Source organism: Streptomyces sp. NPDC002623 (assembly GCF_053592635.1).
Genome location: NZ_JBSFWB010000027.1, coordinates 56466 through 112468 on the forward strand (window position 1 = coordinate 56466; position 56003 = coordinate 112468).

The 56003-nt window shown below is 71.5% G+C and carries 53 protein-coding genes and 1 pseudogene (2 of these 54 cut by a window edge); 26 read left to right on the forward strand and 28 right to left on the reverse strand.

Annotated elements, in window-relative coordinates:
- On the forward strand, nucleotides 1-767 hold the 3' portion of the coding sequence (gene rho, locus ACWD4O_RS36085; protein WP_451286540.1) for a transcription termination factor Rho. The gene continues 376 nt to the left of window position 1, outside the view; 767 of the gene's 1143 nt are visible here — the last part of the coding sequence; its start codon lies off the left edge, out of view; it ends in the stop codon at nucleotides 765-767.
- A 143-nt stretch (nucleotides 768-910) separates the two neighbouring features.
- Nucleotides 911-1771 (forward strand): annotated as a pseudogene (locus ACWD4O_RS36090) (D-alanyl-D-alanine carboxypeptidase family protein); the annotation flags it as partial.
- Nucleotides 1772-1854: 83 nt separating this feature from the next.
- Here the strand turns inward: ACWD4O_RS36090 and ACWD4O_RS36095 are convergent.
- The 15 genes from ACWD4O_RS36095 to ACWD4O_RS36165 all read right to left on the reverse strand — a co-directional run bounded on the left by ACWD4O_RS36095 (nucleotide 1855) and on the right by ACWD4O_RS36165 (nucleotide 18318).
- Entirely contained in the window at nucleotides 1855-3276 is a 1422-nt protein-coding gene (locus ACWD4O_RS36095; RefSeq protein WP_451286652.1) for a glycosyltransferase 87 family protein, read from the reverse strand.
- A gap of 20 nt (nucleotides 3277-3296) precedes the next feature.
- Nucleotides 3297-4703, reverse strand: a complete 1407-nt coding sequence (mptB, locus tag ACWD4O_RS36100; RefSeq protein WP_451286542.1) for a polyprenol phosphomannose-dependent alpha 1,6 mannosyltransferase MptB — start codon at nucleotides 4701-4703, stop codon at nucleotides 3297-3299.
- A 106-nt stretch (nucleotides 4704-4809) separates the two neighbouring features.
- Nucleotides 4810-5748: a glutaminase gene (locus tag ACWD4O_RS36105; RefSeq protein WP_451286544.1), complete on the reverse strand. Its 939-nt coding sequence runs from the start codon at nucleotides 5746-5748 to the stop codon at nucleotides 4810-4812.
- A gap of 36 nt (nucleotides 5749-5784) precedes the next feature.
- Complete coding sequence (gene aspA / locus ACWD4O_RS36110) at nucleotides 5785-7197, reverse strand: aspartate ammonia-lyase (RefSeq protein ID WP_451286546.1); 1413 nt, start codon at nucleotides 7195-7197, stop codon at nucleotides 5785-5787.
- 268 nt (nucleotides 7198-7465) lie between these two features.
- The gene (locus tag ACWD4O_RS36115) at nucleotides 7466-8482 is read right to left on the reverse strand and encodes an asparaginase (protein ID WP_451286548.1); all 1017 of its coding nucleotides are present in this window, start codon (nucleotides 8480-8482) and stop codon (nucleotides 7466-7468) included.
- Between the two features lie 44 nt (nucleotides 8483-8526).
- On the reverse strand, nucleotides 8527-9975 hold the full coding sequence (locus ACWD4O_RS36120; protein ID WP_451286550.1) for an amino acid permease: 1449 nt from the start codon (nucleotides 9973-9975) through the stop codon (nucleotides 8527-8529).
- Nucleotides 9972-10649 carry a FadR/GntR family transcriptional regulator gene (locus tag ACWD4O_RS36125; RefSeq protein ID WP_451286654.1) on the reverse strand — a complete coding sequence of 226 codons (678 nt, stop codon included), beginning with the start codon at nucleotides 10647-10649 and terminating at the stop codon, nucleotides 9972-9974. Before ACWD4O_RS36125 ends, ACWD4O_RS36120 begins: the two co-directional genes overlap by 4 nt.
- A 177-nt stretch (nucleotides 10650-10826) precedes the next feature.
- Complete coding sequence (locus ACWD4O_RS36130; protein ID WP_451286552.1) at nucleotides 10827-11663, reverse strand: undecaprenyl-diphosphate phosphatase; 837 nt, start codon at nucleotides 11661-11663, stop codon at nucleotides 10827-10829.
- Between the two features lie 82 nt (nucleotides 11664-11745).
- Nucleotides 11746-12108 carry a fluoride efflux transporter CrcB gene (gene crcB / locus ACWD4O_RS36135; protein WP_451286553.1) on the reverse strand — a complete coding sequence of 121 codons (363 nt, stop codon included), beginning with the start codon at nucleotides 12106-12108 and terminating at the stop codon, nucleotides 11746-11748.
- The gene (locus ACWD4O_RS36140; RefSeq protein WP_451286555.1) at nucleotides 12105-12485 is read right to left on the reverse strand and encodes a DUF190 domain-containing protein; all 381 of its coding nucleotides are present in this window, start codon (nucleotides 12483-12485) and stop codon (nucleotides 12105-12107) included. Before ACWD4O_RS36140 ends, crcB (ACWD4O_RS36135) begins: the two co-directional genes overlap by 4 nt.
- Complete coding sequence (gene crcB / locus ACWD4O_RS36145; protein WP_451286557.1) at nucleotides 12482-12937, reverse strand: fluoride efflux transporter CrcB; 456 nt, start codon at nucleotides 12935-12937, stop codon at nucleotides 12482-12484. Before crcB (ACWD4O_RS36145) ends, ACWD4O_RS36140 begins: the two co-directional genes overlap by 4 nt.
- Nucleotides 12938-13015: 78 nt before the next feature.
- Nucleotides 13016-13984, reverse strand: coding sequence for an SMP-30/gluconolactonase/LRE family protein (locus tag ACWD4O_RS36150; protein ID WP_451286559.1), 969 nt, complete (start codon nucleotides 13982-13984; stop codon nucleotides 13016-13018).
- Nucleotides 13985-14119: 135 nt separating this feature from the next.
- Nucleotides 14120-14407, reverse strand: coding sequence for an ArsR family transcriptional regulator (locus tag ACWD4O_RS36155; protein ID WP_451286561.1), 288 nt, complete (start codon nucleotides 14405-14407; stop codon nucleotides 14120-14122).
- A gap of 202 nt (nucleotides 14408-14609) precedes the next feature.
- Nucleotides 14610-16178, reverse strand: coding sequence for a glycoside hydrolase family 53 protein (locus ACWD4O_RS36160; RefSeq protein WP_451286563.1), 1569 nt, complete (start codon nucleotides 16176-16178; stop codon nucleotides 14610-14612).
- A gap of 118 nt (nucleotides 16179-16296) precedes the next feature.
- A complete protein-coding gene (locus tag ACWD4O_RS36165) occupies nucleotides 16297-18318 on the reverse strand; it encodes a beta-galactosidase (RefSeq protein WP_451286565.1) in 2022 nt (673 codons plus the stop codon).
- Nucleotides 18319-18479: 161 nt separating this feature from the next.
- On the opposite strand from ACWD4O_RS36165, the gene ACWD4O_RS36170 reads away from it, so the two are divergent.
- From ACWD4O_RS36170 to ACWD4O_RS36195, 6 genes are all read left to right on the forward strand, one after another.
- Nucleotides 18480-19808 (forward strand): ABC transporter substrate-binding protein, encoded by a 1329-nt coding sequence (locus ACWD4O_RS36170; protein ID WP_450949940.1) that lies wholly within the window; start codon nucleotides 18480-18482, stop codon nucleotides 19806-19808.
- Nucleotides 19805-20728 (forward strand): carbohydrate ABC transporter permease, encoded by a 924-nt coding sequence (locus ACWD4O_RS36175; RefSeq protein WP_451286568.1) that lies wholly within the window; start codon nucleotides 19805-19807, stop codon nucleotides 20726-20728. The genes ACWD4O_RS36170 and ACWD4O_RS36175 overlap by 4 nt, the downstream gene beginning before the upstream one ends.
- On the forward strand, nucleotides 20725-21630 hold the full coding sequence (locus ACWD4O_RS36180; protein ID WP_351911925.1) for a carbohydrate ABC transporter permease: 906 nt from the start codon (nucleotides 20725-20727) through the stop codon (nucleotides 21628-21630). Before ACWD4O_RS36175 ends, ACWD4O_RS36180 begins: the two co-directional genes overlap by 4 nt.
- A complete protein-coding gene (locus ACWD4O_RS36185) occupies nucleotides 21627-22661 on the forward strand; it encodes a LacI family DNA-binding transcriptional regulator (RefSeq protein WP_451286570.1) in 1035 nt (344 codons plus the stop codon). The genes ACWD4O_RS36180 and ACWD4O_RS36185 overlap by 4 nt, the downstream gene beginning before the upstream one ends.
- Before the next feature lie 136 nt (nucleotides 22662-22797).
- The gene (locus ACWD4O_RS36190) at nucleotides 22798-23148 is read left to right on the forward strand and encodes a VOC family protein (RefSeq protein ID WP_451286572.1); all 351 of its coding nucleotides are present in this window, start codon (nucleotides 22798-22800) and stop codon (nucleotides 23146-23148) included.
- A gap of 66 nt (nucleotides 23149-23214) precedes the next feature.
- Nucleotides 23215-23607, forward strand: a complete 393-nt coding sequence (locus ACWD4O_RS36195; RefSeq protein ID WP_451286574.1) for a MarR family winged helix-turn-helix transcriptional regulator — start codon at nucleotides 23215-23217, stop codon at nucleotides 23605-23607.
- An 86-nt stretch (nucleotides 23608-23693) separates the two neighbouring features.
- Here ACWD4O_RS36195 and ACWD4O_RS36200 read toward each other — a convergent pair whose 3' ends face one another.
- Nucleotides 23694-24578 (reverse strand): LysR family transcriptional regulator, encoded by an 885-nt coding sequence (locus ACWD4O_RS36200; RefSeq protein WP_451286576.1) that lies wholly within the window; start codon nucleotides 24576-24578, stop codon nucleotides 23694-23696.
- 307 nt (nucleotides 24579-24885) lie between these two features.
- On the opposite strand from ACWD4O_RS36200, the gene ACWD4O_RS36205 reads away from it, so the two are divergent.
- The 9 genes from ACWD4O_RS36205 to ACWD4O_RS36245 are packed head-to-tail and all read left to right on the forward strand — an operon-like array spanning nucleotide 24886 to nucleotide 33597.
- A complete protein-coding gene (locus ACWD4O_RS36205; RefSeq protein WP_451286578.1) occupies nucleotides 24886-25569 on the forward strand; it encodes an alpha/beta hydrolase in 684 nt (227 codons plus the stop codon).
- Nucleotides 25566-26405 carry a sulfurtransferase gene (locus ACWD4O_RS36210; RefSeq protein ID WP_451286580.1) on the forward strand — a complete coding sequence of 280 codons (840 nt, stop codon included), beginning with the start codon at nucleotides 25566-25568 and terminating at the stop codon, nucleotides 26403-26405. Before ACWD4O_RS36205 ends, ACWD4O_RS36210 begins: the two co-directional genes overlap by 4 nt.
- The gene (locus tag ACWD4O_RS36215; RefSeq protein ID WP_451286582.1) at nucleotides 26402-27259 is read left to right on the forward strand and encodes an ABC transporter permease; all 858 of its coding nucleotides are present in this window, start codon (nucleotides 26402-26404) and stop codon (nucleotides 27257-27259) included. The genes ACWD4O_RS36210 and ACWD4O_RS36215 overlap by 4 nt, the downstream gene beginning before the upstream one ends.
- A 5-nt stretch (nucleotides 27260-27264) precedes the next feature.
- Nucleotides 27265-27981, forward strand: a complete 717-nt coding sequence (locus ACWD4O_RS36220; RefSeq protein WP_451286584.1) for an ABC transporter ATP-binding protein — start codon at nucleotides 27265-27267, stop codon at nucleotides 27979-27981.
- Nucleotides 27978-28946, forward strand: coding sequence for an ABC transporter substrate-binding protein (locus ACWD4O_RS36225; RefSeq protein WP_451286586.1), 969 nt, complete (start codon nucleotides 27978-27980; stop codon nucleotides 28944-28946). The genes ACWD4O_RS36220 and ACWD4O_RS36225 overlap by 4 nt, the downstream gene beginning before the upstream one ends.
- A 23-nt stretch (nucleotides 28947-28969) precedes the next feature.
- A complete protein-coding gene (locus ACWD4O_RS36230; RefSeq protein ID WP_451286588.1) occupies nucleotides 28970-30070 on the forward strand; it encodes an LLM class flavin-dependent oxidoreductase in 1101 nt (366 codons plus the stop codon).
- 10 nt (nucleotides 30071-30080) lie between these two features.
- The gene (locus ACWD4O_RS36235) at nucleotides 30081-31079 is read left to right on the forward strand and encodes an ABC transporter substrate-binding protein (protein ID WP_451286590.1); all 999 of its coding nucleotides are present in this window, start codon (nucleotides 30081-30083) and stop codon (nucleotides 31077-31079) included.
- A complete protein-coding gene (locus ACWD4O_RS36240) occupies nucleotides 31076-32227 on the forward strand; it encodes an acyl-CoA dehydrogenase family protein (RefSeq protein WP_451286592.1) in 1152 nt (383 codons plus the stop codon). Before ACWD4O_RS36235 ends, ACWD4O_RS36240 begins: the two co-directional genes overlap by 4 nt.
- On the forward strand, nucleotides 32224-33597 hold the full coding sequence (locus tag ACWD4O_RS36245; protein WP_451286594.1) for an FAD-binding oxidoreductase: 1374 nt from the start codon (nucleotides 32224-32226) through the stop codon (nucleotides 33595-33597). Before ACWD4O_RS36240 ends, ACWD4O_RS36245 begins: the two co-directional genes overlap by 4 nt.
- Nucleotides 33598-33603: 6 nt before the next feature.
- Here ACWD4O_RS36245 and ACWD4O_RS36250 read toward each other — a convergent pair whose 3' ends face one another.
- Both ACWD4O_RS36250 and ACWD4O_RS36255 read right to left on the reverse strand, forming a co-directional pair.
- Nucleotides 33604-34002 (reverse strand): SseB family protein, encoded by a 399-nt coding sequence (locus tag ACWD4O_RS36250; RefSeq protein ID WP_450949956.1) that lies wholly within the window; start codon nucleotides 34000-34002, stop codon nucleotides 33604-33606.
- A 137-nt stretch (nucleotides 34003-34139) separates the two neighbouring features.
- On the reverse strand, nucleotides 34140-34757 hold the full coding sequence (locus ACWD4O_RS36255) for a MerR family transcriptional regulator (RefSeq protein ID WP_451286595.1): 618 nt from the start codon (nucleotides 34755-34757) through the stop codon (nucleotides 34140-34142).
- 134 nt (nucleotides 34758-34891) lie between these two features.
- On the opposite strand from ACWD4O_RS36255, the gene ACWD4O_RS36260 reads away from it, so the two are divergent.
- Both ACWD4O_RS36260 and ACWD4O_RS36265 read left to right on the forward strand, forming a co-directional pair.
- The gene (locus tag ACWD4O_RS36260) at nucleotides 34892-35293 is read left to right on the forward strand and encodes a DUF3291 domain-containing protein (RefSeq protein WP_451286597.1); all 402 of its coding nucleotides are present in this window, start codon (nucleotides 34892-34894) and stop codon (nucleotides 35291-35293) included.
- Nucleotides 35294-35439: 146 nt separating this feature from the next.
- Entirely contained in the window at nucleotides 35440-36894 is a 1455-nt protein-coding gene (locus ACWD4O_RS36265; RefSeq protein ID WP_451286599.1) for a glyceraldehyde-3-phosphate dehydrogenase, read from the forward strand.
- Nucleotides 36895-36968: 74 nt separating this feature from the next.
- Here the strand turns inward: ACWD4O_RS36265 and gndA are convergent, their stop codons facing one another.
- From gndA to ACWD4O_RS36285, 4 genes are all read right to left on the reverse strand, one after another.
- Nucleotides 36969-38408, reverse strand: a complete 1440-nt coding sequence (gndA, locus tag ACWD4O_RS36270) for an NADP-dependent phosphogluconate dehydrogenase (RefSeq protein WP_451286601.1) — start codon at nucleotides 38406-38408, stop codon at nucleotides 36969-36971.
- A 242-nt stretch (nucleotides 38409-38650) separates the two neighbouring features.
- Nucleotides 38651-39157, reverse strand: coding sequence for a MarR family winged helix-turn-helix transcriptional regulator (locus ACWD4O_RS36275; protein WP_358807007.1), 507 nt, complete (start codon nucleotides 39155-39157; stop codon nucleotides 38651-38653).
- A gap of 113 nt (nucleotides 39158-39270) precedes the next feature.
- Complete coding sequence (locus ACWD4O_RS36280) at nucleotides 39271-40983, reverse strand: cellulase family glycosylhydrolase (RefSeq protein ID WP_451286602.1); 1713 nt, start codon at nucleotides 40981-40983, stop codon at nucleotides 39271-39273.
- A gap of 132 nt (nucleotides 40984-41115) precedes the next feature.
- On the reverse strand, nucleotides 41116-42438 hold the full coding sequence (locus ACWD4O_RS36285) for an enolase C-terminal domain-like protein (RefSeq protein WP_451286603.1): 1323 nt from the start codon (nucleotides 42436-42438) through the stop codon (nucleotides 41116-41118).
- A 232-nt stretch (nucleotides 42439-42670) separates the two neighbouring features.
- On the opposite strand from ACWD4O_RS36285, the gene ACWD4O_RS36290 reads away from it, so the two are divergent.
- The 5 genes from ACWD4O_RS36290 (at nucleotide 42671) to ACWD4O_RS36310 (ending at nucleotide 48195) form a co-directional block, all read left to right on the forward strand.
- On the forward strand, nucleotides 42671-43720 hold the full coding sequence (locus tag ACWD4O_RS36290; RefSeq protein ID WP_451286605.1) for a sugar ABC transporter substrate-binding protein: 1050 nt from the start codon (nucleotides 42671-42673) through the stop codon (nucleotides 43718-43720).
- Nucleotides 43721-43770: 50 nt separating this feature from the next.
- A complete protein-coding gene (locus ACWD4O_RS36295) occupies nucleotides 43771-45456 on the forward strand; it encodes a sugar ABC transporter ATP-binding protein (protein WP_451286607.1) in 1686 nt (561 codons plus the stop codon).
- Between the two features lie 2 nt (nucleotides 45457-45458).
- Complete coding sequence (locus tag ACWD4O_RS36300) at nucleotides 45459-46499, forward strand: ABC transporter permease (RefSeq protein WP_450949966.1); 1041 nt, start codon at nucleotides 45459-45461, stop codon at nucleotides 46497-46499.
- An 80-nt stretch (nucleotides 46500-46579) separates the two neighbouring features.
- Complete coding sequence (locus ACWD4O_RS36305; protein ID WP_451286609.1) at nucleotides 46580-47332, forward strand: FadR/GntR family transcriptional regulator; 753 nt, start codon at nucleotides 46580-46582, stop codon at nucleotides 47330-47332.
- 89 nt (nucleotides 47333-47421) lie between these two features.
- Nucleotides 47422-48195 (forward strand): SDR family NAD(P)-dependent oxidoreductase, encoded by a 774-nt coding sequence (locus tag ACWD4O_RS36310; protein WP_451286611.1) that lies wholly within the window; start codon nucleotides 47422-47424, stop codon nucleotides 48193-48195.
- 38 nt (nucleotides 48196-48233) lie between these two features.
- Here the strand turns inward: ACWD4O_RS36310 and ACWD4O_RS36315 are convergent, their stop codons facing one another.
- Nucleotides 48234-48977 (reverse strand): GntR family transcriptional regulator, encoded by a 744-nt coding sequence (locus ACWD4O_RS36315; protein WP_450949969.1) that lies wholly within the window; start codon nucleotides 48975-48977, stop codon nucleotides 48234-48236.
- 193 nt (nucleotides 48978-49170) lie between these two features.
- Between ACWD4O_RS36315 and ACWD4O_RS36320 the strand changes: the two genes are divergently transcribed.
- Nucleotides 49171-50193, forward strand: coding sequence for an alpha/beta fold hydrolase (locus ACWD4O_RS36320; protein ID WP_451286613.1), 1023 nt, complete (start codon nucleotides 49171-49173; stop codon nucleotides 50191-50193).
- A gap of 35 nt (nucleotides 50194-50228) precedes the next feature.
- On the opposite strand, the gene ACWD4O_RS36325 is transcribed toward ACWD4O_RS36320, so the two are convergent.
- The 5 genes from ACWD4O_RS36325 to ACWD4O_RS36345 are packed head-to-tail and all read right to left on the reverse strand — an operon-like array spanning nucleotide 50229 to nucleotide 55188.
- On the reverse strand, nucleotides 50229-50720 hold the full coding sequence (locus ACWD4O_RS36325; protein WP_451286615.1) for a carboxymuconolactone decarboxylase family protein: 492 nt from the start codon (nucleotides 50718-50720) through the stop codon (nucleotides 50229-50231).
- Nucleotides 50721-50743: 23 nt separating this feature from the next.
- Nucleotides 50744-52222, reverse strand: a complete 1479-nt coding sequence (locus ACWD4O_RS36330) for a carboxylesterase/lipase family protein (protein WP_451286618.1) — start codon at nucleotides 52220-52222, stop codon at nucleotides 50744-50746.
- Nucleotides 52219-53475, reverse strand: a complete 1257-nt coding sequence (locus tag ACWD4O_RS36335; protein ID WP_451286619.1) for an amidohydrolase family protein — start codon at nucleotides 53473-53475, stop codon at nucleotides 52219-52221. Before ACWD4O_RS36335 ends, ACWD4O_RS36330 begins: the two co-directional genes overlap by 4 nt.
- On the reverse strand, nucleotides 53472-54299 hold the full coding sequence (locus tag ACWD4O_RS36340) for a fumarylacetoacetate hydrolase family protein (RefSeq protein WP_451286621.1): 828 nt from the start codon (nucleotides 54297-54299) through the stop codon (nucleotides 53472-53474). Before ACWD4O_RS36340 ends, ACWD4O_RS36335 begins: the two co-directional genes overlap by 4 nt.
- Before the next feature lie 4 nt (nucleotides 54300-54303).
- A complete protein-coding gene (locus ACWD4O_RS36345) occupies nucleotides 54304-55188 on the reverse strand; it encodes a fumarylacetoacetate hydrolase family protein (RefSeq protein WP_398424918.1) in 885 nt (294 codons plus the stop codon).
- 106 nt (nucleotides 55189-55294) lie between these two features.
- Between ACWD4O_RS36345 and ACWD4O_RS36350 the strand changes: the two genes are divergently transcribed.
- On the forward strand, nucleotides 55295-56003 hold the 5' portion of the coding sequence (locus tag ACWD4O_RS36350) for an SDR family NAD(P)-dependent oxidoreductase (protein WP_451286623.1). It continues 32 nt past the right edge of the window; only the first 709 of its 741 coding nucleotides appear in the window; the start codon lies at nucleotides 55295-55297; the stop codon falls past the right edge of the window.

The window sequence follows — 56003 nt, forward strand, 5'->3', positions numbered from 1 at the left end:
GCAAGGGCCAGCGCGGGCTGATCGTCGCCCCGCCCAAGACCGGCAAGACCGTGCTGCTCCAGCAGCTCGCCGCCGCCGTCGCCGGCAACCATCCCGAGGCACGGCTGATGGTCGTGCTGCTCGACGAGCGGCCCGAGGAGGTCACCGACATGCGGCGCTCGGTGCGCGGCGAGGTGTACGCCTCGACGTTCGACCGGGCGCCCAAGCAGCACATCGCCCTCGCCGAACTCGTCATCGAGCGGGCCAAGCGGCTCGTCGAGGCGGGGGAGGACGTCGTGATCCTCCTCGACTCGCTGACCCGGCTGTGCCGGGCCCACAACAACGCGGCCGCCGCGGGGGGCCGCACCCTGAGCGGCGGTGTCGACGCGACCGCGCTGATCGGCCCCAAGCGGTTCTTCGGCGCGGCGCGTGCGGCCGAGGAGGGCGGCTCGCTCACCGTCCTCGCCACCGCCCTGGTCGAAACGGGCTCCCGCGCCGACGATTTCTACTTCGAGGAGCTGAAGAGCACCGGCAACATGGAGCTGCGCCTCGACCGCGAAACGGCCTCCCGTCGGGTCTTCCCGGCCGTCGACATCAACGCCTCCGGCACCCGCCGCGAGGAACTCCTGCTCTCCCCCGGCGAGTTGACGACCGTGCACGGACTGCGCCGGGCGCTGCAGACCCGGGACGGCCAGGCGAACCTGGAGACGCTCCTGCAGCGGATGCGCGAGACCCCGGACAACGCGGCCTTCCTGCGCCGCATCCAGCCGACGCTGCCGACGGCCTAGTCCGCAACGGGTCGCGGGCGGGTCCGGAGCGGGTGGCGGGCGGGTCGCGGGCGGGTCCGGAAAGTGCGGCATCCGGGTGCTCGGTGGAGCGCGTCCGGCACGGGCAGCGCGGGTAACGCCCGGTTCATTCCTACGTTGATCGTATGACGATCGGATTCTCTTCCCGGGTCGCTGTGACGGCCTGCGCGTTCTGTGTGGCGGGCGCCCTCGCCCTCGGTCCGGCCGCCGCCGTGGCCCCGGCCGGCGCGGACCCCGGAGCGCCGGGCGGAACCGGCGGGCCGCGGACCGCGCAGCCACAGGTGACCGTGCCGCGGCCGTCCCTGCTGTACCGCTCCGGCACCCTGGTCCGGTCCCACCGGGACGCGCCCGAGGTCCCGGACGTCTCCGCGCTGTCCTGGCTGGTGGCCGACGCGCACACCGGCGAGGTGCTCGCCGCGTCGAACGCGCACCGCAGACTGCCCCCGGCCAGCACGCTCAAGACCCTGTTCGCCCTCACCGTGCTGCCGATCCTGCCCGGCGGGATCCGGCACACGGTGAGCGAGGAGGAGCTGATGGGCATCGGTCCCGGCAGCAGCCTCGTCGGGGTCGCCGAGGGCCGCACGTACGAGGTCGCCGACCTGTGGCGCGGGGTGTTCCTCAACTCCGGCAACGACGCCGTGCACGTCCTGGCCGCGCTCAGCGGCGGCTGGGACGCCGCGGCCGGGAGGATGCAGGCCAAGGCCCGGTCGCTGGGCGCCCTCGACACCCATGTGCTGTCGCCGGACGGCTACGACACCCCGGGCCAGGTGTCCTCGGCCTACGACCTCGCGGTGTTCGGGCGGGCCGGACTGCGCAACGCGGACTTCGCGCGCTACTGCGCCACCGTGGAGTCCTGGTTCCCGGGCGACGGGCGCGGGTCGTACGAGATCGCGAACACCAACCGGCTGTTGACCGGGGCGGACGGCGTCGAGCCGTATCCGGGGCTGATCGGGATCAAGAACGGCTACACCAGCAACGCCGGCAACACCCTGGTCGCCGCCGCCCGCCAGGACGGGCGCACCCTCGTCGTGACGGTGATGAACCCTCAGGCGGGCGGCGGCCACGCCGTCTACGAGGAGGCGCGCGAGCTGCTGGACTGGGGGTTCGCGGCCGCCGGGCGGGTCGATCCGGTGGGCTCGCTGGACGCGCTGCGGGCCCGCCCGCGCCCTCGTCCCCAGCCGGGGCCGGAGACAGGCGCGGCAACGGATGCGGAACCGGGGACGGAGCCGGGTGCGGGCTCCGCGCCGGTGCCCGCCAAGGCCGCCGCGGTCGCCGTCGGCGACGCTCCCGGCTGGTCGGAAGCGGCGCTCGTCGTGGGCGCCGCCGCACTGGGCGGGGCCGCCGTGTCGCTGCTGCTGCGGCTCGTGGTCCGCCGGCCCTCGGGAAGCTGACCGACCGGCAGCCACAGCAGCAGGCCCAGCGTGATCCAGGTGTAGATGTTGCTGCCGAGGAAGCCGTCGACGCCCGACGAGTCGTCGAACCACAGCCACACCACGCTGGTGCACAGCAGCGCGTACAGGGCGCCCGCGACCCGTGGGCGCCCCGCGCGGATCAGCACGCCGAAGGCCGGCAGCAGCCAGACCAGATGGTGCACCCAGGTGACCGGGCTGACCAGGCAGGCGGTGAGACCGGTGAGGGCGAAGGCGGTGAGCCACTCCCCCGCGTCCACCGCCCGCCGGGCCCGCCACGCCCACCAGCCCAGCACCACCAGGACCAGCACCGCCCAGACGGCCCGGCTCTCGACGCCCAGCCGGGCCAGCACGCCCTGGAGCGACTGGTTCGAGACGTAGTCGAGCCGGCCCACGCGGGTGGTGTCCCACATGGCCTGCGTCCAGTAGAAGCGGGAGGCGTCCGGGGCGACCACGGCCGCGAGCCCGGTGGCGGCGCCCGCCACGACCGTGGCCACGGCGGCCGCTCGCCGACGGCGGGTGACCAGCAGCAGGCCGATGAAGAGCGCGGGCGTGAGCTTGATCGCCGCCGCCAGGCCGATGCCGATCCCGGCCCAGCGGGTCCGGCCGGTCGCCAGCAGCCAGGCGTCGGTCAGCACCAGGGCCAGCAGCAGCACGTTGACCTGGCCGAAGCTGAAGGTGTCGCGCAGCGGTTCGAACAGCGCGAGCGCGCAGGCGGCGAGGCCGGCGCCGTACCAGCCGTACCGCCGCCACTGCGGCCCGACCACCACCCGTACGACGGCGGCCAGGGCCGCCAGGTTGAGCAGCAGGGCGGCGACGATCGCGGTGCGCAGGCCGACGAGCGCCATCGGCAGCATGACGACGGCCGCGAACGGCGGGTAGGTGAAGCCGTACTGGGTGCCGGGCACCCGGTAGTCGTAGACGCGACCGCCGTCGTGCGTCCAGCTGTTGACGGTGCCGTAGTAGACGCGCAGATCGAACCAGTCGCGGAGCAGGGGCACGGTCGCGGTGAAGACCGTGACGACGACGGCCAGCGCGAGCACCAGGAGCAGGCGGCCGCGATCGGTGCGGGGCGCCCGCACGCCCCCAAGGTCCATGGATCTCATGCCGTACGTCCCAGAGCGGTCGGCGCCTGTGCGGCGAGGTGGGCCTGCCACAGGACGACCACCGCGAGGGCCCCGCCGGAGACGGCCAGCAGCAGACGGCCTCCGTCCACCGGGCCCCCGTCGGGCAGGACGGCCAGGGCGAGGACACCCGCCACGGCCGCCGTCCGGTGCCGTATCAAGGTGTCGGGGGCCGCCGCGGCTATCAGGAACAGACCCCACAGCGCGTACCAGGGACGGATCGCCGGGCCGAACGCCGCCACCGTGGCGAGACTCAGCCCGAGCGCGTACACCGGGCGGGGGCGCAGCCGCCACCATATGGCGACCAGGACGACGGCCGTGACCACGAGCCCCAGGATGTGCCAGACGGGGACCGCCAGCGGCGCCAGATCGCTGCCGAGCTCCTCCAGGAGGGCGCGGGTGGCGCGGCCGAGCAGGCTGGTCAGCGCCCAGTTGTGCGCGGAGACCGGGGTCTTCAGAGCCCCTATCCAGCCGTAGCCGGTGCCCGCGACGGCGGTCGCGACGACCGTGGTGACCGCGGCCACGACCCCCGTCGTCAGCAGGGCGGGGACCGGCCGGCGGCCCGCGCGCAACTGCAGCACCACGATCGCGACGAGGCCCAGCGCGGCCGGCGCCTTGACCAGGGCGGCGAGGGTGACCAGCACGACCCCCAGCAACGGACGGCGGCCGAGCGCCGCGACCAGGCCGACGCCGAGCAGCCCCAGCATGATCGCGTCGTTGTGGGCGCCGGCCACCAGGTGCAGCAGCACCAGCGGGTTGAGGACGCCGAGCCAGAGCGCGGCGCCCGGGTCGGCCCCGCTGTGGCGGGCGAGCCGGGGCAGGGCGGCGGTCATCAGCGCCACCCCGAACAGCGCGACGCACTTCATGCCGACGAGCCCGGCCGAGAGCGCGCCCCGGGTCAGGGCGGACAGGGCGGCGGCAAGGGCGAGGAAGACGGGGCCGTAGGGGGCTCCCGTGTGCTGCCACAGCGGGGCGACCTCGTCGGCGAGCGGACCGCCGAGGATGGCCGGGCCGTGCGCGTACACGTCGAGATGCGCGTCGACCATGGCGCCCTGGGCCAGGTAGCTGTACACGTCCCGGCTGAACAGGGGCGGCGCGATGAGCAGCGGCGCGGCCCAGACCACGAGGACCAGGACGAGTTCGCGCGGGGTCGGCGGATCCAGGCTGCGCACCAGCCGGCCCAGGAGGATCCAGGCGGCGGTCAGCAGCACCAGGCCGAAGTACACGCCGACCAGGCCGAGCACGGCATGCACCGAGGACGGTGCCAGCAGCTCACGGGCGGGCAGCGCACCGGCCGTCTCGCCGCCGAGCGCGAGAGTGGCCGTGCCGGCCAGGCCCAGTACCTGACAGCGACGGAGATCGATGGGAAACGCCTTGGCCAACACTCCGACAGGGTGTCAACGCCGAGTGGCCGGAGGGCGACGTTCCGGCCTCCGGGCGGCAGCCTGTATGTGACCGCCGCGTGAGCGCCCGGCCGCATGCCCGGCGGGCTCAGAACACCGAGAGGCCGGTGAGCGTGGTGAACCTTTCCAGCGCGGCCACGCCCGCCACCGAGTTGCCGCGCTCGTCGAGCCCCGGGCTCCATACGCACAGCGTGCAGCGGCCCGGCACGACGGCGATGATGCCGCCGCCGACCCCGCTCTTGCCGGGCAGCCCGACCCGGTAGGCGAACTCGCCGGCCGCGTCGTAGGTGCCGCAGGTCAGCATCACGGCGTTGACCTGCTTGGCCTGGCTGCGGGTGAGCAGCCGGCTGCCGTCGGCGCGGATGCCGTGCCGGGCCAGGAAGCCGGTGGCCAGGGCGAGGTCGGCGCAGGAGGCGGTGAGGGAGCACTGCCGGAAGTACTGGTCGAGAAGGACCGGCACGTCGTTGTCGATGTTGCCGTAGGACGCCATGAAATGGGCGAGGGCGGCGTTGCGGTCGCCGTGCCTCGACTCGGAGGCGGCGACCTCCTCGTCGAAGTCGAGCGCAGGGTTGCCGCTCTCGGCCCGCAGGAAGGCGAGGAGTTCGCCGGCCGCATCTCCGGTACGGGTCTGGAGGCGGTCGGTGACGACGAGGGCGCCCGCGTTGATGAAGGGGTTGCGCGGGATGCCGGCCTCGTACTCCAGCTGGACCAGGGAGTTGAAGGGGTTGCCGGAGGGCTCGCGGCCCACGTGCTCCCAGAGGGCGTCGCCCTCGCGGGCCAGGTCGAGGGCGAGGGTGAACACCTTGGTGAGGGACTGCGTGGAGAACGGCTCCCGCCAGTCCCCCACGCCGTACACCGTGCCGTCCAGTTCCGCGACGGCCATGCCGAAGCGACGCGGGTCGCAGGCGGCGAGCGCCGGGATGTAGTCGGCGGGGCGGCCGCGGCCGGGGGTGCGCTCCATCTCCTCGGCGATGCGTTCCAGGACCGGCTGGAAGGCGAGGGACGACGTCGTTGTCATGATCACCATTCTGCCTCCGGGCCGGTCCTGGTGCGCGGACGTGGCTCAGGCGATGCCGGATCCGCTGCCCGCGAGGACCTCGGGACGCAGCAGGTCGGCGAGTCGCTCGGCGGGCAACAGGCCCTTCTCCAGGACGAGTTCGGCGACTCCGCGGCCGGTGGCGAGGGCCTCCTTGGCGATGTCGGTGGCTGCCGTGTACCCGATGTGCGGGTTGAGGGCGGTGACCAGGCCGATGGAGTTCTCGACCGTCGCGCGCAGCGCCTCGGTGTTGGCGGTGATGCCGTCCACACAGCGCTCGGCGAGGGTCAGACAGGCGGCGCGCAGGTGGGTGATGCTCTCCGAGAGGGAGTGCAGGATGATCGGCTCGAAGGCGTTGAGCTGGAGCTGTCCGGCCTCGGCGGCCATGGTGATGGTGACGTCGTTGCCGATCACCTCGAAGGCGACCTGGTTGACGACCTCGGGGATCACCGGGTTGACCTTGCCGGGCATGATGGACGAACCGGCCTGCACGGGCGGCAGGTTGATCTCGCCGAGACCGGCCCGCGGACCGGACGACAGCAGCCGCAGGTCGTTGCAGCTCTTGCTGAGCTTGACGGCGACGCGCTTGAGCACCCCGGACATCTGGACGAACGCGCCGCAGTCCTGGGTGGCTTCGACGAGGTTCGCGGCGGTGACGAGCGGCAGCCCGGTGATCTCGGCGAGGTGGCGGCGGGCCGACTCGGCGTATCCGGCCGGTGCGTTGAGCGCGGTCCCGATCGCCGTGGCGCCGAGGTTGATCTCATGGATCAACTGGACGGCCTCGTCGAGACGGTTGCGGTCCTCGTCGATCATGACGGCATAGGCGGAGAACTCCTGCCCGAGCGTCATGGGCACCGCGTCCTGCAGCTGTGTACGGCCCATCTTGAGCACATGGCGGAACTCGACGGCCTTACGGGCGAAGGAGTCCTGCAGGACGGCCATCGCCTTGAGCAGACCGCGCACGGCGAAGACGGTCGCGATCTTGACGGCGGTCGGATAGACGTCGTTCGTCGACTGCCCCAGGTTGACGTCCTCGTTGGGGTGCAGGTATCCGTACTGCCCCTTCTCGTGTCCCAGCAGTTCGAGGGCCCGGTTGGCGACGACCTCGTTGGCGTTCATGTTGGTCGAGGTGCCGGCGCCGCCCTGGATGACGTCCACCACGAACTGGTCGTGCAGCTTGCCCGCGCGGATCTCCCGGCAGGCGGCGACGATGGCGGCCGCCTTGTCCGGCGCCAGCAGGCCGAGCTCCTCGTTGGCCAGGGCGGCGGCCTCCTTGACGGCGGCGAGGGCGTCGATGAGGTGCGGGTAGGCGGAGATCGGCGTGCCGGTGATGGGGAAGTTCTCCGTGGCGCGCAGGGTGTGGACGCCCCAGTACGCGTCGGCCGGGACGTCCCGGTCTCCGAGCAGATCGTGTTCGCTACGGGTGACGGCGGCGGTCATGAGGGTGCGGCCTCTTTCTGAGGGGAGGGTGAGGCGTGCGGGTGACATCTGGCGTGGTGGCGGCCGGCTCGGGCGGTACGGGATGACGCCCGCCCGAGCCGGTCGGGCCCCGGCCCGGTGGTGACCGGGCCGGCGGTTCATGGGCCGGGCACGAGGGCCCGACCGGGCCCCTGCCGGGGGCACGGGGCTGTGACCTGTGCGGCTGTGCCGCGGGGCGCGACCAGCCACGGCCGGGCCGCGGACGAACAGCGGCCCAGCCCGCGGAGCGCTACGCGCAGGCCCGTACCGTGACCGGGTCCAGGGCGCGGACCGGGCGGACGGAGCCGACCGGTCGGCCGCCGCCGAGGAGCGGCTCGCCCGCGAATTCGGTGAGGAGTACGGGGTCGACGCCGGCCCGGGCGAGCGCGGCCGCGGTGACCGGGACGCGCGCCCGGTTCGCGCCGTCGGAGATCTTGACGGCGACGGCCCGGCCGTCCTGGAGGGCGGCGACCTCGACGCCCTCGAAGCCGTCCTTGGCGAGCAGGCCGGGGACGGCCCGCATCAGGGCGGCCACGTCCCGGCCGGCGCCGGAGGCCATCTCGGCGTGGTCGCGCATGGCGTCCGCGACCCGGGCCTCGGGGGTGCCCGGGACCGCCGTGGTGATGCGGGCGGCGGACCGGGCGAGGCCGTGCAGGGAGACGGAGAAGAGGGGGGCGCCGCACCCGTCGACGGTGACCCGGGCGATCCGCTGTCCGGTGAGGTCCTCGACGATCTCGGCGATCGCCTGCTGGAGCGGGTGCTCCGGGTCGAGGTAGTCGTCGAGGGACCAGCCGTTGAGCTTGCAGGTGTACAGCATCGCCGCGTGCTTGCCCGAGCAGTTCTGCGCGAGCCGGGAGGGCGCGCGGCCGTCCCGGATCCACGCGTCGCGGACCGCCGGGTCGTACGGCAGGTCCGTGACGTTGCGCAGGTCGTCCTCCGTGACGCCGGCCAGCTCCAGGATCCGGCGGGTCCCGGCGAGATGCCGTTCCTCGCCGGAGTGGCTGGCGGCGGCGAGCGAGAGCAGCTCGCCGTCGAGCGGCAGCCCGGCCCGGACCATGGCGACGGCCTGGACGGGCTTGAGCGCCGAGCGCGGGTAGAAGGCGGCCTCGATGTCGCCGAGCTGGAACTCGACGTCGCCGTCGGCGCCGAGGACGACGACGGAGCCGTAGTGGACGCCCTCGGTCACCCCGCCGCGGACGAGGTGGGCGACGGGTGCGTGCAGGGGTTCGCGGATCGCGGGGGCGTCGGCGAGGGAACTGCTGTACATCACTGCCTGGATCGCTTGTGGGTTGTCGTGGGGCGGCGCCGGGGTCATGCGTCGGCCTTGTCGGCCCTGGCCGCGGTGCGCGCGAGGTTGCGGCGGATGGCGTACCAGCCGACCACGAGCGCTGCGACGATCAGCGGCAGGCACAGCACGGTGGTGCGTCCGGCGCCGCCGTCGGCGTACATGAGGACCAGGACCGAGGCGAGGAAGAACAGCGTCACGAGTTCGGTCCAGGGGGAGCCCGGGAGCCGGTAGCTCGGGCGGGTCAGCTCGCCCTTCTGGGTCTTCTGCCAGAAGAGGAGGTGACAGATCATGATCATGCCCCAGGTGGAGAGGATGCCGATCGCCGCGAAGTTCAGGACGATCTCGAAGGCGTCCGCCGGGACCACGAAGTTCAGACCGACGCCCAGGACACAGATACCGCTGGTGAGCAGAATGCCGCCGTACGGGACCTGGCTGCGGCTCATCACGCCGGTGAACTTCGGCGCGGAGCCGGACATCGCCATGGAGCGCAGGATGCGGCCGGTGGAGTACAGGCCGGAGTTGAGCGAGGACATGGCCGCGGTGAGGACGACGAGGTTCATCACGCCGCCGGCGGCCGGGATGCCGATGTTGGACAGGACCGTGACGAAGGGGCTCTCGCCGGACGTGTACTTGTTCCAGGGCAGCAGCATCGACAGCAGGACCACCGAGCCGACGTAGAACAGGCCCACCCGCCACATGATCGAGTTGATCGCCTTGGGCATGATCTTCTCGGGGTTCTCGGTCTCGCCCGCGGCGACGCCGACCAGTTCGACCGAGGCGTAGGCGAAGACGACGCCCTGGATGATCAGCAGCATGGGCAGCAGGCCGTTGGGGAAGACGCCGCCGTTGTCGGTGATCAGGGACGGGCCGGGCGTGCTGCCGTCGACGGGGTGCTGGGTGACCAGCAGGAAGATGCCGATGAGCATGAAGACGACGAGCGCGCTGACCTTGATGATCGCGAACCAGAACTCCAGTTCGCCGAACAGCTTCACCGAGATCAGGTTCACCGTGAGGACCACGGCCAGCGCGATCAGGGCGATCACCCACTGCGGGATGTCGGAGAACATGCCCCAGTAGTGGGTGTAGACGGCCACCGCGGTGATGTCGGCGATGCCGGTGGTGGCCCAGTTCAGGAAGTACATCCAGCCCGCGACGTACGCGCCCTTCTCGCCGAGGAACTCGCGGGCGTACGACACGAAGGCGCCGGACGAGGGCCGGTACAGGACGAGCTCGCCCAGGGCGCGCACGACCAGGAACGCGAAGAGGCCGCAGACGGCGTACGCGACGAACAGGGACGGGCCGGCGTCGGCGAGCCGGCCGCCCGCGCCGAGGAAGAGGCCGGTGCCGATGGCTCCGCCGATGGCGATCATGTTGACGTGCCGGGACTTCAGCGACTTGCTGTAGCCCTCGTCTCCGGCGTCGACGTGACGGGGGGAGGTCTGCGTCTCGTCTTTGAGGTGCTGGTCGCTCACGCCGCGGGTCCGCCTTCCAGGTGAGGGGTGGTGCGCGGGGCACGCACGATGTCGGTGAGGGTCGTCTCGACGCGGTCGAGGTGGTGGCTCATGGCCTCCACCGCGTCGGGCTCGGAACCGTCGATCAGGGCCTCGACGATCGCCCGGTGCTCGCGGTTGGACTGCTCGCGCCGGCCGCCCAGCTCGTTGAGGAAGGCCGACTGACGCGCCAGCGCGTCCCGGATCTCCTCGATGACCCGGCGGAAGACCGGGTTCTGGGCGGCTTCGGCGACGGCCAGGTGGAAGAGGGTGTCCATCGCGACCCAGGCGGTGGTGTCCGTCTCCCGTTCCATGCGGTCGAGCAGATGGGCGAGGTGGTCCAGGTTCTCCGGGGTGCGGCGCAGGGCCGCGTACCCGGCGACCGGGATCTCCACGTGCCGGCGGACCTCGAGCAGGTCGCTGGCCGCGTAGTCGCCGAAGGTGGGGTCCTCGACGGTGTTCGCGATCACGAAGGTGCCCTTGCCGGTCTTGGCGACCGTCAGGCCCATGGTCTGCAGGGCGCGCAGGGCCTCGCGCAGCACGGGCCGGGACACCTCGAGGGTGCGGCAGAGCTCGGCCTCGGAGGGAAGCTTGTCGCCGATGGCGTACTCGCCGTGCTCGATGGCGCCGCGGAGGTGGGTGAGTACCGCTTCCATCGCGCTGACGCGCCGCGGTACCCCGCCACCTGTCTGGCTGTCTGACAGGTTCACGGGAGTGATACTCCGGGTGGCCGAAGGCTGCTGTCAAGACGCCCGAAAACAAAAATTCAGGGGGCGGGCGGCCTGAATGGCAACTTCCCGCCCCCTGAGGGGACTTCGCCCGGCACCCGTCGGTCAGCTGCCCAGGACCCCGGTGGCCAGCAGTCCGAACAGTGCCAGGCCGATGACGATCCGGTAGATCACGAACGCGTTGAACGAGTGCTTGGCGACGAATTTGAGCAGCCAGGCGATGGAGGCGTAGGCGACCACGAAGGACACGGCCGTGCCGACGACCAGGGGCGCCGCGCCCGCGCCGGTGCCGAGCGCGTCCTTCAGCTCGTAGATCCCGGCGCCGGTCAGGGCGGGGATGCCGAGGAAGAACGACAGCCGGGTGGCAGCGACCCGGTCCAGGTCGAGCATGAGCGCGGTGGACATGGTGGCGCCCGAGCGGGAGAAGCCGGGGAAGAGCAGCGCGAGGATCTGGGAGCTGCCGACCAGCATCGCGTCCTTGAACGAGGTGTCGTCCTCGCCGCGCTTGTGCCGGCCCATCTGGTCGGCCGCCCACATCACTGCGCTGCCGGCGATCAGCGAGCCGGCGACCACCCACAGCGAGGCCAGCGGCCCTTCGATGAGCGGCTTGGCGGCGAGCCCCACGACCACGATGGGGATCGTCGCGTAGATCACCCACCAGGCGAACTTGTAGTCGTGGTGGTGGCGCTCCTCGCGGTTGCCGAGACCCCGGAACCAGGCGGACACGATCCGCACGATGTCCTTGCGGAAGTACACGAGCACGGCGGCGATCGCCCCGACCTGGATGACGGCGGAGAACCCGACGACGGCGTCGTCGTCGACCGGGATGCTCATCAGGCCTTCGGCGATCTTCAGATGGCCGGTGGAGGAGACGGGGAGGAACTCGGTCACTCCCTCGACGGCTCCGAGGACGACGGCTTGGCCGACGGAGATGGCGCTCATGGAATCCAGTTCTGAGGAGGTCGGTGGGCGGTGGGCGACAGTGCGGGGGCCAGTCCTACCAGGCGCGGGTGCGGCCGGCCGGCTACGGCCACACCGCCTGGCCTATCGCCACCCCGGCGAACGCGGCCCCGAGGCCCGCCACCACACTCCCCATGACGTTGGCGACGGCATACAGCCCCGCGCCCGTCTCGGTCAGCCGCAGGGTCTCGTAGCCGAAGGTCGAGTACGTCGTCAGCGCTCCGCAGAACCCCGTGCCCAGGAAAAGCCGCAGGTCAGGACCGACGGCGGCGCCGGTCAGCGTGCCCAGGACGAGACAGCCGACGATGTTCACGACGAAGGTGCCCCAGGGGAAGACCGAGTCGTGCCGGGACTGCACCGCCCGGTCGGTCAGATAGCGGAGCGGGGCGCCGATCATTCCGCCGGCGACGACCACCAGCCAGTTCACAACGAGTTCTTACCCTTCGTGTCCGAATCGCCCTGGTTCGCTTCGCGGCCGACATATCTGATCACCTCGCAGGGGTCGAGGGTCACCATCCCCTCCGTGACCAGCTCGTCGAGCTCGGGCAGAAAGGCCCGCACCCGCTCCTCGGTGTCCACGACGACGACCGCCACCGGCAGGTCCTCGCTGAGCGAGAGCAGCCGGGAGGTGTGCACGATCGAGGACGCGCCGAAGCCCTCGATGCCGCGGAAGACGCTGGCGCCGGCCAGCCCGGCCGCGTGCGCGCGGTGCACGATCTCCGCGTAGAGGGGCTTGCGGCGCCAGGTGTCGCTCTCGCCGAGGAACACGGTCAGCCGCAGGGCGTTGCCGGTCAGCCTGGTCATGACTGCCTCCACCGGAGAACGCGGCGGGTCGCGGTGGCCGCGAGCCACACCGTCAGGAGCGCCGCGCACAGGGTCGCGGCGAGATAGGCCAGGGCCGTGCCGGGACGGCCCTGGTCGAAGAGCCGCTGGACGTCGACGGCGTACGTCGAGAAGGTGGTGAAGCCGCCGAGCACGCCGGTGCCGAAGAACGGGCGCACCAGCGGGTGGGCGGTCATGGCCTCGGTGATCAGCACCAGGAACACACCGATCACCGCGCAGCCGACGATGTTCACCCAGAAGGTCGTCCAGGGGAATCCGCCGGCCTCGGTGGGCCACCGCAGCGCGGCCGCGTACCGGGCGACGGCGCCGAGGCCGCCGCCCACGGCCACGACGGCGACCACCGGGAGCCGGCCCGTCCCGGTGGTCCTCCGTGGAGCGCTGCTGCGGAGGCTCTCGGCCTCCGGGGCTGTCATGTCGTACGTCTCCTGCCCGGTCCGGGACCGCCCCGTCTCCTCGGGGTGATCACGGAAGGGCACCAGGGTAGCGCCGTCTCACTTGGTCACGGGCGCCTCACAGACCGCGATGCCGCGCTCCCAGAGGCTGCCCAGGACCAGCCGGCCGCCGGTCTCGCAGACGCTGGTGACCATGCGGAAGCCGGAGCGGCGGCGGGTGAGGTGGTGCAGGATCCGGCCGTCGTCGTCGATCGCGAGCACACCCGCGCCGCCCGAGGGCCGGTAGGGCGCGCTCGCGGCGAGCCGGGCGGCGCGCCGGCGGACGGCGGGGGCGGCGCGGTGCAGGAGGTCGAGCGGCGGGACGGGCGGGCCGGCCAGCGCCACCCAGACGGGGCCGTCGGGCGCGCCGCGCCACAGGTTGTCGGGGAAGCCCGGCAGGTCCTCGACCAGGGGCTCGGCCTGTCCGGCCCGGGGACCGGTGAGCCAGAAGCGAGTGAGACGGCGGGCGCCGGTCTCGGCGACGATGAGGAAGGAGTCGTCGGCGCTGCGGGCGAGGCCGTTGGCGAACTGCAGTCCCTCCAGGACGACTTCGGCCTCGCGGGCGCCCGGGTCGAGACGCAACAGGCGTCCGGTGCCGGTGTGTTCGACGATCTCGCCCATCCAGTCCGCCAAGGGGTGGACCTGGCTGGAGACGGTGAAGTAGACGGTGCCGTCGGGCAGGGCGACGACGTTGCTGCAGAAGCGCAGCCGCTCCCCCGCCGCCGACTCGGTCAGCACCCGGACATTGCCGGGGCCGCCGTCGGGGTCGACGCGCAGCAGCGCGCCGTCGGCGCAGCACACCAACAGGTCGCCGTCCGGGAGGAGTTCGAGGCCGAGCGGACGGCCGCCGATCTCACCGACGTGCTCGACGCGGGCGGTGGGCGGGTCGTCCAGACCGTCGACGCGCAGGATCCGCCCGTCCGACACCCCGGTCAGCACACGCCCTCTCGGATCGGCGACGACGTCCTCCGGGCCGCGCCCGGGGAGAGTGAGGTACCGGAGGGGGACGAGTGGCGTCCGACGGTCCATAGGGGTCCGCCCTTCCTTCAGGAGGCGGCCATCCTCGCAGGCGGGCGTGTCACCGACAGGTCGTCACCATGGTCCTTTGCCGGGCTTTTCCGGAAAGCGGTCCCGCTGTCCTCTACGGCCCCTTCCCGACGTTCCCTACCACCCCTTCTCGAACATGCGCGCCACCTGTGCGATGCGCATCTCGTCGCGTCGGTAGTACGTGCGGCGCCTGAGCCGCTTGGCGCGCAGCAGGCCGATGCCCGCGAGCAGGGCGAGGTGGGTGTCGGCCACCTGGCGGGGCACGCCCAGTTTCGCCGCGACGAGCTCCGCGGTGACGCCGTCCTCGACGAGGTCTGCGTGCCGTTGTGGCGGGAAGTGCCGGGCCGGGTCCTTCAGCCACTCCAGGATGTCCCGTCGCCTCTCACTTACGGGAGTCCTCAGCATCGTCGTCCCCCTCCGTCCGGGCCTCCTCGTACCGCGTCTTCCCACTCTTCCGCAGTCGGGGCCGCCGTGTCCCGTACTCCGCGAGCCTTGGCCGGGATCGAACAGCCTTGCCGCACAAGCGCGTTCGGAACATCGCCGGGAAACGGGCAGGGGCCCGGGCCGCGCGGTGCGGCCGGGCCCCTGCTGCACGGGCTTGCGGGGGTCAGCGGTGGCTGAACCACGACATGGAGGACAGGGCCTTGTCGTCGTAGCCGAACAGGGCCTGGTTCTCCCAGCCGTTGCCGGAGGCGGCGTCGGCCGGGTCCCAGCCGTTGCCGGTGACGGCCGTCCAGGTCGCCTCCCAGTAGAAGACGCCGAGGCCGCGGCCGTTCGGGACGGCCTCCACGATGTTCGCGACGGCGTTCATCCACGCCAGCTGGCCGGCCGGGGTCGCCGGGTAGCCGGTGACCAGTTCGGAGGACAGATCGATCTGGTTGGTGAGCGAGTCGTCGCTGTCGAGCCGGAAGGGGTAGGCCGTCTCGGCGAGGAACACCGGCTTGGCGTAGCGGGACGCGGCGTCGTCCAGGGTGGTCTGGAAGTCGGCGAGCGTGCCGTGCCAGTACCCGTAGTACGACAGACCGATGGCGTCGAACTTCACGCCGTTGGAGACGGCGCTGTCGAACCACCAGCGGGTGCCGCTCAGGTCACCGCCCTTGGCGAGGTGAAGGGCGACGGCAGTGGACGAGTTGACGGCCTTGACGGCGTCGTAGCCGGAGTTGAGCAGACCGGCCAGCTGACCCCAGTTGTCGGTGGACCCCTCGGACCACATCATGCCGCCGTTGATCTCGTTGCCCACCTGGACCATGTCGGCGGTGGTGCCCTGCGCCTTCAGCGCGTTCAGCACGTCGTAGGTGTGGTTGTACACGTCCGTCTTGAGCTGGCTGTACGAGTGGCCGGACCACGCGGCGGGCTTGGACTGGGCGCCCGGGTCGGCCCAGGTGTCCGAGTAGTGGAAGTCGACCAGGAGCTTCATGCCGGCGGCCTTGACGCGCTTGGCGACGGCGAGGACGCGCGTCTTGTTGTTGTAGCCGTCGGCCGGGTCGACCCAGACCTTCAGGCGCGCGTAGTTCATGCCGGCGTTCTTCAGGATGGTGACCGCGTCGCCGGCCGTGCCCGAACTCGTCCTGTAGACACCGCCCTTGGCCTCGCTCTTGGCGAGGGAGGAGATGTCGGAGCCCTTGATCGACAGTCCGGTGGTGCCGGAGGTGAAGGTCAGGTCGTCGACGTTGATCCAGTTGCCGGCGTTCGCGTCGCTGTTGATGCTGACGGTGCACTGGTTGTTGGTCACGTTGATCGGCGTGACGATGTGGATCCACCCGCTCGAAGAGACGGGGAGATCGGTGCGCTGTTCCGAACTGCCGCAGTTCTTCAGGGCTATGTAGGCGGAGTTCTGGCCGCCGCCGGAGCGGACCCAGGCGGAGAGCTTGTAGGCGCCGTTGGTCAGCCCCGACAGGTACTGGTAGGTCTCCACCTTGTAGGCGGTGGACGCCCAGTGGGTCAGCCGGTAGCCGCCGCTGCGTCCGCCGGCCTCGGCGAAGGAGGCGGAGTTCTGGCCCGCCGCCGAGTACGTGGACCAGCCGGTCGGCGTCGCGGTGCCGGCGCCGTCCGTCTCGAAGCCGGCGTTGGTGAGGGTGGAGGCCGCCTGGGCGGTCTGCGCGGGCAGGGCGATGAAGGAGAGTCCTGCGGCGAGCGGCAGCAGCAGGGCTCTCAAGGTGCGTCTGGGATGGAACATCGTCGTCCGTCGTCCCTTCGACGTGATGGGGATGGGGTTCCCTCGGTGGTGCTGGTGGTGCGGTGAGGGACCCCCTCCGCCCGCGGCTCGCGGCTCCACGGGCGGAGGGGGAGTCGGCTCAGCCGTCGAGTCGTACGACCCGGACGGCTCCCGCCGGGACCGCGAGGCGGCCGGCGGCGCGTTCGCCCGTCAGCAGTTCGGTGCCGGAGACGTCCAGCGGCACCTTGGCGTCGGTGGCGGTGTGGTTGACGGCGAAGAGGTAGCTGCCCGTCTCTCCGGAGCGGCGCACGACCTCGACGTCGTGGGGCAGATCGGCGCGCGGGGCGATGCTCGCGTCCTCGGCGGCGCAGCCGAGCAGCGCGTCCAGGCCGTCGGGGCCGAGGCGGGTGGAGACGTACCAGGCGGCGCCCTCGCCGAGGCGGTGCCGGGTGACGGCGGGGTGGCCCGCGGTGAGGCCGTCGGCGTAGGTCCAGACGGTCTCGGCGCCGCGCGGGACGACGAACTCGGTCCATACGTCTCCGGCCAGCTCGGAGCCGTCCGGGCCGGTGAGCCGGATGTTCTCGCCCTGCAGCAGCGGTGAGAACTCCTCGACGGTGAGGCCCAGGACGTCCCGGAGCGCGCCCGGGTAGGCGCCGTCGTGGACGGCGTCGTGCTCGTCGACGATGCCGGAGAAGTACGACACGACGAGGGTGCCGCCGTTCTCGACGTAACTCTTGAGGTTGTGCCCGGCGGCCTCCGTCATCAGGTAGAGGGCGGGCACCACGACCAGCGGGTACGTCGAGAGGTCGGACTCGGGGTGGGCGAAGTCGACGGTGAGGTGGCGGTCGTAGAGGGCCTCGTAGAAGGCGTCGGCGCGCTCACGCGGGTCGGCGTCCTCGCTGGGGCGCCAGGCGAGGTTCTGCGCCCACCAGGAGTGCCAGTCCCAGAGCACCGCCGCATCGGCCTCGGTGCGGGTGCCGCGGATCGCGGCGAGGGAGTCGAGCGAGGCGCCGAGCTCGACGACCTCGCGCCACACGCGGGTGTCGGTGCCGCCGTGCGGGACCATCGCCGAGTGGAACTTCTCGGCGCCGCGCCGGGACTGCCGCCACTGGAAGAACATGGCGCCCTCGGAGCCGCGGGCCACGTGCGCCAGGGAGTTGCGGGCCATCTGGCCGGGGGCCTTGGCGGGGTTGCGCGGCTGCCAGTTGATGCCCGAGGTGGAGTGCTCCAGCAGGATCCAGGGCGCGCCGGCGCCGACGGAGCGGGTGAGGTCGGCGGCCATCGCGAGGTTGACGTGGGTGCGCCGGCCGTCGGTGATCAGGTAGTGGTCGTTGGTGACGATGTCGACCTCGCGGCCCCAGGCCCAGTAGTCGACCGAGTCGCACTGGCTGAGGGCGGTCATGAAGTTGGTCGTCACCGGGAGACCGGGCGCGAGGCGGTGCAGGATGTCCCGTTCCGCCACGAAGTTCTCGCGCATGGTGGCGTCGGCGAACCGCTTGTAGTCGAGGGCCTGGCCCGGGTTGCCGACGGTCGGGGTGGCGCGCGGCGGGTTGACGTCCTCGAAGCTCGCGTACCGCTGGCCCCAGAAGGCGGTGCCCCAGGCCGCGTTGACCGCGTCGATCGTGCCGTACGTCGTGGCGAGCCAGCGGCGGAAGTGGGCGGCGCAGGAGTCGCAGTAGCAGGCCGAGACGGGGACGCCGTACTCGTTGTGCACGTGCCACATCGCCAGCGCCGGGTGGTCGCCGTAGCGCTGCGCGAGCTGGGTGGTGATGTTCGCCGCGGCGGCGCGGTAGTCCGCGTTGCTGTGGCAGATCGCGGCGCGGGAGCCGAACTCGTAGCGCACGCCCTCGGGGGTCACCGGGAGCGCCTCGGGGTGGCGGCGGTAGAACCAGACCGGCGGGGCCACGGTGGGCGTGCCCAGGTCGACGCGGATGCCGTTCTCGTGCAGCAGGCCGATGACGCGGTCGAGCCAGCCGAAGTCGTACTCCCCGGGAGCGGGCTCCAGGAGGGCCCAGGAGAAGATCCCGACGCTCACCATGGTGACGCCGGCCTCGCGCATCAGCCGGACGTCGTCCTGCCAGACGCTTTCCGGCCATTGCTCGGGGTTGTAGTCCCCACCGAAGGCGAGCCCGGTGAGGCCCCTGGGGTTGGTCGCCGGCATGTATTTCTCCCGTTTAATCGATCATTTGGGAACGTGCACACACAGCTGCGGGCGGTGCGGGCCCAACATAACCGCACAGCAACAACCATTGACAAGTGTCCGGGATGTTTCTCTACTGTGAACGCTCACAGACACCAGGACCCAGGTCAGGGGAGAGATCCATGCCCAACACGAAGCGCCGCCGGCTCCGCAGATTCGCGGCATCCGCCATCGCCGTCACCCTCGGCGCCACCGCACTCGCCGCCTGCGGCTCGTCCGACGACGACGGCGACGCCGAGTCCGGCCCGGTCTCGCTCACGTACTGGACGTGGACGCCCGGCATGGACAAGGTCGTGGACCTGTGGAACAAGGGCCAGGGCAAGAAGGACCAGATCACCGTCACGGTGAAGAAGCAGGCGTCCGGCGACACGCTGGTCACCAAGATCCTCACCGCGCACACCGCCGGCAAGGCCCCGGACCTGGTCCAGGCCGAGTACCAGGCGCTGCCGACGCTGGTCAGCAATGACGCACTGGCGGACATAGCCAAGAACGTCGGCGACGCCAAGGCCAAGTTCGCCGACGGCGTCTGGCAGCAGACCACGCTGGGCACGGACGCCGTCTACGCGGTGCCGCAGGACATCGGCCCGATGATGTTCTATTACCGCGCCGACCTCTTCAAGCAGTACGGCCTGACGGTCCCCACCACCTGGGAGCAGTTCGCCGAGACCGCCCGCGCGCTGAAGAAGAAGTCCCCGGACACCGACCTCACCACGTTCTCCGCCAACGACTCCGGTCTCTTCGCGGGCCTCGCCCAGCAGGCCGGCGCCAAGTGGTGGACCACCTCCGGCGACAAGTGGAACGTCGGCATCGACGACGCGGCCACCAAGAAGGTCGCCGACTTCTGGGGCGGCCTCGTCAAGGAGGGCGCCATCGACAACCAGCCGATGTACACCCCGGCCTGGAACAAGGCGCTCAACACCGGCAAGCAGATCGCCTGGGTCTCCGCCGTCTGGGCCCCGGGCACCCTGACCACCGCCGCGCCCGACACCAAGGGCAAGTGGGCCATGGCCCCGCTCCCCCAGTGGTCGAACAGCGAGAACGTCACCGGCAGTTGGGGCGGATCCTCCACGGCCGTGACGACGGACTCCAAGCACAAGGAGGCCGCCGCGAAGTTCGCCGCCTGGCTGAACACCGACGGCGACGCGCTCACCGCGCTGGCCAAGGAGGGCGGCATCTACCCGGCGTCCACCTCCGCCCAGCTCAGCGGCGCCTTCACCACCCCGCCGGACTACTTCTCGACGCAGGCGGACTTCTACACCCTGGCCGCCAAGATCGCGAAGACCACGGCACCCTCGGCCTGGGGCCCGAACGTGAACGTCGCCTACACCACCTTCAAGGACGCGTTCGGCGCCGCCGCCAAGGACAAGTCGGACTTCTCCGCCGCTCTGGCCAAGATGCAGTCGGCCACCGTCGCCGACATGAAGAAGCAGGGCTTCGAGGTCTCCGAGTGACCACCGCACGCCGGAAGTCGTACGGGGTCAAGGGGGCCCCGTATGCCTTCCTCATCCCCGCGACGATCCTCTTCGCGTTGTTCTTCGCCCTGCCCATCGGGTACGCGGTCTGGCTCAGCTTCCACAAGGTGAAGGTCTCCGGGCTCGGCCTGGGCGCCGGCGCCCGCAGCGAGGTCTGGGCCGGCGTCGGGAACTACACCGCCGCCCTCACCGACAGCGAGCTGGTCGACGGCGCGCTGCGCGTCCTCGGGTACGGCTGCATCGTCGTCCCGCTGATGCTGGGCCTGGCGCTGCTGTTCGCGCTGATGCTCGACTCCGAGAAGGTGCGGCTCGCCCCGTTCACCCGGCTCGCGATCTTCCTGCCGTACGCCATCCCCGGCGTGGTGGCGGCGCTGCTGTGGGGCTTCCTGTACCTGCCGGACGTCAGCCCGTTCTACTTCGTGCTGGAGAAGCTGGGCCTGCCGCAGCCGGACCTGCTGGACGGCGGCCCCCTCTATCTCGCCCTCTCCAACATCGCGATCTGGGGCGGCACCGGCTTCAACATGATCGTCATCTACACCTCGTTGCAGGCCATCCCGGCCGAGGTGTACGAGGCGGCGAAGCTGGACGGCGCCACCCCGCTGCAGATCGCACTGAGGATCAAGATCCCGATGGTGGCGCCCTCGTTGGTGCTGACCTTCTTCTTCTCGATCATCGCCACGCTCCAGGTGTTCAACGAGCCGACCACCCTGAAGCCGCTCACCAACTCCGTGTCCACCACCTGGAGTCCGCTGATGAAGGTGTACCGGGACGCCTTCGGCACCGGTGACATCTACCAGGCGGCCGCCGAGGCCGTGATCATCGCGCTCGCCACGCTGGTGCTGTCGTTCGGCTTCCTGCGGGCCGCGAACCGTCGTAACAAGCAGGAGGCAGCACGATGAGTTCTCTTGCCGTACAGAAGGCGCCGTCGGCGGCCGGCACCTCGGGCGCGGCCCGTAGCCGCCCGCCGCTGCGCAGCAGGATCTCGCTGGTCCCCACGATCACACTGCTGCTGGGAGCCCTCTACTGTCTCCTCCCGGTGGCGTGGGTGGTGATCGCGTCCACCAAGTCCGGGCGTGAGCTGTTCTCCACGTTCACGTTCCTGCCCGGCACGGGCTTCGCCGACAACCTCAAGGATCTCAACGCCTACCGCGACGGCGTGTACTGGACGTGGATGGGCAACTCCGCCCTCTACGCCGGTCTCGGGGCGCTGCTGTCGACGTGCGTGTCCGCGGTCAGCGGGTACGCGCTGGCGATCTACCGCTTCCGCGGCCGCGAGACGATGTTCAACATCCTGCTCGCGGGCGTGCTGATGCCGCCGATCATCCTCGCCGTCCCGCAGTACCTGCTGATGGCGAACGCCGACCTCACGGACTCCTACTGGTCCGTGCTGCTGCCGCAGATCCTCTCCCCGTACGGCGTCTACCTCGCGCGCATCTACGCGGCCGCGGCCGTGCCCGCCGACGTGGTGGAGGCCGGCCGGATGGACGGGGCGAGCGAGTGGCGGATCTTCACCCGGATCGCACTGCCGATGATGATCCCCGGGCTGGTCACGGTGTTCCTGTTCCAGTTCGTGGCGGTGTGGAACAACTTCCTGCTGCCGTACATCATGCTCAGCGACGACGAGAAGTTCCCGATCACCCTGGGTCTGTTCACCTTGCTGGAACAGGGCTCCAACCAGCCGGCCCTGTACACGCTGGTGATCACCGGCGCGTTCCTCGCGGTGATCCCGCTCGTGGCGCTGTTCCTGGTCGTTCAGCGGTTCTGGAGCCTGGACCTGCTGTCCGGAGCCGTAAAGTCATGACCATGAACAATGGTGCGGGTGGCCGACGCAAACCACCGACCATCCACGACGTGGCGCGGGAGGCGGGAGTCTCGCGGGGCACCGTCTCGCGTGTGCTCAACGGCGGGCACTACGTCAGCCCGGCCGCGGCGGAGGCGGTCAACGCCGCCATCCGCAGGACGGGTTACGTCGTCAACCGGCACGCCCGCTCGCTGATCACCGGCCGTTCCGACTCGGTGGGCTTCCTGCTCACGGAGCCCCAGGAGCGGTTCTTCGAGGACCCGAACTTCAACGTCCTGCTGCGCGGCTGCACCCAGGCGCTGGCCGCGCACGACATCCCGCTGCTGCTGATGCTGGCCGGCACGGAGGACGAGCGGCGCCGCATCACGCGGTACATCACCGCCGGGCACGTGGACGGGGTGCTGCTGGTCTCCAGCCACTCCGGTGACCCGGTCGCGCAGGAGCTGTGCGAGGCGGGCGTCCCGCTCGTCGCGTGCGGCAAGCCGATCGGCCTCGGCTCAAAGGTGAGCTACGTGGCGGCGGCCGACCGCGACGGCGCCCGGGACATGGTCCGCCATCTCCTGTCGCTGGGCCGCCGCCGCATCGGCATGGTCACCGGCCCGCTCGACACCCCGGGCGGTGTGGAGCGTCTGGCGGGCTACCGCGAGATCCTCAGCGAGGCGGGCATCGAGTACGACGAGCGCCTCGTCGTCTCCGGCGACTACAGCCGGGCCAGCGGCGAGGCGGGCGCGGACCGGCTGCTGGACCGGCGCCCGGACCTGGACGCCGTGTTCGTCGCGTCCGACCTGATGGCGCAGGGTGTGCTGACCGCACTGGAGCGGGCGGGGCGAAGCGTCCCCGGGGACGTGTCGGTCGGCGGCTTCGACGACTCCTCGGCCGCCCTGGCCGCCCGCCCCCAGCTGACGACCATCCGGCAGCCGTACGACCGGATCAGCGCCGAGATGGTCCGGGTGCTGCTCGCGCAGATCGGCGGCGAGGATCCGGCAGCGGTGATCCTGCCCACGGAACTGGTGAAGCGGCAGTCGACGTAGCGGGGACGGTGGTCCTGGTCCTGGCCCGGGAACCGGTCAGGATCGGAGAAGCCGTCTCGCGGCCCGTCGGCCTAGCGTGAGAAGTGCGGGTACACGGACGCGTTCCCGCGCATCGCACGTCACCCAGGAGGACGTCATGACCACCGCCGGCCTGCAGACGATCATCTACCCCGTCAAGGACCTCGACCGGGCGAAGGCCCTGTTCAGCGCGCTGCTGAAGGTCGAGCCGTACGCCGACGAGCCCTACTACGTCGGCTACAAGGCTGCCGGGCAGGACATCGGCCTCGACCCGAACGGGCACGCCAAAGGCATGACCGGGCCGGTTCCGTACTGGCACGTCACAGACCTGCGCGAGCGGCTCGCGGCGCTGGTCGCGGCGGGCGCGGAGCTGTTGCAGGACGCCCAGGACGTCGGCAACGGCCGGCTGATCGCCTTCGTGAAGGACGCGGACGGCAACCTGGTCGGGCTGCTCCAGGACCCCGCGTAGCGAACTGCTTGCGCCCGCACTAGTTGCACGGGCAACAAATGTCCGGATCGGTGTTACCGTGCGGGTATGGCAGCGAAGACGGCCGGGGCGGGCCTCGAGGAGCGGTGGCGGAACATCCTGTCGGTGCACGCGCGCACGATGTGCGAGATAGATCGTGCGCTGCACCCGCACGGCCTCGGCGCGAGCGACTTCGAAGTGCTCGACATCCTCGCCTCCGAGGCGCCCCGGGAGGGCGATCACTGCCGGGTGCAGAACCTCGTCGGACGGGTGCATCTCAGCCAGAGCGCGCTGTCCCGCCTCATCGGCCGGCTGGAGAAGGAAGGCCTGGTGGAGCGCTCCGTCTGCGTCGAGGACCGGCGCGGGGTCTGGGTCGCCCTCACCCGTAAGGGCCGCGACCTGCACACCGAGGTGCTGCCGCTGCAGCGGGCGGTGCTGGAGCGGATGCTCGGGCGCGTCTGAGCGCTCCGCCCGGGGCGTCGCGATCGAGCGGGCGAGGTCCCGCGGCGCGGTGGACCCCGCGCGTTGTCGTCGGTCGGATCACGGGGTCATTCCGGATCATGTGCCGCGGGCCGGCCGTGCTCCGCGTGCAGCAGTTCCCGTACCGCCGCGAACGCCGCCTCGACCGTCGCCGGATCGGCTCCGGGCCGGGCCAGCGCGCTCATCGGGATGGGAGTGACGGAGGGCAGGGAAGGGCAGGGGGTGAGGCCGTCGGGGGCCGGTCCCACGGCGGCCAGCAGGGCCACGCCCTGGCCGGTGCGGGCGATGTCGAGGACGCCCGCGAGATAGCCTGCGTCGCCGACGACCGTGGCGGGCACGCCGTGCGCGGCGAGGGTCGAGATGGCGCGGCGACGGATCGCGCACGGGTCCTCGATCGCGACCAGGGGCACGGGCGCGGGGGCGAGCGGGGGCCGCCAGCCGGGGGTGGCGTGCCAGGTGAGCGGGAGTCCGCCGACCGGGGTGCCCTCGGTGGCGGCGGCCTCGGTGACGTACACCGCGACGTCCACGCTGCCGCGTTCCACGGCCTCCACCAGACGGGCGGAGCGGTCGATGCGGTAGCGGACCCGGCAGCCGGGGCGCACCTGCTGCACGGCGGCGGTGAGCCGGGGCAGGAACTGGTCGGCGGCGTGCTCGGTGGAGCCGATGGTGACGGTGTCGACATCCACGTCGAGGAGGGCGCGTACGGCCTCGTCGTGCACGGCGAGGACACGGCGGGCCTGTTCGAGCAGAAGGCGTCCGGCGGGTGTGAACCGGGTACCGCGGCCCTCCCGTTCGACGACGGGCCGGCCGAGTGTCTTCTCCAGCTTGCGCACATGCTGGCTCACCGCGGACTGGCTCAGGGCGAGGGTCTGGGCGGCACGGTGGAATCCGCCGCAGTCGGCGATCGCGGTCAGACTGCGCAGGGCCACGATGTCGAGCACGGGTCGGGACATGGCGGTGACGTTAGCCGTCCGGGCGTTCGATCGCGATACCTGATCGGTTTCGATGCGGAATCATCGTTGGACGCGTTCGGTCACGGTCGGTCATGATGGGCGCATGTTGCACGCGACCGCTTCTGCTGCCCTTCTGACGCAGCGCCGAGTCATCGACTTCGGCGTGGCGTGCAGCGCGCGCTGTCGCTGATCTCTCCCGCCCTTCCCCGGCGTTCTCTCCCCTCCTTCCGGCCCCACTGATCACTGACACGTGACAGCCGTCGTGGCCTGCCCTTTCTGCTGCCCTCTTCATGGGAGTTGCCCTGTCATGCCCTTCTTCTCCTGGGACGAACCCGAAGGCCTCGCCCCGCGCGGCACGCTGATCGTGCTGGCCGGACGCGGCGAACACGGCGGTGTGTACGAGCGGTTCGGCCGTCGCCTCGCCTTCGACGCCTACCGGGTGCGTGCCCTCGGCGACCCGGCCACCGACCCGGCGGCGCTCGACGAGGCGGCCAAGCTGCTCGCCGACGAGTCCCTGCCCGGCCCGAAGGTCCTCGTGGGCTCCGACACCGGCGCCTCGTACGCCGTCCGGCTCGCCGCCGAGCGGACCGCGGGCGTCGACGCGCTGATCCTGGCCGGGCTGCCCACCGGTGCGTGGATCGCGGGGAGTTGGGAGGAGGAGGCCGAGGCGCGCACCGCCTGTCCGACGCACCGGGGACGTCTGACGGACGACCCGGACTTCCGGCGGGGCGCGCTGGGCGAGGCTCCGGTCGCGCACTCCCTGGACGGAGTACGGGTTCCGGTGCTGGCGCTGCACGGCTCGGACGACAGGGTGAGCCCGGTGGACGAGGCCTACGCGGGCACGTCCGTCCGCCCGGTGACCTTCCGCGGCGGCCGGCACGACGTCCTCAACGACGCCCTGCACCGCACGGTCGCCGCGACGGTCGTGCTGTTCCTGGAGCGGCTGCGGCTCTCGCCCGAGCTGCCGTTGATCGCGGAGGGTCTCGTATGAGCGTGACGATCACCGTCGAGGACCTGCGTGCCCGGTTGTCGGGAGACCGGCCGCCGGTCGTGCTCGACGTGCGCTGGGCGCTGGGCGACCCGCACGGCCGCGACCACTACTCCGAGGGGCACGTCCCGGGCGCGGTCCACGTCGACCTGGACGCCGAACTGGCCGCGCCGCCCGGCGGGACGAGCGGCCGGCATCCGCTGCCGGACGTCGCCGACCTGCAGAGCGCGGCCCGTCGCTGGGGTGTCGGCGAGGGCCGGTCCGTCGTGGTGTACGACGACCTCGGCAACACGGCGGCGGCGCGCGCCTGGTGGCTGCTGCGGTACGCGGGGATCGGCGAAGTGACCTTGCTCGACGGGGCGTTGGGTGCCTGGCGCACGGCCGGGCTGCCGCTGGAGTCCGGGATCCCGGCGGATCCGGCCCCCGGTGACGTCGTCCTGCGGTACGGCGGGCTGCCGGTCACCGACGCCGACGGCGCCGCCGAACTGGCGGCTGTCGGGCTGCTGTTGGACGCCCGCGCCGGTGAGCGGTACCGGGGCGAGGTGGAACCGGTGGATCCGCGTGCCGGGCACATCCCGGGTGCGGTGTCCGCACCGACCGGGGAGAACCTGGCGGCGGACGGTGCCTTCCTCCCGGCCGATGTGCTGCGCAGACGGTTCGAGGAGAAGGGGGCGGCGGGCGCGGAGCGCATCGGCGTCTACTGCGGCTCCGGCGTCACCGCCGCCCATCAGATCGCCGCCCTGGAGATCGCCGGGTTCACCGCGACGCTCTTCCCCGGCTCCTGGTCCGCCTGGTCGGCCGATCCCGCCCGGCCCGCCGCGAAGGGAAACCGTCCATGACCACGACACCCCTGGCGCCCGACACCTCCGTTCCCGGACTCTCCACCCGGGTCACCATCCGCGGCACGGCGAAGTCCGACCGCCGCCGCACCGTCCCGCGTTCCGTACGGCGGGCCGCGGGTCCCGTCGGCCTGGTCCTGCTGTGGTTCCTGACCTCGGCCACCGGAGTGCTCCCGGAGTCCGTGCTCGCCTCCCCCGTCGACGTCCTCGACCAGGCCGTCGCGCTGACGAGGAACGGCGAACTCCCCCGTGCCATAGCCGCGTCGGGACGCCGCGCCGCCACCGGCTTCCTGATCGGCGCCACGATCGCGCTGAGCCTCGCCCTGCTGGCCGGGCTGTTCCGGCTCGGCGAGGACGTCATCGACTCCTCGATGGGCATGTTCCGGGCCATCCCCTGGGTGGGCCTGATCCCGCTGTTCATCGTCTGGTTCGGCATCGAGGAGACCCCGAAGATCGCCCTCGTCGCGCTCGGCGTGACCTACCCGCTGTACTTCAACATCTACGGCGGCATCCGCTCCACCGACGCCCAACTCGTCGAGGCGGCACGGATGATGGGCCTCGGCCGGCTCGGGCTGATCGTCTACGTGATCCTGCCGAGCGCGCTGTCCGGCGCCCTCGTGGGGCTCCGGTACGCCCTGTCCACCGCCTGGCTGGCGCTGGTCTTCGCCGAGCAGATCAACGCGGACGCGGGCCTCGGCTATCTGATGAGCAACGCCCAGCAGTACTTCCGCACGGACGTCATCGTGCTGTGCCTCGTCGTGTACGCGCTGCTCGGGCTCGCCTGCGACTTCGCCGTACGGATCCTGTCGCGGCGGCTGCTGACCTGGCGGGCCAACTTCGAGGGCGAGGCGTGAGCGGCATGGCCAACAGCGTGGAGATACGAGGGCTTTCGCGGGCCTTCGAAGGCAACACCGTCCTGCACGACCTCGATCTCGACATCCGCGAGGGCGAGTTCGTGGCCCTGCTCGGGCACAGCGGCTGCGGCAAGTCGACGCTGCTGCGGATCCTGGCCGGGCTCGACGAGGAGATCGGCGGCGAGGTCACCGTGCCGGCGCGGCGCAGTGCCGCGTTCCAGTCGCCCCGGCTGCTGCCCTGGCTGAAGGTGTGGCGCAACGTCGTCCTCGGGCTGCCCGGGCGGGCCGACAAGGCACTGGCCCGCAAGGCGCTCGACGAGGTGGGCATCGCGGAACGCGCCGACGTCTGGCCCAAGACCCTCTCCGGCGGCCAGGCCCAGCGGGTCTCGCTGGCCCGCGCCCTGGTCCGGGAGCCCGAACTCCTGCTGCTGGACGAGCCGTTCGGGGCGCTCGACGCCCTCACCCGCGGCAGGGTGCAGCACCTCGTCGCGGAACTGTGGCAGGTGCACGGCTGCGCGATCCTCCTGGTCACGCATGACGTGGAGGAGGCGCTGCTGCTCGCCGACCGGGTCCTGGTCATGGACGAGGGCCGGATCGCGCACGAACTCACCGTCGACCTGCCCCGCCCCCGCGATCTCACCACCCCCGACTTCGTCTCCCTGCGCGCCCGGCTCCTCGACTGGCTCGGCGTCACCCGCACCCTGGAAGGAACCCCCTCGTGATCCGCAGACTCGCCACCGCCGCGCTGAGCCTCACCGCCCTGTTGGCGCTGACCGGCTGCGGCGCGGACTCCGCCGCCGACGCCTCGTCCGCGCAGAAGGTCACCCTCACCATCGGTGACCAGGCCAAGACCCTTCAGACGATCGTCGCCGCCTCGGGAGCGCTGAAGGGCGCCGACTACCAGGTGAAGTGGGCCGAGTTCGAGGGCGCCGCCCCGCTGTACCAGGCCGTGCAGGCGGGCGCCGCCGACACCACGTTCTCGGCGGATCTGCCGGCGCTCCAGGCGCTCAGCGGTGGGGTGAAGTTCAAGAACGTGGCCGCGCTGAAGAACGACGGGACACATGTCGGCCTCGTCGTGCGCAAGGACTCGGGCATCGACAGCGTCGCGGACCTCAAGGGGCAGAAGGTCGTCGTCTCCTCGGCGAAGGGCAGCATCTCCGAGTACCTGCTCGCCCATGTGCTCCGGCAGAACGGGCTGAACTACTCCGACGTCAAGGTGCAGTACCTGCTTCCGACGGACGCGCAGGCCGCCTTCGCCTCCGGGAAGATCAAGGTCTGGGCGATCTTCGGGGTGTACCAGGCGGTGGCCCTGGAGCAGGGCGGCAGGCTGCTGGTCGACGGCGCGGACGGGCGGGTCAGCGGCTACGGCTTCGTCGGGGCCTCCGACGAGGCGCTCGCGGACCGTGCGAAGAAGGCCGCGCTCGGCGACTTCCTGAAGCGTCTCGGTACCGCCCTGGAGTGGACCAGCACCCACCAGGAGGAGTACGCCGACGCCATCGAGACCCGCAACGGCGCCGATGCCTCCGTGGCGAAGACGCTCGCCTCGGCCGCGTACAGCAAGGTCCTGCCGATCACGGACGACGTGAACACCACCGTCCAGGGCGTGGCCGACCTGATGCACGGGATCGGGGTCCTCGATCCGAGCGTCGACGTGGCGCAGTCGGCCGACACATCCGTCCTCAAGTAGGCGCTTTCCAGAAGGAGTTGCTCATGCCTGTCGAGTTCATCAGCGCCGTCCACACCGACTCCGGGGCCTCGGGTCCGGCCGCGTCCGGCCGTACCGGTCTCGACGTGCAGTACCTGCGGAAGTACGCCCGCGCCCTGGACGACGGAGGCTTCGACCACACGCTGGTCGCCTACCATTCGGCCTCGCCGGACGCCTTCCAGATCGCCCAGTTCGTCGCCACGCACACCGAGCGGGTCCGGCCGATCCTGGCGCACCGGCCGGGGGTGATCTTCCCGACGCACGCGGCCCGCGCGCTCGCCACGCTCGATCGGATCAGCGGCGGCCGGCTGACCCTGCACATCATCTCCGGGGGCAGCGACGAGGAGCAGCGCAGGGAAGGGGACTACCTCGACAAGAGGGAGCGGTACGAGCGTTCGGACGAATACATCCAGATCCTCAGGAAGGTGTGGCAGGCCGACGGGCCGGTCTCGCACGAGGGGAAGCACTTCCGCTTCGAGGGCTACCACTCCGATGTGAAGCCGGTGAACGGGCTGGTACCGATCTCGGTGGGCGGGTCCTCGCAGGACGCCTACCGGGTCGGCGGGCAGCAGGGCGACATCTTCGGGCTGTGGGGCGAGCCGCTGAAGGAGACGGCCGAGCAGATCGCCGCCGTCAACGCGGTCGCCCGGGCCGCCGGGCGCCCCGACCCCCGTATCTGGGTGTCGTTCCGCCCGATCATCGCGCCCACCGACGAACTGGCCTGGGAGAAGGCGCACCGCACCTTGGGCGTGCTGAAGGAACAGACGAAGAACACCGAGCTGCTGCGGCACTACAGGACCAGTGGCCGTCCCGCCAACGTCGGTTCGCAGCGGCTGCTCGACATCGCCGAACGGGGCGAGGTCCACGACCGCTGCCTGTGGACCGCCCCGGCGGTCGCCACCAACGCGGCCGGAGCCTCCACCGCCCTGGTCGGCTCCCCGGAGACCGTCGCCAAGGCGCTTCTCGACTATGTCGACATCGGCTGCGACCTGCTGTCGATCCGGGGCTACGACCCGCTCAACGACGCCGTCGACTACGCCCGTCACGTCCTGCCGCTGGTCCGGCAGGAACTCGCCCACCGCGCCACCGCCACCCACGCAGCCTGATGGAGATCCCGTGTCGTTCCGCAGTTCCCTTCGCACGTCCGCCGCCGTGCTGGCCCTGCTGCTGCCGTTCGCGACGGCCTGCGGCGGTGACGCGCAGGCCGATGCCGAGTCCGCTGTCACCCTGCGGGTCGGCGCCACCGGGTGGAAGGTCGAGGAGGCGGTGCTGAAGTTCGCCCACCTCGACGACACCCCCTACAACGTGAAGTGGAGCGTGTTCCAAGGGGGCGACCAGCAGCTCCAGGCGGTTCGCGCCGGGGCGCTGGACCTGGCCTCCTCCAGCGAGATCCCGCCCGTCTTCGCGGCCGCCGACGGCAAGCCCAACTTCAAGGTGGTCGCCGTGCAACGGGCCGCGACCCTCAACCAGGAGGTCGTCGTCCCGAAGGGTTCGAAGGTCACCGACATCGCCGGCCTGAAGGGCAGGAAGGTCGGCTACGTCCAGAACACCACCGCCCACTACTTCCTGTACGAGCTGCTGAAGCAGGCCGGCCTGAAGTGGTCCGACATCGACGCCAAGCCGCTCCTGCCCAACGACGGGCTGGCCGCCCTCAACGGCGGCTCGATCGACGCCTTCGCCTCCTACGGCACCTCGGTCATCACCGCCCACCAACAGGGCGCGACGACGATCGGCTCGGGCGCGGACATCCTGTCGGGCAACTTCCTGTGGTCCGCCAGGGACAGCGTCCTGAAGAGCGATGCGCAGAAGGAGGCCGCGGCGGATCTCATCGCCCGGATCACGAAGGCGTACGCGTACGTCCGGGACGGACACGAGACGGAGTTCGCGAAGGTGATCGCCCGGAACACCCACCAGCCGCTCGCCCAGGCCGAGTCGGATCTCGTCGCCCAGCAGAAGCAGCGGCCGACGAAGGCCCAGCCGGTCACCGACGCGGCGACCGCCTCCCAGCAGGAGGTCGCGGACGCCTTCACCGAGCTCGGGGCGCTGAAGTCCCGGCTGGACGTGAAGTCGTTCTGGACGGCCGCCCTCGACGCCGACCTGAGGAAGGCACTGTGACCGCCCCCACCGTGACCGGGCCCACCGTGACCGGGTCCACCGCGACCGCCCGGATCGCCGAACTGGCCGCCGGGTACGACCTCTCGGGCGCCTTCCCCGAGGATTCGCTCCGCCTCGCGCACGAGGCGGGACTGCTCACCCCGACCATCGGCGAGCGCTACGGCGGCCGGGGCGCCGGGGTCGAGGAGTCGGCGCGGATCCTGCACCGGCTCGGCCGGCTCGATCCGTCCGTCGCGCTGATCACGGCGATGACCCTGGCCACCCACGCCCGTCAGGCTGCGCGGCCGCACTGGCCCGAGGAGCTGTACGCGCGCGTGGTGAAGGAGTCCTTCGCCCGGCCCGTGCTGATCAACCACGCGCGTGTGGAGCCCGATCTGGGCTCCCCCGCGCGGGGCGGGCTGCCCGCGACCCGGGCCCGGCGCACCGCCGGCGGATGGGCGATCAGCGGCACCAAGCGGTTCGTGACGGGGGCGGACGGCCTCGACTGGTTCCTGGTGTGGGCCACCACCGACGAGCCGGAGCCCCGTGTGGGCACCTTCCTGGTGCCCGGCGGCTCCCCCGGCGTCGCGGTCACCGACCGCTGGGACCAGCTGGGCCTGCGCGCGAGCGGCAGCCACGACGTGACCTTCTCCTCCGTGGAGGTGCCGTACGAGCACGTCATCGCGATCGGGCCGTACGGTCCCGCCGCGGAGCAGGACAACCGGGCGGGAGCCTCGCTGCATCTGCCGCTGGCCGCGCTGTACCTGGGCGTGGCACGGGCGGCCCAGGAGTTCTTCCACACGTTCGCCCACGCGCGCGTGCCGGCCAATCTCGGTCACCCGGTGGCGCGTACGGAGCGGTTCCGGCGGACGGCCGGGGAGATCGAGGTGCTGCTGTCCGGCGCGGAACAGCTGGTGTTCACGGGGGCCGCGCGGATCGACGCCGGGGACGCCTCGTACCCGCCGGAGCAGGCGCTCGGGGCGCGGGTGCTGGCCGACCGGCACGGGGTGCGGGCCGTGGAGCTGGCCGTACGGCTGCTCGGGAACCCGGGGCTGGCGCGGGGCAATCCCCTGGAGCGGCACTGGCGCGACATCCAGTGCGCGCCGGTGCACGCGCCCCAGGAGGATGTGTCCCTGCTGGCGATCGGAACGAAGGCGCTGGCGCTGTGACCCTCGCGCTCCCCACCGCGTCGGCCCGCCTCCTGGGGCTCCTCGCCCGCGATCTGCCGCCCGACCGGCTCGCCACGGACCCGCGCGCGCTGGCCGCCCGGGCCACCGACCGTTCGGGGCTGCGCCCGGACGGGCTGCCGTTCGCGGTGGTGCACGCCCGGCGCACGGAGGATGTGACGGTCGCTCTCCGGCACGCGCACGCCCTGCGGGTGCCGGTGGTGCCCCGGGGCGCGGGCACCGGTCTGTCGGGCGGGGCGTCCGCGGGCGAGGGCACGCTGGTCCTGGACCTGTCCGGGATGGACCGGATCCTGGAGCTGTCGGCGGAGGACCAGCTCGCCGTCGTCGAGCCCGGTGTGGTCACCGCCGACCTGGACCGGGCGGCCGCCGGGCACGGTCTGCGGTACGCGCCGGACCCGGCCAGTGCCGCGTGGTCGACGATCGGCGGGAACATCGCCACCAACGCGGGCGGGCTGCGGTGCGCGAAGTACGGGGTGACCCGGGACAGCGTCCTCGGGCTGGAGGCGGTCCTCGCCGACGGCACGGTGGTGCGCACGGGCCGCCGTACCGTCAAGGGCGTCACCGGCTACGACCTGACGGCGCTGCTCACCGGCTCCGAGGGCACCCTCGCCGTGATCACCTCGGCGACGCTGCGGTTGCGGCCGACCCCGGTGGCGACGGCCACGGTGGCCGCGTACTTCGCCACGTTCGAGGCGGCCGCACAGGCCTCGTACGCGATCGGCCGGGCGGGGGTCGTGCCGGCGCTGGCCGAGCTGGTCGACGGCCCGGTGCTGGCGGCCGTGGACCCCGCCCTGCGGGCCCGGGGCGCGGCGCTGCTGATCGTGCAGTGCGACGGGGCCGGGGCGGCCGTGGAGGCGGCGGCGGTCGCGGAGCTGCTCGCGCCGACGGCGACGAGCGTCGAGACGACGGAGGATCCGGCCGAGGCGGAGGCGCTGCTCGCGGCCAGGCGCCTCGCGCTGCCCGCGCTGGAGCGGCTGGGCCGGCCCCTGATCGAGGACATCGCGGTGCCCCGCTCCCGGCTGGGCCGGGCGGTGGCGGAGATCAGGGCGATCTCCGCCCGCCACGGCGTGCCCGTGTTCACGATCGCCCATGCCGCGGACGGCAACCTCCACCCGATCATCGTGGTCGATCCGTCGCTCGACCGGCTCCCGGACGCCGCCTGGGAGGCGGCCGGGGAGATCTTCGCGCTGGCGCTGCGCCTCGGCGGCACCCTCACCGGGGAGCACGGGGTGGGCGTGCTGAAGCGGCAGTGGGTCGCCGAGGAGCTGGGGCCGCAGGCCCACGCGCTCCAGCGGCGGCTGAAGGAGGCGTTCGATCCGCGCGGGATCCTCAATCCCGGCAAGGGTCTGTGAGGCGGATCAGCGGGCGAGCAGGGTGCGTACCCCCTCGGAGGTGAGCATCAGCGGGTGGTCGCCGGCGGCGTCGATGGCGAGCGACAGTTCCCCGGCGGGCCACTGCGCGGCGAGCGCGCCGAGGGGCACCAGCCGGTAGCGGTCGATGCCGGGCAGCAGTCCGGCCATCTCGGGTTCGGACGTGAACACCGGCACGACGGGTGCTCCGCCGGGGTTCTCCAGCACCGGCAGCGCCACCGTGGCGGGGTCGGTGACGTCCTCGTCGGTGGCGTCCTCGGGCACCGGCACGAGGACGTCGCAGTGCGCGAGCGTGTTCAGTGCCACCGTGTCCTCGGTGTCCCGGGCCAGCGCGTCCAGCGCCCACCGGGCGGGGTCGGCGTTGCGGTCGTGGGCGGGCGTCTCCATGACAGTTCCCCTCGTCGCGGCGATCGTGCGGCCCGCTCCGGAGGGCTTCCCTCCAAAAACGGCTCCGGCCTCGCGTACCCGGTCGTGCGGGGATCATTCCCCGCACGACCGGACTGCCGGAGCTCGACGCCGACCCGCTAGGGGTTGTTCCGGCGGGCCGACTCGTTCTCCTGGGCCATGCGCCGCAGGGCCATCAGGGCGGGTTCCAGCAGGACGGTCAGCAGCAGGGCGCGTTCGGCCGCCTCCAACGGGTCGGCGAGGCCCTCGAGTTGGTCGAGGTCGAGGACGGCGGTGCGCTCGGCGAGCTGCGCGTACGGGAGCAGGGTGTGCCGGTCCACGGGGACGCCGAGGGAGCGCAGCGAGGTCAGGGTCTCGGCGAGGGTGGCCCGGGCGGGCGCCGACTCGTGCACGTCCCAGCCCAACTCCTCGACGAGTTCCTGGACTTCGGCCGCCTCCGGGGCTTCCTCGGTGGGGTCCTCGCCGACCCGGAGGGTGCCCAGGGTCAGGCCGAGGAGGCGATGGGTGTCGCCGGTGTGCTCCCCGAGGGCGTCCAGCACCTCGCGGGTGGTGCCGACGGACAGGCCGCGTACGCCGGTCAGCGCGCGGATCAGGCGGAGCCGGCGCAGATGCTGGTCGTCGTACTCGGCCTGGGTGGCGGCCGTCTGGCGGCCGGGCGGCAGCAGGCCTTCGCGGAGGTAGTACTTGATCGTCGTCACGGAGACGCCACTGCGGCGGCTCAGCTCGGAGATGCGCATGCGGTTCGGCTCCGGTTCTGGGGGTTCCGTTTCCCGTTCGGCCCTGCTCTTGAAAACTGGATACCTCTACTGTCTAACATAGATAGCAGAGGTATCCAATACTCCTTCGCGCCGCCGGAGAGAAGGCCACAGCCATGCCCACCCTGCGCTGGACCGCAGTCAGCACCCCCGCACCCGACGCCGAGGCGTTCGTGATGGCGTCCCGGCTGGAGGTGCGCTCCCTCAAGGACGTGCCGCGCTTCTTCCGGCAGTCCCTGACCGCCTGGAAGCAGGTCTGCGGCGCACCAGGCGCCTACGGCGCCTCCCTGATCGCCCAGCCGCTGAAGCGCACCTTCTGGACCCTGTCGGCATGGGAGGACAAGGACGCGCTGTACAGGTACGCGCGCACCGAGCCGCACAAGTCGATCATGAGCGGGCTGCGGCCCGCGATGAAGGACTCCGTCTTCACCTTCTGGCAGGTCCCGGCGGCCGATCTGCCCATCGACTGGACGGACGCCCGGCGACGGCTCGCCGAGCAGGAACACGACCGAGCCTGACCTCCCCGACCCGGCCCGCCCCGGCCCGCGCCGGACCGGCCACAGGGGTCGACATCGGGCGCGCTCCGCATACGGCCGACCCGCCCGGATGCTCGAACGAGCAGCGGGTTAGCATATGAGCGCCACCTAGCTCGAAAGATAGGCCCGTGACGCTCAACGACGATTCGTTCACCAACTGGAAGAACCGCGAGGAGATCGCGGAGTCGATGATCCCGATGATCGGGAAGCTGCACCGTGAGCGGGACGTGACGATCCTGCTGCACAGCCGCTCCCTGGTGAACAGGTCGGTGGTCAGCATCCTCAAGACCCACCGGTTCGCCCGGCAGATCGCGGGCGAGGAGCTCTCGGTCACCGAGACGCTGCCGTTCCTCGAGGCCCTCACCACGCTCGACCTCGGCCCGTCCCAGATCGACATCGGCATGCTCGCCGCGACCTACCGGGCCGACGACCGCGGACTGTCCGTCGTGGAGTTCACCGCCGAGGCCGTGGCCGGCGCCACCGGGGCCAACAAGATCGACCGGCGTTCGCCGCGCGACGTCGTGCTGTACGGCTTCGGACGCATCGGCCGTCTGGTCGCCCGCCTGCTGATCGAGAAGTCGGGCTCCGGCAACGGACTGCGGCTGCGCGCCATCGTGGTGCGCGGCGGCGGCGAGCAGGATCTCGTCAAGCGCGCGTCCCTGCTGCGCCGCGACTCCGTGCACGGCCAGTTCCAGGGCACGATCACGGTCGACGAGGCCAACAACAGGATCATCGCCAACGGCAACGAGATCACGGTCATCTACGCCGACGACCCGAGCCAGGTCGACTACACGGCGTACGGCATCAGCGACGCGATCCTGATCGATAACACGGGCAAGTGGCGTGACCGCGAAGGCCTCTCCAAGCACCTGCGGCCCGGCATCGACAAGGTCGTCCTGACCGCCCCCGGCAAGGGCGACGTGCCGAACATCGTGCACGGCGTCAACCACGACACGATCAAGCCCGACGAGCAGATCCTGTCCTGCGCCTCCTGCACCACCAACGCGATCGTCCCGCCGCTGAAGGCGATGGCCGACGAGTACGGCGTGCTGCGCGGCCATGTGGAGACCGTCCACTCGTTCACCAACGACCAGAACCTGCTGGACAACTACCACAAGGCCGACCGCCGCGGCCGCTCGGCGCCGCTGAACATGGTCATCACCGAGACCGGCGCCGCCTCCGCGGTCGCCAAGGCGCTGCCCGACCTCAAGGCCCCGATCACCGGCAGCTCGATCCGGGTCCCGGTGCCGGACGTCTCGATCGCCATCCTCAGCCTGCGGCTCGGCCGGGAGACCGACCGCGACGAGGTCCTCGAGTACCTCCGCGAGGTCTCGCTGACCTCGCCGCTGAAGCGCCAGATCGACTTCACGACGGCGCCGGACGCGGTCTCCATGGACTTCATCGGCTCGCGGCACGCCTCGATCATCGACGCCGGCGCCACCAAGGTCGACGGGGACAACGCGATCCTCTACCTCTGGTACGACAACGAGTTCGGCTACTCCTGCCAGGTCGTCCGCGTCGTCCAGCACGTCTCCGGCGTCGAGTACCCGACGTACCCGGCGACCAGCCACTGGGACCACTGACCCCGCTGACGGCAGGACCGCCGACCGGGTCATGAAGCGGGGCGCCCCGGGCCGGGGGCGCCCCGCCGCTCATGTCAGGCCGACGTCTCCGGGCGGCCGGCCTCGGCCCAGTGGGTGTGGAACGCGCCCGGCCGGTCGGTGCGCTGGTAGGTGTGGGCGCCGAAGTAGTCGCGCTGGCCCTGGAGCAGCGCGGCCGGCAGCCGGTCGGCGCGCAGCGTGTCGTAGTGGGCGAGCGCGGCGGAGAACGCGGGGACGGGGATGCCGCGGCGGGCGGCCGAGGCGACCGTCTCGCGCCAGGGCACCTGCGCGTCGGTGATCTCCATGGCGAACTCCATCTCGCCGAGCAGGCTCACCAGGTCCGGGTCAGCGGCGTACGCGGCGCGGATACGGTCGAGGAACGAGGCGCGGATGATGCAGCCGCCGCGCCAGATCCGGGCGACCGCGCCCAGGTCGATCTTCCAGCCGAACTCGCCGGCCGCGTCCTGGATCATCTTCCAGCCCTGGTCGTAGGCGATGACCTTCGACGCGTACAGGGCGTGCTCGACCTGCGAGGTGAAGCGGGTGGCCTCGGTGCGGCTGAGCGGGGGCGTGGTGCCGCCGGGGAGCCCGGCGTAGGCGGCGCGCAGTTCGCGCTGGCCGGAGGCGGCGCGGGCGAAGGTGGCCTGGGCGATGGCGGTGACCGGGGAGCCCAGGTCCAGGGCGGTCTGCACGGTCCAGCGGCCGGTGCCCTTCTGACCGGCGGCGTCGACGACGATGTCGACGAAGGCCGCGCCCGTGGCGGCGTCGGTGTGGGCGAGGACCTCGGCGGTGATCTCGATGAGGTAGGAGCCGAGCCGGCCCTCGTTCCAGGTGCGGAAGATGTCGGCGATCTCGGCGGGGGTGTAGCCGGCGACCTGGCGCAGCAGGTCGTACGCCTCAGCGATGAGCTGCATGTCGGCGTACTCGATGCCGTTGTGCACCATCTTGACGAAGTGTCCGGCGCCGTCGGTGCCGATGTGGGTGGCGCAGGGCTCGCCGTCGACCTTCGCGCTGATGGACTCGAACATCGGGCCGAGGACGTCGTACGACTCGGACGAGCCGCCGACCATGACGGCCGGCCCGTTCAGCGCGCCCTCCTCACCGCCGGAGACGCCGGCGCCGACGAAGTGGATGCCGTGTGCGCGCAGGGCCTCCTCGCGGCGGCGGGTGTCGGCGTAGTGCGCGTTGCCGCCGTCGATGATCATGTCGCCGGGCTCCATGAGCGGGGCGAACTCGTCGATGACCGCGTCGGTGACCTCGCCCGCCTGCACCATGATCATCAGTCGTCGCGGACGCTGGAGCGCGGCGACGAAGTCCGCAGCCGACTCGGCGGGGACGAACGTGCCCTCGTGGCCGTACTCCTCGACGAGCGCGCGGGTGCGACCGGCGGTGCGGTTGTGGACGGCGACGGCGTAGCCGTGGCGGGCGAAGTTGCGCGCGAGGTTGCGGCCCATCACGCCGAGGCCGGTGACACCGATGGCGGCGGTTGCGTTCACGAGGTACGTCCCTACGATCGTTGGCGTGGTCGGAGGGGCGGGCGGCCCCCCGGTACCCCCAGGTACGGACGGTCGGCCGGTTCTTCTCGACTCCCCCGCCGATTCCTTGCGCCGATCAGTGCGAACGCGCCGCTCGGACCGTGTGAACGCCCCGCTCGGACGTGCGCACGCGCTGCTCGGACCCTGGCTGGCGGCAGCGCTACCGGCGGGCGCACGACCGGCGGCGCACCACCCGCGCCGCGCTACCTGCGCCGCCAGGGCAGCACCGCCGGGTCGGCCTCGGTGCTCTCGGCCCGGTGCAGGGCGTCGCTGATCGCCTCGCCGATCTCCGCGAACTGGCGCACCTGCTCGGGGGTGAGGACGTCGAACACCACCCGGCGCACCGCCTCCACATGGCCGGGGGCGATCTCCTCCAGCAGGGCCTTGCCCGCGTCGGTGAGGTAGGCGAGCTGCCCGCGGCCGTCGGCGGGGTCCTCCCGCCGGTCCACGAAACCGACCTCGCGCAGCCGGTTCACCGCGTGGGTGAGCCGACTGCGGGTGATCTTCAGCCGCTGGGCGAGCTCGGACATCCCGAGGGTGCCGTCGGGTTCCAGCGAGAGGTAGGCCAGCAGGCTGTAGTCGGCATGCGTCATCCCGGCGTCGCGCCGCAACTGCCGGTTGAGGTGGTCGGCGAGCAGGGTGGAGAAGTCGACGTAGGCCAGCCAGGCTCGTCGTTCCTCGGCATTGAGCCAGCGGGGCGTCGTGGACATGCGCACACATTACGGGGTGCCTCGCAGTGACACCGGAGAGTTACCGGTCACGGCGAGCGCCGATCGGCGGAGGCGGCCGCTCCCCCTCCGCCGACCGGCGGGACGGCGGTCCGTCAGGTGGTCGTGCAGGCACCGCCGTTGAGCGTGAACGCGGTCGGCGCGGTGTTGGTCGCGCCCTTGCTGCCGATGAAGCCGACGGTGACCGAGCCGCCGGCGGGGACGGTGGCGGTGTAGGAGGCGGGGGCGACGCTCACCGCGCCGCCGCTCTGGGTGGCGGTCCCGCCCCACATGTTGGTGACGGTCTGGCCGTCGGCGAACGTGAAGGCGAGTCTCCAGCCGCTGATGGCCGTCGTGCCGGTGTTGCGGAGGGTGATGTCGCCCTGGAAGCCGCCCGGCCACTCCCCGACGACCCGGTAGCCGACGGCACAGGCCACGGCGGGTGCGCTGCCGGTGGTGACGTTCACCGTGGCCGAGCGGGCCGAGCGGTTCCCGGCGGCGTCGCGTGCATATACGGCGAACGTGTACGCGGTGTTCGCGGTGAGGCCGGTCACGGTGGCGGTGTTGGTGGTGGAGGCGGCGGCGTTGGTCTCGGCGGCGCCGCTGATCCGGACGACGTCGTAGCCGGCGACGCCCACGTTGTCGGTGGCGGCGGTCCAGGTGAGGGTGGCCGAAGTCGCCGTCACCGCCGAGACGTTCGGGGTGCCGGGGGCGGTGGGGGCCTGGGTGTCGCCAGGGGCGCCGCCGCCGAAGACGGTGGCCTCCCGGGCGGTCTGGGCGATGCCGTCGACGCCGTTGAAGATGCGCTGCCCCCATGAACTGAGCTGCGCGGGATCGAAGTTGAGCGTCAGGTCGAGGATCGGGTCGGTGTTTCCGCTCCAGGACCAGGCCAGATAGCCGAGGTCGAGCTGCTGGGCGGCGGCCATCATGGTGTTCTCGTCGGGATCGCCCCACTGGTCGGCGGGGCCGCCGAACTCGCCGATGAGGAGGGGCAGTTCGGCGTCGACGAAGGCGTTCAGATAGTCGGTGATCTCCGCCGCCGTGTCGAAGACGCTGTACATGTGGATCGAGAAGATCAGGTTGCCGGTGGTGTCGGCGTTGTAGACGGACCGGGCGTTGGCCCGCATGACGCCCTGCCAGTCCTGGCCCCAGTTGGGTGCGTCCACCATGATCGTGTGCTGGAATCCGGCGGCCCGCAGCTTCTGGATCGCGGCGATGGTCGGTGCGGTCCAGCCCGCGGGATCGGTGTTGCCCCAGGGCTCGTTGCCGATGTTGACGATGATGTAGTTCTCCTGGCCGGCCAGGACGTCCTTCAGACCGATCCAGTAGTCGGCCGCCTGGTCGAGCGTGCCGGCGGCCGCGTCCTCGCCGTAGCCGGTGGTGTCGTGCACCTCCAGCACGCAGATGAGCCGGTTGGCCTTGCACTGGGCGATGACGCCCGCCACGTCGGAGGCGCTGTTCGCGCTCCAGCGGTGGCCGTCGGCGAGCACGACCCGCACGGCGTTGGCGCCCATCGCCTTGATGTCGGCGAGCGACTGCTGGGTCCTGCCCGGATACCAGGTGTGGGCGTGGTTGACGCCCCGCATGACGAAGTCGTTCCCGTTGCCCTCGACCAGACGGCCGTCGCTGATGTGCAGGCCGGTGGCGAGGACGCCGGGCGACCGGGGCTCCGCCTGGGCGACGGCAGGACAGAGGGCTCCGACGAGGACCAGGCCGAGGAGGGCGGCCAGCCTGATCGGTAATGTACGCAGATTGATCGATATCGCACGCAATCCGATCGATAACGTGCGCGGAAAGTGCGTTCGTGACGTGCTTCTTGTCGTTCTCACTGCGACTCCAGAAGTGAGGCCAAGAAACTCGGCAGGGGGCATGAGAGGTGCGGGAGCATGTGGGAGCGCTCCCATGAACCCACTGCGGCAAGTACACGTCAAGACATCGCGCACGGACCCGTCAGGGGCCCGTCACGGAGCGAGGTCGGCGGCCCAGAACGCGCCGTCCGGGTAGCGGTATTCGGCGAGGGACTCGGGATGCATGGCGGCGGAGAAGCCGGGGGCGAGCGGGGCCGTGTAGTGGCCGTCGCGCAGCACGACCGGGTCGGCGAAGTGCTCGTGGAGGTGGTCGACGTACTCGATGACCCGGTCCTCGGTGGTGCCGGACAGGGCCAGGTAGTCGAACATCGCGAGGTGCTGGACGAGTTCGCACAGCCCCACCCCGCCCGCGTGCGGGCACACCGGCACCCCGAACTTCGCGGCGAGCAGCAGGATGGCGAGGTTCTCGTTGACGCCGCCGACCCGGGCCGCGTCGATCTGAAGCACGTCGAGGGCGCCGGCCTGGAGCAACTGCTTGAAGACGATGCGGTTCTGCACGTGTTCGCCGGTGGCGACCTTCACCGGCGCGACCGCCGCCCGGACGGCGGCATGACCGAGGACGTCGTCGGGGCTGGTGGGCTCCTCGATCCAGTACGGGTCGAACTCGGCGAGGGCACGGGTCCAGCGGATCGCCTCGTCGATGTTCCACCGCTGGTTGGCGTCGACGGCGATGCGCACCCCGTCCCCGACGGCGGCGCGGGCCGTGCGCAGCCGCCTGAGGTCGTCGTCGAGGTCGGCGCCCACCTTGAGCTTGATCTGGGTGAAGCCGTCGGAGACGGCCTGCTTGGCGAGCCGGGTCAGCTTCTCGTCGGAGTAGCCGAGCCAGCCCGGCGAGGTGGTGTAGCCGGGGTAGCCGCGCTCGCGCAGGTCCGCCTCGCGCTCGGCCAGTCCGGCCCGGCCGGCCCGCAGCAGGGCGAGGGCCTCCTCGGGGGTGAGGGCGTCGGCGATGTAGCGGAAGTCGACCTGGGAGACCAGCCATTCGGGGTCGGCGTGGGCGAGCAGTCGCCACAGCGGCTGCCCGGCGCGTTTCGCGGCCAGGTCCCACGCCGCGTTCACCACCGCGCCGACGGCCATGTGCATCACGCCCTTCTCGGGGCCGAGCCAGCGCAGTTGGCTGTCGCCGATCAGATCGCGGTTGAGGGAGCCCGGGTCGGCGCACAGTTCGTCCACGGACCTGCCCAGCAGGTGGGGCCGCAGGGCCGCGATCGCGGCGACCTGGACGTCGTTGCCGCGTCCGATGGTGAAGCTGAAGCCGTGTCCTTCGAGCCCGTCGCCGGAGTCGGTCCGCAGCACGACGTAGGCGGCGGAGTAGTCGGGATCCGGGTTCATCGCGTCGGAGCCGTCCAGCTCCCGCGAGGTCGGGAAACGGATGTCGTGGGTGTCCACCGCGACGATCCGGGCGGGGGTTGCGGTCAAGGGGGCGCCCTTCCTGTTTGACGGTCCTCATGCATCGAGGCATTCATCGGAGGAATCGCAGAACCGCGACTTTAGGGGTAGCGGGCCTGCATGACAACACCCTGAAAAGTCCTGTCGATTCGTCGAACACGACCCCTTGTCAGCGCCGGTGACACCGTCGTAACGTCCTCGACGTTCGAGATACATCGGAGGAATCTCCACTCCCAGCTCAGGCTAAGGAGAGAACCCGGCCATGAAGCTCGCTCGCACCCGCTCCACCGCCGCAACCGCCGTCGTCGTCGCGGCCCTCACCCTCCTCACCGCGTGCAACCGCGACAGCGCGGGTTCGGACAGCGCGGGCGGCGACAGTCCCGCCATCGGGATCGACCTGCCGCGTTCCGACTCCGACTTCTGGAACTCCTATGCCGAGTACGTCCAGAAGGACATCAAGTCCGAGGGCATCAACGCGCTGCCGCTGAGCAACTCCCAGAACGACGTCACCAAGCTGGTCGCCAATGTGCAGGTGTTCCAGAACACGGGCGCCAAGGCCGTGGTCATGGCCCCGCAGGACACCGGCGCCATCGCCTCCACGCTCGACGCGCTCGCCTCGAAGAAGATCCCCGTGGTCAGTGTCGACACCCGCCCCGACAAGGGTGACGTCTACATGGTCGTGCGCGCCGACAACCGGGCGTACGGCACCAAGGCCTGCGAGTTCCTCGGCAAGCAGCTCGGCGGCAAGGGCAAGGTCGCCGAGCTTCAGGGCGCGCTGGACTCCATCAACGGGCGCGACCGCTCCGAGGCGTTCGCCGAGTGCATGAAGCAGAAGTTCCCCGCCATCGAGGTGTTCGAGCTCCCCACCGACTGGAAGGGCGACGTGGCCTCCGCCAAGCTGCAGAGCCTGCTCGCCCAGCACCCCGACCTCAACGGCATCTACATGCAGGCCGGCGGTGTCTTCCTGCAGCCGACGCTGGCCCTGCTGGAGCAGAAGGGCCTGCTCAAGCCGGCCGGCCAGAAGGGGCACATCTCGATCATCTCCAACGACGGCATCCCGCAGGAGTTCGACGCGATCCGCAAGGGCCAGATCGACGCGACCGTCTCCCAGCCCGCCGACCTGTACGCCAAGTACGCGCTGTACTACGCCAAGGCGGCGGCCGACGGCAAGACCTTCAAGGCGGGCAAGACCGACCACGACTCCACGATCATCGCGATCCCCAACGGCCTGGAGGACCAGCTGCCGGCGCCTCTGGTGACCAAGGAGAACGTCGAGGACAAGAGCCTGTGGGGCAACACCGTCGGCCAGTGACCGACCGGACCGGCATCAGCGCCCGCACCCCTGGAAGGACGGTATCCACCATGACGGACACTCCTGCCGCGCCCCCGGTGGCCGCGACCCCGGTGGCCGAGGCCATCGGGGTCAGCAAGAGGTTCGGCGCCACCGTCGCGCTGCGCGACGCCCGTATCGCCGTCGCCCCCGGCGAGTCGCATGCGCTGGTGGGCCGCAACGGGGCCGGCAAGTCGACGCTCGTGTCCCTGCTGACCGGGCTGCGCCGGCCCGACACCGGGGCCCTGCGCTTCTCCGGCCGACCCGCGCCGCCCGTCGGCGACATCGACGCCTGGCGTTCCCGGGTGGCCTGCGTCTACCAGCGGTCCACGATCATCCAGGACCTGACCGTCGCGGAGAACCTCTTCCTGAACCGGCAGAGTGCCGGCCCGCTGCAGCCCATCCGCTGGCGGCAGTTGAGGCAGCGGGCCGAGGAACTCCTCGGCGAGTACGGCGTGGACGTCGACGCGAGCGCGCGGGCCAGGGAACTCACCGTGGAGCAGCGGCAGTTCGTGGAGATCGCCCGCGCCCTGTCGTTCGGCGCCCGCTTCATCATCCTCGACGAGCCGACCGCGAAGCTCGACGCCCGTGGCATCGGCAGACTCTTCGACAAGCTCCGCGACCTCCAACGCCAGGGCGTCGCCTTCCTGTTCATCTCGCACCACCTCCAGGAGGTCTACGACCTCTGCACGACGGTCACCGTCTACCGCGACGCGACCCATATCCTCACCGCGCCGGTCGCCGAGGTCGGTCACCAGGCCCTGGTGGAGGCGATGACCGGGGAGACGACCCCTGCCCCGGTGGCCTCTGCCGCTGTGGCCGCCGAAGGAGGCACCACGACGGCGGCGACGGACCCGGACAGGAACCCGGCCCCGGCCCCGGGTCCCGAGCTGCTGTCGATCGAGGGCCTCACGCTCCCCGGCGCCTGTCGCGAGCTGTCCCTGTCGGTGCGCTCGGGCGAGGTGGTCGGGCTGGCCGGCGCCGCGGCGAGCGGCAATGTGCGGGTCGGGGAGGCCGTCGCCGGTCTGCATCGCGCCGAGGAGGGCCGGATCTCCGTCGGCGGGCGCGGCGTACGCACCGGCAGCGTCCCGTCGGCGCTGGCCGCGGGCGTCGGTCTGGTCCCCGAGGACCGGCATCTCCAGGGCCTGGTCCCGGGCCGCAGCGTGGCGGAGAACGCGACGCTCACCGTCACCGACCAGCTGGGCCCGTTCGGCACGGTGCTGCCGTCCCGGACCAGGGTCTTCGCCCAGCGCATGATCCGGGAGCTGGACATCAAGACCCCGGGGGCAGCCACCGCGGTGTCCGCGCTCTCCGGCGGCAACCAGCAGAAGGTCGTGGTGGCCCGCGCGCTGGCCACCGCCCCCCGGGTCCTGGTCGCCGTCCGTCCCACCAACGGGGTGGACGTCAAGTCCAAGGAGTTCCTGCTGCGGCGTATCCGCGAGGTCGCGGACGGCGGGAAGGCCGCGCTGATCGTCTCCGACGAGCTGGACGACCTGAAGGTGTGCGACCGGGTCGTCGTGATGTTCCACGGGCGCGTGGTGGCCGAGTTCGCGCCCGGCTGGCGGGACGAGCAGGTGGTCGCCGCCATGGAGGGCGTCGCCGTACCGGACGCCGCCGTACCGGACGCCGCCGCGCCGGACGTCGTCCTGCAGGAGGTCGTCATGCAGGACGTAGCCGACAGGGCCGAAGCACCCGACACCGACGAGCACGGAAGGTAGTCATGTCCGCCACCACTGATGTCACCGACCCCGCAGCGAGCGTGGCGCAGAAGACCGCCGGGGACGCCCGTCGCGGGCTCGACCTCGGCCGGTTCCGTGAACTGTCCCTGATCCCGGCCATCCTGGTCCTCGGGGTGATCGGGTTCATCGTCTCCCCGGCCTTCCTGACCTCCGACAACCTCATCGGTGTGGCGCAGCAGTCGACGGAGCTGAGCCTGCTGGTGCTCGCCACCGCGCTGATCCTGATCTGCGGGCGGATGGACCTGTCCCTGGAGTCCACGATCGGGGTGGCTCCGGTCATCGCCGTATGGCTCGTCCTGCCCACCAGCGGCGCCCGGTTCACCGGGCTCGGGCTCCTTCCCGAGTGGACGGCGATTCCGCTCTGTCTGCTGGTGGGCGCGGTGATCGGGGCCGTCAACGGGTTCCTGATCCTGAAGCTGCGGCTCAACGGGTTCATCGTCACCCTCGGCATGCTCACGATGTTGCGGGGTCTCCAGGTCGCTCTCTCCGAGGGCCAGTCCATCGTCGAACTGCCCTCGTCCTTCACCTACTTGGGCAAGGCGTCCTGGTGGGGCGCGCCCGCGGCGATCTGGATCTGTGTCGTGCTCTTCGCCCTCGGCAGCGCCGCTCTGGCCTGGCTGCGGCACGGGCGGGCGCTGTACGCGATCGGCGGCAACGCGGAGGCGGCGCGGACCGCGGGCATCCGGGTCGACCGGATCGTGTGGGCGGTGCTGATCCTGGGGAGCGTGCTGGCCGCGTTCGCCGGCATCCTCTACAGCGGTCACTACGGTTCCATCTCCGCGACCCAGGGCAGCGGCTGGATCTTCCAGGTCTTCGCGGCGACGGTCATCGGCGGGGTCAGCCTCAACGGCGGCAAGGGGTCCGTGTTCGGTGCGCTGACCGGTGTGCTGACGCTCCAGCTGGTCGTCAACGTGATGACGCTGGCGGGTGTGCCGCCGCTGTGGAACCAGTTCCTCAACGGCGCGATCATCATCGTCGCGCTGATCATCTCCCGCTTCGCCTCCGGCGAGAAGCAGGAATAGCCGAACCAGGAGCAGTCGGACCAGAAGCAGTCGGACCAGGGGTAGCCGCACCAGGAGTAGCCGTACAGGGAGGCGTGCTCGTGGCAGTGACCGACGAGGCGATGGACAAGATCAAGGCGATGATCGTGGCGGGCGACCTCGCGCCGGGTTCCCGGCTGCCCAAGGAGGAGCTGCTCGCCGGACAGCTGGGCCTGTCCCGCAGTTCGCTGCGCGAGGCGGTGCGGGCGCTGACCGCGATGCGGATCCTGGTCGCCCGGCAAGGGGACGGCACCTATGTGTCGAGCCTGGAGCCCCATCTCCTCTTCGAGGCGTTCTCCTTCGCCTCGGACGTCTCCCAGGGGCAGACGGCGCTGCAACTGCTGGAGGTCCGCCGGCTGCTCGAACCGCAGGCGACCGGTCTGGCCGCCGCGCTGCTCGGTCCGGACGATCTCGACGAGCTGGGCGCGGTGCTGCGGCGGTCCCGGTCCGCGGCGACGGTCGAGGAGTTCGTGGGGCACGACATCGCGTTCCATCTGCGGATCGTCGAGGCCGTCGGCAATCCGGTGCTGTCGATGCTGCTGCGGGTGCTGTCCACGCGCACCCAGCGGGTCCGTATCGTCCGGGGCACCCGGACCGAGCGGGCCGTGGAGCACGCACACCGGGAGCACGACGAGATCCTCCGCGCGCTGCGGGCGCGCGACGCCCAGTTGGCGGTGTCGACCGCGACGGTGCACATCGCGGCCGTGGAGCAGTGGCTGGCGGCCGGCCTCGTCGAGGATCCGTTGCTGCCCTGGCAGGAGAACTCACCTGCAACTGTCGACAGAAATGACCATTCAGAGCATCACACCCCTTGACTAGCCCATAGTGTCGACACTAGGAAGGAGGGGCGAGCCGTGCCGCGGTCTCGTACGACCGCCATGAACTCCTCCTGAAGGGGGTCCACATGACCGGCAGGCTCTCTGGGAAAGTCGCTCTCGTCACCGGTGCGGGCGCCGGGATCGGCCAGGGCTGTGCGCTGCTCTTCGCCGAGCAGGGCGCGACCGTCATCGGCTGCGACCTCGACACCGCCGCCGCCGAACGCACCCGCAAGGCGGCCGCCGACCGGGGGCTGGCCGTCGAGGTGCTCGCGCCGCTCGACATGACCGTCCCCGCCGACGCCCGTCGCTTCGCGGACGAGGCGATGGCGCGGCACGGCCGCGTCGACGTCCTGGTGACGGCGGGGGCCATCGCCCCGCACATGGCCACGGCCGCCGGGATGGACTTCGCCGCGCAGTGGTCGCCGACCCTGCACGGCGAGGTGGACGTGGTCTTCCTGCCCGTGCAGGCCGTGTGGCCGCACATGGAGGCCTCCGGTGGCGGCTCGATCGTCAACTTCGCCTCGGTGAACGCCTTCCGGGGCAGCGGGAACTTCGGGATGGTCGCGCACTGCGCGGGCAAGGCGGCCGTTCTCGGGCTGACCCGTCAACTGGCCGTCGAGGGAGGCCCGTCGGGCATCCGCGCCAACACCATCTCGCCCGGCATGGTCCGCACGCCCGCGACCGAGTCCGCCGGCGCCCACGACGGCGCCGCACGCGAGGCGCTGCTGGCCCGGATCCCGCTGGGCCGGGTCGGGACGCCGGAGGACATCGCCTGGTGCGCGGTGTATCTGGCGTCGCAGGAGTCGGCATGGGTGACGGGCGGCAACTTCCCCGTCGACGGCGGAGTGCTGGCCAAGTGAGCCGCCCCCAGAGGGCGCGGGAGCGCTGCCCGCAGGTGCTACGAGGCCGCCCGCTGCCTGCGGACGGGCTTGCGGCCGCGTGCCGCGTCGTCCTGTTCCAACTGCTCCTCCACGGCTCGCTGCGCGCGCACCGTCGCTCCCGCGATCAGTGCCGAGGCCAGTTCCTCGTCCCGCTCCTCGCAGGCCTGCAGCAGCCGTTCCTGATCGTCGATGCTGTGGGCGAGGCGCCCGGCCCGGGTCAGGCTCAGGTGTCGCAGCATCAGCGTGCGCAGGGCCAGCGAGTCCAGGATCTGCTTCAGGGTGGCGTTGCCGACGATCTCGGTCATCCGCTCCTGGAGCAGCACGTGGTTCCAGAAGTACGCGTCCACGTCACCGGCGTCGGCCAGCTCCCGCATCCGCTCGACGCGGGTGCGCAGCTCGGCGAGCTCCTCGTCGTCGGCCCGCTCCACCAGCAGGGCCGCGAGCATCGACAGCAGGCGCTTGCGCACCTGGTAGATGTCCCGGATGTCCTGCGGGGACGGCGCGGCGACCCGGGGCCGGCGGCGCGCCTTCATCTCGACCAGCCCCTCCTGCTCGAGGAGCATCAGCGCCTCGCGGACGGGCGTACGGCTGGTGTCGAACCGGCGTGACAGATCGACGCTGTTGAGGTCCTGACCCGGTTCCAGCCGGCCCTCGATGATGCCCGCGCCGACCCACTCGGCGATCTGCGCGACCAGCGGCTCACGCCGGTCCCGCAGCCGCAGGAGGCGCTCCAGCACGAGATGCGTGTCCTGATCGGTCATGCGGCACTTCTCCCTGCCTGTCCGAGCTCACAGCCAATACAACGGTGTCGACACTATCTCACCCCAGGACGGGTCACAGCGGGGATCCCCCGCGATCTCCGACGTCCTGTCGACAGAGAGCATCAGTCACCGGAGCGGACCGCCGAAGAACCCGCCGAATCTCACCGGAATCTCACCGAGGAAACGAGGAATCATGAAGCGAGCCCGCACGAACCCGTCCACTCAGTCCACTACTTCCGCCCCGCCCACCCCGTCCGCCTCGTCCACCCCGTCCGCTCTCACCAGACGCTCCGTGGTGGGAGGCGCGCTGGCCGCGATCGCGGCGACCGGTGTCGCCCAGGGTACGGCTGAGGCCGGGGACGCGTCCGCCGGGCAGCCGTCGCGGCCTTCGCAGCCTTGGGAGCCGGTGCCCGAGCAGGCGCCGGTGACCGAGTATCAGGTGCCGGTGTCCGGGGGCGGCAGCCTGTGGTGCTGGGACACCGGCGGCGCCGGGGAGGCCGTGGTCCTGCTGCATCCCGGCTCGGGGAGCGGCGAGAGCTGGCCGTACCAGCAGCCGGTGCTGGCCGCGGCGGGGCTCCGGGTCGTGGGCTACTCACGGCGGGGCGCGTACCACTCGGTGGCGGGCGCCAGGGCGGAGGCCGACACCGCCTCCGGCGACCTCGACACGCTGGCCGACCGGTTGGGCCTGGAGACCTTCCACCTCTGCGGTTCGGCGGCGGGCGGACCCGTGGCGATCGACTACGCCCTGTCGTACGGGGACCGGCTGCGCAGTCTCACCGTGTCGGGCAGCATCATGGCCGTCCAGGACGCGGAGTACGCGGAGCTGACCGCGGCGCTCCAGCCCGACCCGTTCGGCGACCTGCCCGTCGACTTCAAGGAGCTCGGCCCGTCGTACCGGGGCGGCGACCGGGACGGGGTGGCGGCCTGGCTGGAGATCCACGACCGGGCCAGGACCGCCGACGCCTTCCCGCAGTCCCTCGCGAACACGATCACCTGGGCGGCCATGGAGACCCTCACCCTGCCCGTCCAGCTCATCACCGGCGACGCCGACCTCTACAGTCCGCCGTCCGTCATGCGCCTCAACTCCGGGCATCTGCGGGACGTGGAGACGCATGTCGTCCGCGAGGCGGGTCACAACCCGCACTGGGAGCAGCCGGCCGCGTGGAACCGGCTGCTCGTGGACTTCGTGAGGCGGCAGCGCGGCAGCCGTTCCTAGCAACCGGTCCTAGCAGCCGTCCCTGACAGCCGCTCCTAGACGTCGAGTGCGACCAGGAAGCGGGACACCATGTTGTACGCGGCCACGGTCGCCGTCAGTTCGACGAGTTCGGCGTCGGTGAAGTGGGCGCGGAGGGCGTCGAACACCTCGTCGGGGACGTGAACGTCGCGGGTCATCGCGTCGGTGTAGGCGATGACCCGCTGTCGGCGGTCGTCGAACTCCGGTTTCTCACGGCGCAGTTCGGCCAGATCGGAGTCGTCGAGCCCTGCTCTGCGCGCCTCGGGCTCGTGCGCCGTCCACTCGTACGGGGCGCGGTTGAGCACGGCGATCCGCAGGATCACCAACTCGCGTATGTCTGCCGGGAGTTCCAGCCGTGCCCGGATGGCGCCGAGCAGGGTGTTCCAGCCGTCGGCGAGCTGTGGGCTGTGCAGCAGCATGCGGTCGAGCGGGCGCAGTGCGCCGCCTCGGCGTTCGCGGACGCGGTGGGCGATCTCGCCGGCGCCTTCGGTCTCGGGGAGTCTTGCCACTCTCGGGGTCCTCTCGTGGGGAGTCAGCGGGGGCGGGGGCAGCGGGCCAACAGCCGCATGGCGTCGAGGCGTTCGACCGTGGCCGCTCGCGCGCAGTCCCCGAACTCGGGGTTCCCGAACTCCATCGTCTCGGTGCCGGTGAACGCCGACCACGCCGGCAGCGCGCCGCCGTTCGGGTCGCCCGTCTCCACGAAGCGGGCCCAGGCGTCCGCCATGGTGCGGGCCAGCTCGCGGTCCGACTCGGTCCAGGGCCAGGGTCGGCAGTCCAGGTTGTCGAGGACGTACGGGAGTTCGGCGGTGTGGTGGACGCCGTATCCCGGCAGTCCGTCGCGCGGCGGCGCCAGGTCCAGGCCGTCCGGCAGCGGGGGCGTCCGGGCGAAGCGGTACATGCGGGTCGGCGCCGTCCGGGCATGGGCGACGGCCCAGCGCCACACCGGGTAGCCGAAACGGCTCTCGCCGGTGAACAGCCGTGCCGTGCGCCGGGCTTCCGCCAGGTCCCGTACGGGATACAGCGCGTCGGCGCCGGGTTCCACCGGGAGGCCGCGCAGGACGTCCGGGGTCGCGTAGACCGAGCCCTCGTCGACGTTGGAGCCGACCAGCAGCGGTACGGCGTGCTGACGGCCGGCGGCGAAGACGTCGTCGCTGGGCTCGGTCAGGACCCGGCCGTCCACGACGGGCCCGAAGTGGCCGCGGAGCACAAGTTCCGTGCCGTCGAGCCGCCGCAGTGCGTCGATGTCCGGGTCGCCGAGGCCGGCCGCCCAGCGCAGCCCCTGTTTCTGGGCGGCGAGCTGGTCGGCAAGGGGCCCCTCGGCGCGTCCGATGCCGGAGGCGCTCTGTCCGAGGGCCGCCCGGAAGAGGGGCCGGGCTGCCCGTGAGGCCATGAGGTGGCAGATGTGGGCGGCTCCGGCGGAGTTGCCGGCGAGGGTCACCCGGTCGGGGTCGCCGCCGAAGGCCGCGATGCTCTCCCGCACCCAGGCCAGGGCGGCGACGACGTCCAGCAGCCCGTAGTTCCCGGACGCGCCGAGGTCGTCCTCGGCGGCCAGTTCGGGGTGGGCGAGGAAGCCGAGCGCTCCCAGCCGGTGGTTCAGGGTCACGACGACGAGCCCCCGACGGGCCATCGCGCGCCCGTCGTGGATCTCCTGGCCGCCGTGACCGTAGCGGTTGCCGCCGCCGTGGATCCAGACCATGACCGGCAGTCCGGCGGCGGGTGCGGGGTCGGGTGTCCACACGTTGAGGTAGAGGCAGTCCTCGCTCGTCACCAGCGCGCGGTGGTCGGCGAAGTTGGTGTGGAACATGATCGAGTCGCGGGGCGGCTGCGGCTGCAGCGGAGCGGGCCCGAAGTCGTGGGCCCGCCGCTCGCCGGACCAGCGGGCGGCGGGCCGGGGCGGCCGCCAGCGCAGCGGGCCGACGGGGGGCTCGGCGAACGGGATGCCCCGGAACACCGCCACGCCCCGGTCCCACTCCCCCAGGAGCCGCCCGGCGGGCGTACGGGCCCGGATCACCCGCGGGCCCTGTGCTGCTCGCGGGCCTTGTGCTGCTCGCGGGCCTTGTGCAGCTTGCCGTCCTTCATGATCGCCGCCAGCCGGTCGCGGTCCTGGAGGATGCCGATCTCCTCCAGCGGGTCGCCGTCGACGAGGACCAGGTCGGCGAGGAACCCCGGGCGGATCAGCCCGAGTTCGTGCTCCATGCCCATGATCTGCCCGCCGTGGCGGGTCGCCGCGCGCAGCGCCTGGGCGGGGGTGAAGCCGAACCAGTCGACGAACAGTTCGAGGTCGCGGAGGTTGCGGCCGACCGGGTTCCACGCGAAGCCGTAGTCGCCGCCCGGGACGACGCGTATGCCGCGCCGGACCAGTTCGGGCACGACCGCGCGCACGGCCTCGGCGGTGGCCTCGACCTCCATCCCCGGCTCGGGTTCGCTGCCGGCCTCGTGCAGGTTGGCGTGGATGATGCCCGGGGTGGGGGCGACGAAGACGCGGTCGCGGGCCGCTTCGAGGAGGTCGAGTGCCTCCTCGTCGGCGAAGGTGCAGTGGTAGACGGCGCGGATGCCGTACCGCACGGCCATCTTGATCGACTCGGCGGCGTGTGCGTGCGCGGTGAGCCAGACGCCGTGCTTCTCCGCCGCCTTGGCCGCGGCGGCGACCTCCTCCGCGGTGAACTGCACGATCCGGGACGTCCCCTGTACGACCGCGCTCTCCCCGGACAGCGACAACTTCACGATGTCGACGCCCAGTTGGGCCATGTCGGTGACGAACCGGGCCACCGAGTACGGGTCGGAGGCGCGCCCGTCGACGCCCGGGAAGTCGTAGACGCCGGGTTCGACCATGCCCGCGCTGCCCTCCCAGGACGCGGCCTTCAACCGCGGTCCGGGCATCCAGCCCTCGGCGAAGGCCTTGCGGGCGGCGATCTCCGTGCGCGGGAGCCGGTTGCCGCCGGAGTAGGCGCTGGTGATGCCGTGGTCGAGCAGTACGCGTCCGGCGTGCGCCACGAGCAGCGCCTTCTCCTCCTCGGGCTCGTCGCGGCGCGCCGAGCGATGCTCGACGGTGGAGCCGAAGCCGAGGTGGGCGTGGGCGTCGACGAGTCCGGGGAGCAGGGTGCCGCCGCCTCCGTCGATCACCCGGGCGTCGGTCCGCAGGTCGCGCGCGATGCGGTCGGCCACCGCCGTGATGCGGTTGCCCTCGACGAGCACATCGGCCGGGAAGGGGTCCTTTCCGGTGCCGTCGAAGACCTGGACGTCGGTGAAGAGCGTGCGGGTCATGGCGTCGCCCTCCGGAAGCGGTGCCGCATCTCGCCGACTCCCCCGATACGACTGACGAGTTCGTCGTCGGGGGTGAGGAAGCGCTGCGGCGACCGGCGGTTGCCGACGCCCGCCGGGGTCCCGGTGAAGACGAGATCGCCGGGCAGCAGGGTGCAGAACTCGCTGAGATACGCAATCAGTTCGGGAATCGGGAAGATCATGCCGGCCGTGCGGTCGTGCTGGACCCGCTCGCCGTTGAGTTCACAGGTCAGTTCCAGGTCGTCGCGGTCGCCGGTCCGGTCGATCTCGTCGAGGCTCACCAGCGCCGGTCCCACCGGACCGAATCCGGGATGCGACTTGGCGAGGGAGAACTGGGCCGGGCGGCCGGCGAGTTGGGCGATCCGCTCGGACAGGTCCTGGCCGACGGTGAGCGCCACGACCGGCTCCCAGCCCTTCTCCACCGGCACCCGGCGGGCCTCGCGGCCGATGACGGCGACCAGTTCGAGTTCCCAGTCGACATGGCCGTCCGGCAGCTCCACGGTGGTGTGCGGGCCGGTGAGGCAGGTCGGGAACTTGGTGAACACCAGGGGCGCTTCGGGCTCCTGGTACCCCGCCTCGGCGGTGTGGGGGCGGTAGTTGAGGGCGACGGCGAAGATCTGGCGCGGTGCGGGGACGGGCGCTTCCAGCTCGGCCTCTTCGTAGGGACGCCCCCCTGTGGCGCCCCTGGACCAGTCGAGCAGGCCGTCCCAGTGGAGGAAGAGGTCCCCGGCGTACTCGGCGGGGAGGTCGAGGGCGCCGTCCTCGGTCAACAGGACGGGCCTTCCGGCCAGTTGTGCGATCCTCATCGACTCACACCCAGAGCCCGGCGGGCGGCTCTTCGCCGCCGTACGCGTCGGACCAGGAGACGACCCGGTTGCGCAGGACGCCCAGACCCTCGATCTCGGCCTCGACGACGTCGCCGGGCCTGAGGTAGTTGGCGAAGGGGTCCTCGGTGCTCGCGGCGACGCCGGCGACGGTGCCGGTGGTGATGAGGTCGCCGGCGCTGTAGACCTGCGGCGAGTGGTAGGCGACCAGTTGCGGGATGGACACCGACATCCGGGCGGTGTTGGACTTCTGGCGGACGTCGCCGTTGACCCGTAGCTCCATGTCGAGGTCGTGCGGGTCGTCGATCTCGTCGGCGGTGACGATGTACGGGCCGATCGGGCAGAAGGTCTCGATGGCCTTGGAGAAGGAGAAGACCCCGGACTCCATCTCCTTGCGCTGGATGTCGCGGGCGGTGATGTCGTTGAAGACGAGATAGCCGGCGATGTGCTCGGCGGCCTGCTCGGCGGAGAAGAAGCGGCCCGGCTTGCCTATGACGACGGCGAGTTCGAGTTCGTAGTCGAGTTCCCGGGTGAGGTTCGCCGGGTACACGATCGGCTCGTCGGGGCCGATGATCGCGTCGACGTTCTGGAAGAACACGATGCCTTTGTTCACCGGGTGGGACCAGTCCACGCGCACCAGGTCCTCGTGGTGCTCGCGGAAGTTGCCGGCCGTGTGGAAGAACTTCTTGGGCGTGATCGGCGCCCGCAGCCGGACGTCGGCCGACGCGAACGTCCGCCCGGTCTCGCCGACCTGGCCCTCGCGTTCGAAGAACACGCGGGTGGAGGGCACGTCCAGCCCCACGACGGTGTCGCCGTCGAGCCGCCCCACCAGTCCGGTCTCCGGACCCGCGTCGAACGTCACCAGTTTCATCGGAACCTCCCTAACTGTCGACACTCACCTTGCCAATTGCCCTATCGACCGTCAAGAGGTGCGCCAAGTGTGGACACAAAACACAGGAGTGGCTTACGGTCCGAGCATGCGGACAACATGGGACTTCGCCGGTACCCGTGCCCTCGTCGCCGGAGCCGGCGGGATCGGCGCAGCGGTGACCCGGGCCCTCGCCGGGGCGGGCGCGGCGGTCGTCGTGCTCGACATGGACAAGGACCGGCTCGACGACATCGCCCAGGACGGCGCGCACGGCATCGCGGCCGACCTCACCTCGGCCGAGGCCTGCCGGACCGCGGTCGGCGAGGCGGTCGAACTCCTCGGCGGGCTGGACGTGTTCGTGCACGCGGTCGGCGTCAACGACCGCAGACCCGTGCTGGAGACGCCGGACGAGGTGTGGGAGCGGCTGGTCGCGGTCAACCTCTCCAGCGCCTTCTGGCTGGGCCGGGCCGCGGGGGCCGTGCTGGTGCCGAACGGCTATGGGCGCGTCGTGTACCTGTCCTCCGTCTCCGGTCTGCTCGCCCACAAGGAGCATGCGCCGTACGCGGCGACCAAGGGCGGCGTGAACCAGCTGATGCGGGTGATGGCGCGCGAGTGGGCGGCTTCCGGCGTCACCGTCAACGCGGTCGCCCCCGGCTACACCGAGACCGACCTCACCCGCGGCTACCTGGCCGAGCCCGGTGTGCGCGCATCCCTGGAGTCGCTGGTGCCCGCCGGACGCCTCGGCCGGCCCGAGGACCTGACCGGGCCCGTCCTCTTCCTCGCCTCCGCCGAGTCCGCGTTCGTCACCGGTCAGGTGC

Excerpts from the sequence above, each read along its gene's own strand:
- ACWD4O_RS36105 (WP_451286544.1), bottom strand. The coding sequence starts at position 5,748 with ATGGTGATCATGACAACGACGTCGTCCCTCGCCTTCCAGCCGGTCCTG.
- aspA (WP_451286546.1), bottom strand. The coding sequence starts at position 7,197 with ATGACCGCCGCCGTCACCCGTAGCGAACACGATCTGCTCGGAGACCGG.
- ACWD4O_RS36115 (WP_451286548.1), bottom strand. The coding sequence starts at position 8,482 with ATGTACAGCAGTTCCCTCGCCGACGCCCCCGCGATCCGCGAACCCCTG.
- ACWD4O_RS36125 (WP_451286654.1), bottom strand. The coding sequence starts at position 10,649 with ATGGAAGCGGTACTCACCCACCTCCGCGGCGCCATCGAGCACGGCGAG.
- ACWD4O_RS36130 (WP_451286552.1), bottom strand. The coding sequence starts at position 11,663 with ATGAGCGCCATCTCCGTCGGCCAAGCCGTCGTCCTCGGAGCCGTCGAG.
- ACWD4O_RS36140 (WP_451286555.1), bottom strand. The coding sequence starts at position 12,485 with ATGACCAGGCTGACCGGCAACGCCCTGCGGCTGACCGTGTTCCTCGGC.
- crcB (WP_451286557.1), bottom strand. The coding sequence starts at position 12,937 with ATGACAGCCCCGGAGGCCGAGAGCCTCCGCAGCAGCGCTCCACGGAGG.
- ACWD4O_RS36150 (WP_451286559.1), bottom strand. The coding sequence starts at position 13,984 with ATGGACCGTCGGACGCCACTCGTCCCCCTCCGGTACCTCACTCTCCCC.
- ACWD4O_RS36155 (WP_451286561.1), bottom strand. The coding sequence starts at position 14,407 with ATGCTGAGGACTCCCGTAAGTGAGAGGCGACGGGACATCCTGGAGTGG.
- ACWD4O_RS36160 (WP_451286563.1), bottom strand. The coding sequence starts at position 16,178 with ATGTTCCATCCCAGACGCACCTTGAGAGCCCTGCTGCTGCCGCTCGCC.
- ACWD4O_RS36165 (WP_451286565.1), bottom strand. The coding sequence starts at position 18,318 with ATGCCGGCGACCAACCCCAGGGGCCTCACCGGGCTCGCCTTCGGTGGG.
- ACWD4O_RS36170 (WP_450949940.1), top strand. The coding sequence starts at position 18,480 with ATGCCCAACACGAAGCGCCGCCGGCTCCGCAGATTCGCGGCATCCGCC.
- ACWD4O_RS36180 (WP_351911925.1), top strand. The coding sequence starts at position 20,725 with ATGAGTTCTCTTGCCGTACAGAAGGCGCCGTCGGCGGCCGGCACCTCG.
- ACWD4O_RS36185 (WP_451286570.1), top strand. The coding sequence starts at position 21,627 with ATGACCATGAACAATGGTGCGGGTGGCCGACGCAAACCACCGACCATC.
- ACWD4O_RS36190 (WP_451286572.1), top strand. The coding sequence starts at position 22,798 with ATGACCACCGCCGGCCTGCAGACGATCATCTACCCCGTCAAGGACCTC.
- ACWD4O_RS36195 (WP_451286574.1), top strand. The coding sequence starts at position 23,215 with ATGGCAGCGAAGACGGCCGGGGCGGGCCTCGAGGAGCGGTGGCGGAAC.
- ACWD4O_RS36200 (WP_451286576.1), bottom strand. The coding sequence starts at position 24,578 with ATGTCCCGACCCGTGCTCGACATCGTGGCCCTGCGCAGTCTGACCGCG.
- ACWD4O_RS36205 (WP_451286578.1), top strand. The coding sequence starts at position 24,886 with ATGCCCTTCTTCTCCTGGGACGAACCCGAAGGCCTCGCCCCGCGCGGC.
- ACWD4O_RS36210 (WP_451286580.1), top strand. The coding sequence starts at position 25,566 with ATGAGCGTGACGATCACCGTCGAGGACCTGCGTGCCCGGTTGTCGGGA.
- ACWD4O_RS36215 (WP_451286582.1), top strand. The coding sequence starts at position 26,402 with ATGACCACGACACCCCTGGCGCCCGACACCTCCGTTCCCGGACTCTCC.
- ACWD4O_RS36220 (WP_451286584.1), top strand. The coding sequence starts at position 27,265 with ATGGCCAACAGCGTGGAGATACGAGGGCTTTCGCGGGCCTTCGAAGGC.
- ACWD4O_RS36230 (WP_451286588.1), top strand. The coding sequence starts at position 28,970 with ATGCCTGTCGAGTTCATCAGCGCCGTCCACACCGACTCCGGGGCCTCG.
- ACWD4O_RS36250 (WP_450949956.1), bottom strand. The coding sequence starts at position 34,002 with ATGGAGACGCCCGCCCACGACCGCAACGCCGACCCCGCCCGGTGGGCG.
- ACWD4O_RS36255 (WP_451286595.1), bottom strand. The coding sequence starts at position 34,757 with ATGCGCATCTCCGAGCTGAGCCGCCGCAGTGGCGTCTCCGTGACGACG.
- ACWD4O_RS36260 (WP_451286597.1), top strand. The coding sequence starts at position 34,892 with ATGCCCACCCTGCGCTGGACCGCAGTCAGCACCCCCGCACCCGACGCC.
- ACWD4O_RS36275 (WP_358807007.1), bottom strand. The coding sequence starts at position 39,157 with ATGTCCACGACGCCCCGCTGGCTCAATGCCGAGGAACGACGAGCCTGG.
- ACWD4O_RS36290 (WP_451286605.1), top strand. The coding sequence starts at position 42,671 with ATGAAGCTCGCTCGCACCCGCTCCACCGCCGCAACCGCCGTCGTCGTC.
- ACWD4O_RS36295 (WP_451286607.1), top strand. The coding sequence starts at position 43,771 with ATGACGGACACTCCTGCCGCGCCCCCGGTGGCCGCGACCCCGGTGGCC.
- ACWD4O_RS36300 (WP_450949966.1), top strand. The coding sequence starts at position 45,459 with ATGTCCGCCACCACTGATGTCACCGACCCCGCAGCGAGCGTGGCGCAG.
- ACWD4O_RS36310 (WP_451286611.1), top strand. The coding sequence starts at position 47,422 with ATGACCGGCAGGCTCTCTGGGAAAGTCGCTCTCGTCACCGGTGCGGGC.
- ACWD4O_RS36315 (WP_450949969.1), bottom strand. The coding sequence starts at position 48,977 with ATGACCGATCAGGACACGCATCTCGTGCTGGAGCGCCTCCTGCGGCTG.
- ACWD4O_RS36320 (WP_451286613.1), top strand. The coding sequence starts at position 49,171 with ATGAAGCGAGCCCGCACGAACCCGTCCACTCAGTCCACTACTTCCGCC.
- ACWD4O_RS36335 (WP_451286619.1), bottom strand. The coding sequence starts at position 53,475 with ATGACCCGCACGCTCTTCACCGACGTCCAGGTCTTCGACGGCACCGGA.
- ACWD4O_RS36340 (WP_451286621.1), bottom strand. The coding sequence starts at position 54,299 with ATGAGGATCGCACAACTGGCCGGAAGGCCCGTCCTGTTGACCGAGGAC.
- ACWD4O_RS36345 (WP_398424918.1), bottom strand. The coding sequence starts at position 55,188 with ATGAAACTGGTGACGTTCGACGCGGGTCCGGAGACCGGACTGGTGGGG.